Raw genomic sequence first — 57,671 nt, forward strand, 5'->3', positions numbered from 1 at the left:
GCCATTGCAGAAGAAAAAGCCGGGATAATAAAACCCGGAGTACCTGTAGTGGTGGGAGAATATAATGATGAAACGAAGCCGGTTTTTGAAGTTAAAGCTGCAATGTGCAATGCACCTTTGTTTTTTGCTTCAGATGCTGTTTTTAACGATTATCCTGTAGCTCTTAAGGGCGATTACCAAAAACACAATATTAAGACTGTTTTGCAGTCGGTTGCGATTTTAAGGAAGCAGCTTGTCATTAGTGAAGATGCTGTAAAAGCAGGGCTTCTAAACGTGGTAAAAAATAGCGGATTGCGTGGGCGCTGGGAGCAGCTACAGGAAAATCCTGTTGTGGTAACAGACACTGCACACAATAGCCATGGGTTGAAACCGGTGCTTGAGCAGGTAATGGCACAGCCTTATAAAACACTTCGTTTTGTTTTGGGTGTAGTAAATGATAAAAACCTGGATGAAATTTTGCCGCTCTTTCCAAAAGATGCCGTGTATTATTTTTCGAAACCAAATGTGCCAAGGGGTCTGGATGCAGCTATATTAGAAGAAAATGGAAAAAAATATGGCTTAAGCGGAAAAATATTTCCATCCATTTCAGATGCTTATCGCGCTGCGATTCAGGATGCTGCGCCAGATGATTTTATATATGTGGGGGGGAGTACATTTGTTGTGGCAGAAATTTTATAGTAGAATGCTTGCAAATATTAAAAACTGTGCTATCTTTGCACTCGCAATACGGAACTAATAACAACAACGTAAAGCAACCCGAAAGGGCGATTAGCTCAGCTGGTTCAGAGCACCTCGTTTACACCGAGGGGGTCGGGGGTTCGAACCCCTCATCGCCCACCACAATTCAGCTTTATATCATTATAAAGTACATTAAAACAATGAAAACCTGCAAGTTACGGCTTTGCAGGTTTTTTATTTTTACCCCTGCACCATCAAAATTTTCAAAAATACACAAAGTTTTTGTGGCAAATCTGTGGCAATTTCAAATTGCAAAAAAAATTGCCACAAAATATGCTTTAAGTTTTTGATTATCAACAGGTAAAGCTGCTTAACGACTTGATTTGAAAGCACTATAATTCGACATTTATTAATTTTAAAAACGTTGAATTTATGTTAGAGAACAGTTTCGGAATTACCTTCTTCTTGAAGAGTTCCACAAAAGGCACAAAAGAAAGGTATGTTTACCTGAGAATTACAGTAGATGGTGTACCCAAAGAAACATCTACAAAACGGAAATGGGAAGTTGAACGTTGGAGCCAAAGAACAGAACGCGCTACCGGAACCAGAGAAGATGCGAAAGTCTTAAACTTCTTCCTGGATGCATTGTATATGAAAATCCAGCAGTTTAAAAGTGAGCTCATGTTAGCCGGGCATCCAATTACAACACAAAAAATTATGGATTTTATATTAGGCAAAAACCTCACAAAGGCAACGGTCGTCCAGGAATTCCAAAAACACAATGATGAACTTTTAGCATTAGTGAAAAAAGGCGAGTATGCAATCGGTACGCATGTGCGGTTTGAGATAGCCAAGAAACATGTCAAAGAGTACCTGCGTTACAAATACAATGTAGCAGATATGGATTTCCATGAACTCAATTTTGAATTTGTAAAGGATTATGAATTTTACTTAAAGACGGTTAAGAATATTAGCCACAATACTGCGGTAAAGTATATTACTAACTTTAAGAAGATTGTATTGCTAGCCATTGACAAGGAAATCATTACGGCTGACCCTTTCAAACGTTTTAAAGCAAAAAAAATCAAGGTGCCCAAAAAGCCACTGAGCAGTTATGAACTTGCTCAACTGGAAAACCACACCTTTTCTACGCCACGCCTTTCTACCGTGCGGGATATCTTCGTATTTCAGTGCTACACAGGATTGGCGTATATTGATGCCTTTAACCTGAAAAAATCCGATATTAAGTCGGGTATAGATGGGGAAATGTGGATTATTACCGAAAGGCAAAAAACAGGTAGTAGTATAAATGTACCACTCCTGCCGAAAGCGAAAGCCGTAATGGAACGTTACAAAGACCACCCACTTTGCTTACAGAGAAATTCTGTGTTGCCGGTAACCTCCAACCAAAAGATGAACGCTTATTTAAAGGAGATAGCTGACCTGTGCGGCATCGAAAGCACCTTGAACACCCATAAGGCCAGGCGTACCTTCGGAAGCACCGTAACGCTCAATAATGACGTTCCTATCCATGTGGTGAAAGAATTGTTGGGACACCAGTCGGTAAAGCAGACCGAGGAATATGCCATAACCGAACAGCAGTCTGTCGGCAGGGAAATGAAGCAGTTGCAGTTAAGGCTAAACCAAAAAACAGAATTCCCGGATGACCCTATAGCGGCCAATGTTTTAAAGATGCAGAAGGAAATTATCTCGCTGAGAAAACAATTAGGAGTTGTAAATGAGCCTAACTCTGAAATCAAAAGTGTTCTCAGGATATGTAAATAAGATTTTGCTCATTATAATTGTTGCCACACTGCGGCAACAATTATAATGAGCTTTTAATCAGAGAAATAAGTTGTCTCATCAGTGATGAGACAATTACAAATCGGAACTTAAAATTAAATCAAACAACTATGTAACCAAATTGGTAACATTGTAATATATTTGCAATGAGAATAATTGCTGTAAAAACGTTAAAAGAATTCTGGGAGCAATTTCCGGATTCAGAAAGGCCACTGCAATATTGGTATAAGGATGTGGCGGCTGCTGAGTGGAATAACCCAAACGAACTAAAAGGGCAGTTTGGAAATGCCTCAATACTGACAAACAAAAGGGTTGTTTTTAATATACATGGCAACACCTACCGGTTGATCGTAGATATTGAATACCGTTTGAAGATAGTACTTCTAGTCTGGTTAGGGACACACAAATATTACAATAAGATTAATGCAAAAGAGATTAGCTATGTTAAGACTGATAAAAAATGATACGCAACATCAAGATACCCTTGCGCGTATCTACGAATTGATGCAACTCGATTTACAACCGGATACAGAAGAATCTGATGAACTGGAAATTCTTTCAATGCTGGTGAAAAAATATGAAGATGAACACTATCCCGTTCCCGAACCCACCCCTATTGAAGCAATAAAATACAGGATGGAGCAATTAAATATTTCTGATGCTGAGCTTTCTGAAATATTAGGTGCGCGTTCACGCAAATCTGAAATCCTGTCCGGGAAGAGAAAGCTTAGCCTTTCCATGATACGGGCGTTAAAAGAAAGATTGAATATATCTGCGGATATATTGATACAGCTTCACTAAAATTATTAAGTATTTGATTATGATTGAATTATAATTGTCGCCGCAGTGCGGCGACAATTTATTTTTAACGGTATCGATTCTGCTATCAAACGTACATGAAATTTGTGAAGATTAGTATTGTATCGAGACATATGAGTTTGAGTAACGGTCAAATAGAAAAACAGCCATTACGGCTGCTTTAGTCGAATTCAAGACAAACTATTAACATGTTTTAATATTCATCTACCCATTTCTTTGATTCCGGATCCCACTGTAGAGTATTGCTAAAGTCTTCTAAAATTACTTTTTCAACACCGGTTTTAAAATCATTTGAAAGCAAACATGGAAAGTCCCCGGAAAGATAAACCCTTCCGTTTCCATCACATTCCAGAGCGGCAGAATCCAGATGGTAATCCCCTATGGGAAAGGTGAAAATATTTCCGTAATACCTGCTTTTGTTTATGTAATTTTCAATCGGATATATGCCTTTCGTTAATGCTTTAAAATCCAATACTCCTTCAGAAAAGGTAGTTAATGTTTTGACTTCCAGATCGCCATACTCATACAGAAATTCCTTTAAGAATAATGGTAATTTATCGAAGCCTTTTACCTTATCAAACGCCTGCTTTACGTTCCTGCCTTCAAACCAACCCGCCTTTTTAAATTGGTCCTGTACTTCTTTTTTAAACATATTTTTCCTATTTTGATTATTATTTAATCTCAACTATTTTAAAATAATGGAGCATTGGGTTACATGATTCGCAGGCCTTTTTACTTAAGCCATGAATCAGCTTATCGGCTTCGCCATTATGAATTCGCATAGCCTTAATTTTTGTTTTACTTAAAAACTCCCTTGCTTGTGTTATATTCATGCTATTAGCTTTTAGGCCCAGCTGCTTTTCAGCTTCAAATAAAAATTCTGATATGCAAACGGGTTCAGCGCATTTTCCATGTGTTGGCCTTCTTATAAGCCTGCCATTATCTATATCTTTAGCAATCTCTGTTAGCCATTCCTGTACTAATTTATGCCTCCCTCCAACTATTTTACTCTTTGGCACCCCTTTAGATGTATAACTAATTACCTGATAAATTTTGTTATTGATCGGACCTTCTAAAACTGCTACAGCGCCCGGTCTTACTAAATCATCTTTCCATTTTGTTAATGCCTCATCTGCATATTCTTTTAGAAAGATAGCCATTTGTTTTTTCTTTAAGAAAATTTTTGGCTCACTATTTTTAGCTCTTTTTTTCCTTATTCCACCAGATCCTTCATCGAGTTCGGCCCTTTTTTCCAAATCGTCAAGGAAGTTGTCCTTTTCATCATCAGTGAGCTTACGCGATATTCCCTGTTCCTCATCAACGATAATCTCATCTAATTTTTGCTCTAACCTGGCGAGGTCCTCTTCTTTTTCAACAAGTTTACGCGCAGATTTTTTTAGCCCTGCTTTGATACTTGCTGTGATAACTCCCACCAACGAGGCCATTTCTAACCAGAACATATATTCACAAAAAGCCTGCCCATCTTCAGAATCTTCTGCCCCGGCAAGTTTTATTATAGCACTCGCCGCCCCGCCACTAATCTCTGCAATTGCGCCGATGGCCCTCAAAATGGTGAAACTGCGGATGACACCCGCTGATAGTTCAGCTATAGTCCCTACACCACTGGCTATTGCAATAGCATCCAGTGCGTACGCACCGCCTGTTACTACATTGCTCCAAAACTGTTTATCACGGTTAGCGAGCAGCATAAAAGCAGGTATAATAGTGTCCAGCTTTAATTCAGCTTCCTGTTTGTCGAGGTTCTTAAGGTAAACAGGATGAAAAGGGTGGTACCAAAAATACTCAATAATTTCTTCTGTTTTTTCACCCGTTTTTGATGCGGAAGCCACCGTATGGTATTTCCCGGTTCCATAGGCCACCTGCAAGAGGCGTTCTTTTTGCGGCGTAGCTTCAAAAGTAGCCTTTGCGTTGCTAAAATAAAAGCCAAGCCATTTTTCAGATTCATACGGTAACATTAGCGGGCCATCTGTTGCTGCAAATTCTTTATTTGCTTTTGGATCCGGATTTACAAAGCGCGATGCACGCCATGCGGTATTTACCATCTGTATAAATTTATCGCCATTGTCACCGTGGATCCTGTCGTAGAGATACTCTAACAATAACTTGCCTTTTTCATCCACTTTTTTAGCAAGCCGTTCAATAAATTTAGTTTGCTGACCTTCCTTTTGTAATATCGTTTCGAGCAATTTTATAAAAATGTTCTCCTCAGCAATTCCCAGCTTATTGGTCAGACTGTTTCTGCGAATACCCTCGTTCACTAGCATCCAAAGCACATCAGTACTCAATTCTACCGCTACCTCGGCAGGCAGGTAATTAAGAATCTTCATGGCGTCGAGATAGTACATACGGGAGTTATTGCTTACAAGCCGCTCCACAGGGCGCAATATCTGATCCCGGAACTGACTTCTGAAGGTGTCTCTTAAGACATTATCTTCCGATGATGAAAGGCTAAAGCCTTCTTTGAAAAGCGTTGTATTTAAAAATGACAGCAGCCCACCGATACTGCCAAATTTAATTATAAGGGCACAATCTGAATCCGCTATACCAAAGGAAGGCTGATATCCTTTTTTATGGAATACATACCTTAAAGTAAATGTAGTTGTGGCTAGGTCCGCCTCCATCAGAGGTATAAGCCACATAACACCCGGAATATCGGATTTTTTAAGCGTTACCTTCCTGTCCGACCTATAAAAGATTGCGTCTGTATATCCAAGTATGTTTACAATGTTAGCAAACAATGTTTTTTCATTCGCAAACAGGTATTCGTACTCTCCGCTTTCAATATCTTTAATATATTGTTCCTGATCGTTTATGTCAATTGTATCTGGAAATGTGATTATTTCATCCAAGATTTCCGAAATATAGACTACCCTGTTTTTCGACTTATCGTAGACGTATGCATCATACTGGAAAACAACCGGGTAATCTACAAGTTGCGCAATAGGAGGATTTTCTATTTGCTCAGTGTAAAGGTTGAAGTAGTCATTCGTTTGAGTTTGTACAAAATATTTCCTCGTATTAACGGTTTCTAAAACGTAGATGTGTGTTGGGTTAAAGTCGTCAAAAATATAGGAGAGCCTACGATACGTTGCAGTATCATAATCAAAGATTTCATTTGTTACAAGATAGTTCTCTCCACCATCTTCCAGATAGTTTAATTGCACCTCACTGGATGGCTGTACGTTTTTATTGGCTATTTCCGAGCGCCGGTTTAAGCGCAGGAATTCAATGAGATTACTGATAGCTCCCATTATGTAGTTTTTATCAAATATCTGGTGTAATGGAAAATTATTCGAAAAGCACCTTGTAAAAAAGGTTACAACCGAATTAATTAAGAACCCCCGCATTATACATGCAGGGGTATAAAAATTATTAGCCTTTAAATTCTACCGCAATGTTTACTTCCAGTACTTCACCTTCATGGAGAAATACTACGGATTCTTTTGTTCCCTCTACGAGTACATACTGAGGTTCAACGAGAACCTGGCCTGAATCGATGACCAAAACATATTTTCCGGGTACTATTGGGCCTAATTCCCATCGCTCATCTATGGTGTAGGCAACATCTACAATAAAGCCATTTATATCCTGTAATTCCACTCGGATGTTCCTTTCTTTGACGCCTCTGATAACCCCGCGTACTCCTGATGACGGCTTAATGACCGGCACAGGGATATCAGTATCGCTGCTGAGTTGCGCCTGGGTAATTTCGAAATTATCACTGCAGGGTACCTCAAGCGGATTTTCAAGGTCAGTATCACCGCAATTGCACGGTAATGCACGCTCCACCTTTAGTCCAATACTGTCTGCCTGAAGGATGGTAAGATCGGTCGGTAGGCGCGTAATCCATGCTTTTCCTACTTTAACAGGCTTTTTATCAACGGCCCTGATCTGCCTTACCACATCCATGTAATTATCATCATCGATTTCAGGGACCTGGCCGCCATTCCATATTTCTCCGGTTTTTAAATAACGTTTAACCGCTTCTTCAAAGCCCGGTTTTACGGTAACGGTTACTTTTGCCATACCTGCCTGCATGAAGTTCCTGAAAATCGGATCGCTGTTCTCATCAAACTGGTACATCTTATTCCAGCGGTCCCTTGACCCCCAGTAGTAAGGATAAAAATTATAGGACATAATATCCCACTCAAAAGCAGACTCTATGAACTGGACAAATGCTCCATAGTTGCTAAGCTTACTGTTAACAGTAACTTCGTAATTTGAAAAAGTACTACCGGTAAACAGGCTTTTACCATAGGTATCATCACTATTAGGGTTTTGGTCAATAAGGTATGAAATACAGTTTTTCCTAAGTATTACATTTTCAATCTGGCGGTAGAATCCGGGATTTGTCTTTTTAGTCTCAAGGGCAATCGCTGTTTCTTTGGCTTCCTGCTCATTATATTTCGCAACCGCATCTTCATAAGCTTTCATGATCGCGTTGAACGAACGTTGCTCCCATCCTTTTATAAGAGATTCTGTAGCAGTACAGCTAACAGCTACTGTTGCCTGAAATGAATAATACCTATCTGTAGCTATAGATATTGGCACTGTCTTGGTGAAACCTCCGCATTCAAAGCCGTAAGAAATACCATCAATGGCTGTAGAATAATTTAACGGTGGATAGCCTTTTGTACCTACTGCAATATACATAGTGGCACCGCTGCTTATTTTACCTTTTGCATTAACAGTGCACCATACAGAGCGGTATCCTTCAGGAATCTCAACTTCATCCTTCAGGCCGGCACCACTTGAGTTGTCTTTTGGATTTGCCGTTTCCTTACCATAGGCAAGCGCCTTACCAACTGTGACTGTAGTGTCGGGATAAGGCTCAATCTCCGCATTGTACATCCCGGCCCAATACGCGGCCTTTGTTTCATTAATGTAAGAATAGTCCGGCATACCAAGGTAGCCCGTAACTTTTCTTGGATCTACGGGCTTAGTAAGTAATACCAGATCTTTCTCCGGTGTTTGCGTGCCAACGGTCATGCCTAATTCATGCAGGCGGCCGGGTTCGGGGACCATGAACTCAAAAGTAAGGCGCCTTCCATAGTTTACAATCTGGTTTTTGTAGAGCTTATCTACCCATCGGTAGACACCAACAACGTGGTCGCTTCCCTGGCGGTTATCAAAGCCGTGTTTATTATTCTCTTCAAATTCTTCGATAACCTTGCGGATACGTTCTTCCTTAACCTTGCTTACCACGCGGTCCATAGCCCTTTGGGTTATTTCCTTCGCTTTGGTAACCGCCAAATTGGTGCTGTTTTCCGAAGATGTGCTGTTGGCAAAAGAAAGTCCTGCATCGGCATGGAAGGAGCCACCAAAAGCTTCCCCGGTTACCCCTGCATTGGCATAACCTGATGCTTCTTTGCTTTGCTGTATTACCTGCGCGATTTCGCTGTGCATTTCAAAGCGGTCGGTCGATGTTGTATCAGTAAGCTTTTCTTTTTCTGTTTCACTTGAAGTTGTAGTGGTGTCTTCCGTGCGAAGCAGCCTTCTTGATGCTTTTTCTTTATATTCGCGGGCCATCACATTTTCAATATGTGATACTTCGCCTTCGATGTAGCAATGTACTGATTGTTCTACCTTTAAATAGTCGGCAATACCTAACTGTCTAAGCCCAAATCCGGAAGGCACAAAATGCTTCACAGCAGTTGTTGAAGATGTACTTGCTGTCCTTGCTACAGATGGCTGCTGGAAATATCCCTTTTGAGTAAATTGCAGGGCGGCTTCAATATCCTTGATACTTTTAACTTCCCCTGAAGAAAGGTAAAGATCAAAATCAATAACCGGCCCGTTTTGCAGGTTTTCGTCGGCAAAAGTAAATGCGTAAACCCCTGCAAGTTGCTGTCCGGTGCCAGTAGCTGCAACGACAGGCTTGTTTATAACAGATTTTGTGGTTTTACCATCCAGCGTTTGGCTTACCCCAACTTTAATGATGTTTTGACCTTCCGGCAGCCACGTATAAATATCATAAAGAAATGTAAGCCCTGATTGTACACCACAAACAGCGTAGTGATTCTGGTCGCCCGGAAGGGACATTCCATCTTCGCTCACAGGAATCCTTACCCCTGCGATACTTACCTGGGTCTGACCGACTATGGTATTTTCTCCAATCGTCTTATTATTATCTGCAATAAATTTTTTAACGGTTTTACAAAGACTATCATACGATCCATGCTCCTCAATAAGCATTTCCTTTGTTACGCCGGTTTTTTGACCTGAGGCAGCGGCAGCATAATTATAGCCCAGTGCCTCGGTAAGTGCAGTATAACTCTCGGGAGTTAAACTACTTTTAATTGACGTTGGTGTAATCTCAGGTTCAAAGCTAAAATCAAGATCCGGCAATGTTGGATAAGGTATTGCATCAGGCTGTTGACAGGGATCTTCCGGATTAAATACTGTACCGGCTTCTCTTACCTGGCAAAAGTTTTTACGTGCATCCTCAACATCCTTATAGTACTTGTCCAATGTTGCCTTTACCGAATTGCCGTGCAGCTTAAGATTAGCGTCGTAAGCTTTCTGATAGGATGTTTTATAGGACCTCTCCAGTTTTTGCAGTTCCTTTAACAGAACCTCACCCTGTTTGCTTTTATGGTTGGCCTTAGTAATTAAAGCCTGTCTCTTTTGCAAGCCTTTAGGCGCTTCGGTTATTACTGCTTCGGTATCTTCTGAATCGCTGTCATTCAGCAGATCTTCGGTAAATAATTGTGAAGGTAGCGCAATATTTGCGTACGTTAGTTCGCTATTAAAATCTGCATCGCCTTTTTTCAAAGAGCGCACCACATGGTTTGCAAGGAGCATTTGCATTACAGCCTCCTTGATGTAAAAAGAATCTTTAGTAGTGATCTGGTAGAACAAGTTATTCCAAAGTTTCGCTTCATTAGCTGTATCTATTGGTTTTGCAATTTTAGCTACCTGTTGTTCCAGTTCGGCATTTGTAGCGGTACTCCTGTTCTTTAAAATCCAGTCTCCAAGTTCATGAAGAGGCTGGGCAAGCGCAATGGCATCGTTTTGCGATTTTAGTGCATCTTTGAATTGCAGGGAAGCTTCCCGTAAAGCCTGTGCTTTTGTAATGCCCTCAGCACGCGTGTTTACAAAGTTATAATACAAAGATGTTTGCAGTGCTGCTGGTGCAAGGACAAAATTAACGGGCATTGTTGCGATTCGCCTGGGCTCAGGGTTGCGTACATTTACAAACCTGAAAAGTGTTGAAGCAATTTCATTTTTGCTCATTTAAGTAAAAATAATGCAAATATCGGGGGATGTTAAGGCAAGGCCTAAACGGGAAAACTTGAAGGGTAATTTGATTTGACCAAAACGGCCGTCTATTTATTATAATCTGCAGATTATATTGAAGTATTGAAATGCAAAGGTACGCATAAATTTACTAATGGCAAAATTTAAATAATAAATTTTAACTTCGATAAGTGTTGTAGATTTTAAAACATTCATTAACAGGTAGTAAGTGATTTAAAAAATATAAAGATAATATAATGTCCTTACAAGAGGATAAATAAGAATCCTTTACAAAGCTAATGCTCTTCCAGTTGGCTAAAGTTATATTTAAATATATAACCCGATAATCCGGTAAATAATTTTCTTATTTAATTATCTCTGTTTTATGAATAACAACTCGACTTCACTTCTATACCCAGGATGATAACAGGGTGTATAGCGGATGTACCCCATTACCTGAAGTTCTTTAAAGTATTTATGGTATGTTGGTAAAGTCTTGACATGCGAAAGTGCCATGATTTTACTACGGCTAACCTTGATGTTTTTTGACTGCCCCTGCATGTAGCCAAGGTACAAGATGGCACTAAGCAACGCAAAGTGCCATACGTTCAGGGAGGTGTCACGCTCAAATAGCTTCAGGTATTTTAAAAGGCTTTGCAGTTCCATACGCCAACTATTTGTCATCAAACAAATTCATGATGTCTACCTTGCTGTAGTAATAGGAACCCAGTACTTTTTTAAAGCGTATCTTTCCGGTGATGCGCAGGTTTTGCAGCGAGCCTGCCGATATATCCAGTAGTTTGCGTACCACACGGCTTTTAAGCCAGTCCAGTACCGGTTTATTGTGCTGTTCCTTTTTAGACTCTTCAATGATTTTACGGAAATCATTCATCATGACAAGGCCAAATTGCCTCAGGTCATCTTTTGTAACATACTCGCTCATCACCATTCCATTTTCAGTTTATAGTCCTAAAATAATTATAGTAATTGTTGGCTTTGTATTTCTACCACTCACTGGCAGTATATGTCTTTAACTGGTATTGGAAACAAAAAGGCACTCCCTTCCTTCGTCGGGAAAGCCTCTTAGTTTTGGTACGGTATTGCCGATTTGCAACTACGCTCCTTCGTCTCTTCGCTGCAAAACGGCAGGTTGTTTCCGTGAGATCGTCCGGCTATCTCCTTAATCCTTTTGATTTCTTTTTCATTTGCCGTGCAAATGCTTCTTCCTCATAATCCTCGCCTTGCGTTTGCGGCAATAAGCCACCGAATATTTCTGAAATAATATTTGAAGCATTTGAAAGTGATGGATTGATTTGATTTTCAGTAGTTTTGTTCTGAGTAACAGAGTGAGTAGTATTGGTAGCCAATTTTTCTGAGCTTGGAGGTAAATCAATTTTTGGTTTTATACCATTATTCCACCAGTCATTGAATACACCGGCACTGAGGGTTTTGCCAAGTTGGGAACCATTCCATACGGATCGGGATTGGTGGTCGATAAATGTAATTCCGTAGATACGGTTATCGGCTGTCCGTCGTAAAACCGTATTAATTCCATTGCTTTTTAATCTTGCTTTGAAATCATCCTCACCGGTGGCAGCTTGTATGGATTTCTCTATGGTGGTTTTAAGGGTTGTCCTAACCGGGCTATTTTGTAACTGCTCCATTGATTTGTTGAAATGCAATTGCAGTTCGTTATAACCTGCACTTTTTCCAAACAAAGAAGCTTTAAACGGATTGCTTGCTTTTTCTGCTTTTTCGTTCAGCGCAAAATAGACCAGCCCCTGCCGGGCTTTCCCGTTGTACTGACCTTTTACCTCTTCAACGGTAATGTTGAATAACGATAGCAGGGCATTATAGGTTCCGAGTGTTGGGTATTTGTAATATTTCGGCAGGTAGCGGATAACGGCCGCCATTTGGCTTTTGATATCGCCTGCGTTATAGTTGACCGGTTTAAAGATAAGCTCTGTTTGATTTTGCCTCTTTTCGACAGCACTTTTTAAAGTATACTTTTCTTCCAGTTCCCTACAGGCTGCCATAGACTTTCGTCGTTCAAAGGCATCCGAAATTTTCCTTCCTTCTTCATCCACACAAACAGTTACAATATGTATGTGGCTGCGTTCAATGTCATTGTGCCTAAATACAATGAATGGCTGTTGGCCATAACCCATTTTTTCCATGTAGTCTTTAGCAATGGCTTTGTAATCACTTTCGTTGATTTTATCGTTGGGGTCAGGATTAATCGAGATATGCACTACAGGCTTTTCAGTTTTCCTGTTGGCAACGAGATGTGCTTGGAATGAGTTAAAAATTTGTGGAATGGTAAACGAACCGTCCGGCGATTCTATGATTTTTTGGCCTGCCAATACCGCAGCGGTATTGTTCGTCACTTTATCCATGTTGTAGGATAGCGCACCGAACAGGCTTCTGCCCCTGCCAATCTTTGCTACCATTGTTACTTATTAAGATGGTTGGCTTCAAATTCACCGGTGAGTGTAATTATCTTTTTGCCGAGGACTGAAAGTTCAATGGTTTGTTGTTCCAGTTTGTACAATGCAGCTGCCGCTTTTTTTTCGGAAAAATTGCTGTATAGCATTTTAATCACCTGGTTGTAGTTGACCCCGATGGCACGGAACTGCCCGAACAGTCCTGTCAGTTTCACATGGTAATCCATTGCTGCCTTGTCAATTTTTACTGTAGTAATTGTTTTTTGGAAAATACAGGCGGTTATAAAGTGAGCCATCACATTCATCCCGGATTTTTCAAACAAGGATAGGAATTTTGCATTTTCCGCAGCCGTCAAACTTATGGAATAACGATAAATAGCACGGTCATCTTTGGGATGCCTGCCACCTTTGTACTTTTTATCCGGGCTATCATTTTCCATTTACGGTTTTACTTATCTATTATAGAAGTGAATATAATTATGAAATTATAGATAAGCCTAGTATAGTCATGCTATGGCAATCATTGGCCTCAATTGGCCAATTTTTATAATATATCCAACACCGACTGGTGTTGTCAACTGTTAGCCCTTGATGTATTATCAAAATACATTGATAGAAACTTTTCCCAAGATGCACCGTTAAAAGGCAGCTAATGTATTGCGGGTAAAGCCGGTGGTAAAAGCAAAAGACTACGGCATAATGGCTTTGCTCACACACTCGCAAACCCACCCTTCGGGACTTATTCCGTTTCCTTTTGTTTTACCGCTTTACCCACATTGTTTATCTGCTTTCTTTTTCCGGTTTTCTTTTGGAAAAAAGTTATGCGGAGCGCAAGCGAGGCAGGACGTTATCAGATTAGAGGACTGGACGGAGATACAAAACGATTGTATCATTTTAAATTCAACAACTATGGCACATAATTTAAATTTCAACACAGAGACAGGGCAGCACGCATTTATGAGCGTAAAGCAGCCCGCATGGCACGGACTTGGGCAAATTGTAGAAGACTACCCCACAAGCCGCGAGGCAATTGCCTTTGCAGGCTTGGACTACGAAGTGGCAAAAGCCCCGATTTTCGCCCGTGGCGCTAGGCTTTTTGAGAGCTTTGCAGTCCCTGACCAGTTCGCCACAATGCGCACCGACACCAAAGCCGTGTTCGGTGTAGTCGGCAAGGATTACCAAATAGTACAGAATGCGGATGCATTCGCCTTCTTTGATGCCATTGTGGGCGGTGGCGAGGGCATACAGTACGAAACCGCAGGCGCACTCGGTAATGGGGAGCGTATTTTTATTACAGCGAAGCTGCCCGGCTACATCCGTGTGGGCAACGGGGATGATGTAACAGGTAAATATATTTTCCTGACCACCTCCCATGACGGCAGCGGAAGCATTACCGCAGCCTTTACGCCCGTGAGAGTTGTTTGCTCTAATACATTAAATGCAGCGATGAAAACAGCAACTAACGTAGTACGCATACGCCACACCGCAGGGGCAAAAGAACGTTTGGAACAGGCGCACAAAGTAATGGGTGTTGCCGACACCCTTTCATTGCAGTTAGAGGGCATTTTTAACGAGTGGGCAAATGTGCGCATTGAGGATAAACAGGTAAAGCAACTGATACAGTTGGCACTTTGCCCTAACAGAGAAACCTACAACCTTTTAAAGAAAGGGGCTACCGACGAACTTTCAACCATGTATAAAAATGCCTGTGAGGCTGCTTTTGAGTACGCTATGGCAGACGATACGCAAAGTTTGGAAACGACTAAAGGAACTGTATTTGGCGCGTACAATGCCGTTACGGGCTACTACCAAAATGTGCGCAGTTTCAAGACGGGAGAGGATAAACTAAAAAGCATCTGCCTTGGCGGTACAGCACAGGCACGGGGGCAAAAAGCCTTTGACCTGTGCGGGGACTTTGCTAAAAACGGGGCAGCTGCACTAATGCTAAACTGATATTAAAATGCAGCCCTGCTTTGCAGGGCTGTTAGTTTATATATATTTACATAAGTATGTGTGTATTTACGTAGTTACGTAGCTACGTTGATATGTACATACATATTTACGTAAATACAGCCATACACCTATACAGTTGTATATGGGTATATTTATACACCTACCGGTACCTATGTACTACTATACAGCTGGCAATACGGCTGTACGGATTTTCAAAAATACAACGGCACAGCCTGCCAACAGGCTGACACTACAGATGAAAGGTTTTTAAGCTAACGAGCCAGCCAGCTATATAGCTTTAATTATACATTTTTTAATTCCCTGCAAGCTGCCACAGCATAACAAAATCCATTGCAAGATTTTTTCACTCGCGGGCAGCCTACAGGGCTGCCATCTACGGAAAATATTAGATATTTCACCGGCTTTTATCGCTTTATCTCTCCAATTGAAAAATTGATTTATCTGATCAAGAGAAAAAGGACATGAAGCCCTTTTCAGTTTTAAAATATTTACTAAGAATATTGTCGCGTGACAACAGCAAGTTGTGTTTTAAGCTGCTTGAAATGCTTTCCGCAGCTTAAAACAACTTGCCCTTGCGCAGGGGGCTAAAAAATCTCCAGAGTCGATTTTTGATGTGAGTCGCCAAACTTTTATTATGCCAGTGATTGATTTCATGATAATTTTATTGATGCAGAGGATTTATTCTGCACTTTCAACTTTCAGTTTTTTAATATTCATTTTACACCGTGCCATGCACTCCTTAAATATCTCATGGGCTTTTATTGAAATTTGTCCTTTCTTAGTAATAGCTAAGTCTAAAATCTCTTTGGTGAACTCTTCTTTGCACTTATTTTTGTATCGTATTATCCGAAATGAATCATCAAGCATGGTAATAAGATTTGACTCTTCTTCGCTCTCCTTATCGAAAAAATCTCCAAACTCAGGATAGAATTGATGCAAATAGGCTTGTTGCTCCTGCAAACTTTGGGAAGGATAATGCTCACCCATGATTAGTAATTCCACTTTCTGAAAGGTGTATTTCAATGTTTGGTGTAGATGAAATATTGCCTGTAGATAGTTGTCAACCTGGCTATACCATCTGGAATAAATATAGCTTTTATCAGCATAAGCATTTAGTAACAGGTATTCTTTTTCTGCATTTCGAAGTAGCTTTTTAGCTTTTTTAATTTTTTTCAACCGGAATGTTTGATTAGTGGGATCTGAAGTGTAGGCAAGTTTGGCTCCATTAGCATGGTTCATTAAATAAAGGCTACCTTCTTCCCAAAACTCTACCGCCACCCTGTTCTCAAAAATAGTAAACTTAAATTGCGGGTAGTTTTTAAATAACCTGCTTACAAAAGGCCTGATGTCCGTTGCATCCATCTCGCATTCGTCAGATATAATAAGCGTCAGTATAATTTCAGGGCTAAAGCTATTGTTATCTACAGACAGGTATATCGAATGAAGTGGTAGAAAGTCCAACAAGGCTTTTATAATTTTTTTTAATTCCTGCTTCTCAGGGTGGTTTTCCGGGATTGTTATAGTGTATTCCATGATTTCATTTTGTATTTAAAAGCTCAATTTTCTCATGTGCTATTATAAAAGCCCTGCTTTGGAATTCCTTACAACGGCTTGCAACAATTTGTAAATCCTGATAAGGTATTGCGTCAATGTGCCTGTTTCTCACCATCCCCGGACGCATACACAGTATTTTAAAAAGTTCCTGCTCGTGGGGCGTATTGCGTGGGAATATTTCCTGCGTAATCGCCGTTGTGTAATCACACAATTCAAAAAGGTATTTCGTTGAGAATTTCTGTGGATGGTAGCCCAGTAACGAATGTATCAACATCAGGCATATATGTTCAACAGCAAGGTGCAGCAGCACCGCGCTGGTCATTGTACTACCATTCTTTTCAATAGCTGCTAATGCTTCAAGATATCAAGTGCTGCTGTATTGCGGGTGTACAGGTATATCCGGCTATCATCATAATATAGCTTAGGTTCGTCCACAAGATGCAACAAGGATTGTACTTCCTTATTTTGATAAACAATGTTTTCATACTCAAAAAGCATGTGAAAGAAATAATGCTGGTTTTTGGTCACGTCATGCAACGATGCTGTACTATGTAATAAAAGCGTGGCTGCTGCCTTGCTGCCTATATTAGTCTTGATTAGTTTGTTGAGTTTCGCTGAGCTGTTTTTTTGCAGCTTATTTACAAATACAACAAGGTAAAAATGGAGTTGTTCACTATGGTTACCTTCAATGAAGATTCCTGTACTGACGGTGTTTAAAGTGTTGCGATAGCCTAAGCAATACACGGCATCTGTTTCTATAGTACCTGCTATAATGTTACATATCTTTTTTAAGGATGCTTCTATGCTCTCTGAAATGCCACGCATCCATTGTGCCTCTGACTTATTATTCCTGTCCATACTTTCTAAGTTTTAAGTTAGTCCTGATCCTCAGATTTATCCATTCCCTGCATATCTTCTAATGCCTTATTTACCAATGTATGGACATGGGCAACGAACTCATTGCAACGTCCTTCGAGCAGTTCCATTTCATCAGTGCTGACCATATCTTTGCCGCTATAGCGTAAAGTCCAGGGCTGGCGGCTAAGCTGTTTTAATATTCGAAGGTCACTTTCAGTTCGGGTTGGAAAAAAGTTGGCGATCTCGGGGCTGAAATGCTCACAAATCTCCAAGAGGTAGCCTATAGAAAAATAATTAGGGCTGTAGCCTAAAAACAGCCGTATCATCGCAAGGCAGGCCTGTTCAACAACATGGTGCAGCAACATACCTGTCAGGTGTGTATACGATGAATCGTAACCATCGGCAACATGTTCCAACAGAATGTTCGCAATAGTATTCCTGTAGTGCAGGTACTCTATAGCAGGCGCTATGTTGCGCTGTTGAGGTGTTACACTATTGAAGATCGGTTGGTGTTCAGTTAGATATACCTGCTGTCCGCTGCTTATGACTTTATGGAAAAAGTATTTCTGGTCAGCCTGCTCCGTTTCAAGTTCAGCCACATTATGGATAAGCAATGTAACAGTATATCTTCCTTTGGACTTGCTTCGGATTTTCCCTGCAAGGTCGTGGGCTGTGTTGGGAGTAAGACCATCTTCAAAAACAAGCAGGTAAAAATTAATGGTGGCCTTTTTTTCTTCAACAGCAAGGCTGTCTCTCGGGGGCAACGCTTCATTTTTTCCAAAGCAATAAATAGCTTTTGTTTTAATAGCCTTGATAATTATCCTGCTGATCTTATCCAGTGCGGTATTTTCATCATTGGTATCTGAGAGCTTGAGAGGTTTTTCCCGTACCGGTTCCTGAAAAGTAGACAATGCCGCCTCACATGAAGAAAGCTGCTCTTTATAGACTTTTCGGGTTTCCTTAAGCATCCACTGCATTTTTTTATAAGCGGTTACTACGGTTTCTTTTTTGATTTTTATGTTACCTGTATAGGGGAATGACCTCGTAACGGTATGCAATAGTTCCACCAGTTCTGCTTCTTCAGGATTGGAACGGTCAAAAAGTTTGCTAAATGCTGGTGCGAACTCTTCAGTGATTCCCTGTTGGTCGTTGACGCTTTTGCCGCTGTACGCTTTGCCGGAAGTCAGTTCGCCAACAATGCCAAACAGTGATATTATGTTTTGGTGAATAGTAAGCAATGCAAGTTGGTGGCTGTTAGTACCCATATAGTGCTGCGCACCCCGGCTCATGGCATCGGCTTTTCCAAACATCTGCAATACATGTTTCATAGCCTTAAGAAAGACGCTTTGTGCCGCAGGTAATTTTTCTATCATCTTACTATAGGCTGTATCGTTCTTAAACAGTGTCCTGCATGTCAGATACCATTTCAGGTAATAAAGGTTGCCATCTTTGAGTTTGTGGATCACGTCCGCACTGTCTACAATTTTACAGGGCAGCTGTACAGAATATTTTTCGAACAATTTTTCAGAACGGTCGTACATTTCTGAAGCGATCTCTGTGAAGTTCCCTTCCATAACTATAGTAAGTATATCGCCCATTTTACCTGCGGTATTGGACTCGTGCAGGGTGATGGCAGTTACATCCATCAAAACCCGAAGGTCATTGATCAGGGCTTCAAATTCTTTTTCCGATGGGATTATAATTGCATCCATAATTTTGAGTTTTACTTGTTGAACATTCCTTTAAATTTGTATTTTTGTAATGACCAGCAAGTAAGAAAGACTTTAAGGTGTACCGAATCAATTTGTTGTGTATGGTACATCTTTAGTCATGTATTTTACATCTTGGAAAATTACACACCTAAATATTACCTTTGAATTATGAGTACTACAGCGAAACCAAACCATATAGGACGTAAAATCAGCCGTATCCGTGAACTTCGCGATATGAAGCAGGAGGCTTTGGCACTAGCTTTAGGAACGAACCAACAGGCAATATCCATCATGGAGAACAGTGAAACTATTGAGGAAGAAAAATTAATTGAGGTGGCAAAAGCTCTGGGCGTTAGCGTAGAGGCGATAAAGAATTTTTCTGAAGAAGGAGTGATTAACTATTTCAATACTTTTAATGAAGCTGTTACCAGTAGTAATTTTGGGCACAATAATACTTGCAACTTTAATCCGTTAGATAAAGTTGTGGAACTATATGAGCGTTTAGTTCAGGCTGAAAAAGATAAAGTCGCTTACTTAGAAAAGCTTATGAATAAATAATGATAATATTATTTTCTATGCTATTATTTCAAAATCTCAACTTTGCTAAGTCTGAAAAGGTAATACATTATTTTTCAAGAATGTTGGTGAATTAGATAATCAACTTCCTAGTTGTAAAGTCCTATGTAACATCAGCTTCTAATATATATAATTATGGATATTTTTGAACAGACTGATAGAGATACTTGGAATACAAGAAGGGAATGGGTCGATAAAGAATTACAAGATGCTGAAATTGGATGTCATTTACTCAGCGATCACGCGACAGCGCTTTTTATGGATATGCAATTAGCCTATTGCGCCGGTGCATGGATTTCTGTTGTCGTAATGTCTGTTTCAGTTATTGATGCTCATTTGCGAGAGACTGAAGCGATGGATAACTGTATCGGCACTGCAAAACTATTGGACGAATATTACGAAGGAAAAAACATAAATTGGCTGAGACAGCTTCGAAATCATTACGTGCATTTAAACATGAATAAAAATATCTTGAAGATGAACGACTGGTTTGACAACCAGTTAGAATTTGAAATGAATGCAACAAAAGCAATTAAAATGACAATTTCTGCATTATTCCAAAATCCAGGAATTTAATAAATTAAAATTTTTCGGCATCAGCTTGAATACAAAATGCATTATATACATTTGCATAATGTTTTATAGAAGAAAAATTATATACTCGCTAATACAAATGTTGGGCGGTGAATTGGAAAAAATTCGCATTCAGAAACTTCTTTTTTTATTTAGTCAAAAAAAAAATAAGGCCGAATATGATTTTGTTCCTTATAAGTATGGATGCTATTCATTTTCATTAAAAGCTGATCTACTTACTATGTTGAAAAAAGAAAGTTTGCTAGAAAATGAAAATCTATATATAAAAAATACTTTAGTCGATTCAATTAAAGCCTTAAAGCCTGACGATAAAAAATTATTAAGCGAAGTCGTTACTTTATATGGCAACATGAGTAATGAAGCTCTGATAAAACACACGTATGTAAATTTTCCTTATTATGCTTCGAAAAGTACTATCGCAGATAAAATATTAAATATTGACCAACTTGCAAAGGTAAATTTACAAATCAATAAGAGCTTTGAAAGAGTGTTATTTACAATTGGTTACGAAGGTAATTCTCTTGAAGAATATTTAAATAAATTAATTAGGAATAATGTTCGATTGCTTGTCGATGTTAGGAAGAATCCCTTAAGTATGAAATTTGGATTTAGCAAGGCATTGTTAAAAAAATATTGTGAAAGTGTGGGTATCGGTTATCTGCACATTCCTGAAGTTGGCATAAATTCCGAACTCCGTCAAGAATTAGATTCCCAGGAAGACTATGACAAGTTGTTTAAGAAATATAAGAAAACAGTATTATTAGATACAATTCCCACTCAAGAGAATATACTAAAATTACTTGAGCAGCATCAAAGAATTGCATTGACCTGCTTTGAAGCAAATATATGTCAATGTCATCGAAAGCCTTTAGCTGAGGCAATTGAAAAATTACCTACATTTGAATATAAGGTAAAACATATATAACTTGAAAACCAAAGTTTTAATTACTGTTACGACTTATCCTCTTCCATCTAGAAGCTATGATGAACTAGTATGCACAGCCGGATTATTGGAGAATGGGCAATGGATACGAATATATCCAGTTCCACTAAGCTTTTTGATAGACCTAAAAGGATCCGGAAAAGTAAATAATGTTAAGTACACTTGGATCGAATTAGAATTAAATAAACGTACTGATGATTTTCGTCCTGAAAGTTATTCACCAAAGCATTATGACTTTAAGGATTTAACCTTGCATCCTCATGTGGGTACCAAATCAAATTGGCTAGTAAGAAAAAGCTATTGCTTAAAAACAGTCTATACAAACCTATCCGAGTTGATAAATCTATCAAAGGCTCCAACAAACTGCTCATTGGCTACATTTAAACCTTCTAAGATATTAGGTGTCGAAATCGAAGATGATAATCCTGAATGGAAAAATGAATGGAAGGAATTAAGGAAGCAAGGTGATCTATTTGCTACAGAGCAGTCACCTGAAATTTTGATTCCTAAACTTCCATTTAAGTTCTTTTATAAATTTCTAGATGAAGGTGGAAAGAAAAGCAGGATGATGATTGAGGATTGGGAGATAGGCGCACTATACTGGAATTGTTTACGAGCAGCGGAAGGAAATGTAGCCACGGCATTATTAAAGGTTAAGGAACAATATGAAACGAACTTCATAAAAAATAAGGATGTTCACTTCTTTCTGGGGACTACGAAGGAATGGCATATGCGCAGAAGTAAAAACCCATTTGTTATAATTGGGGTTTTTTATCCAAAATTAGAATCTCAATTAAGTATGTTTTAATGTTATGTTATCTACTGAATAGCCTATATTTTGCGACTTTTATTTTATATTACAAGAATTACACAATTAATGGAGTTCCTTGATATAAACTATCAATATAGGATTGGTCTATTAAGTTGTATATCTTTTTTGCGTGTTGAAATTTTTGTTCTACCCAGTAAGCTCCTTCTTCACTAAGCCAGATATCAGGTTTTCTCATCAATGAGAGTCTAGGATTAATATTCTCTTTCCCTCTTTTATAACTGTTTTTAGTTCCTTTAAAACATTCGTAACCTAATTCAGTCATTAAGGCTCCCATTTTAGGACAATTGCCAAATGTGGTATTTAAAAATTCACCTGAATGAACTCTTATATAAATAGGATAATCTACTTTCCAATCAATTTTGGCTATATCTTCAGGACTAGCGACATCTCGTAACCTGTTATGTTTTCTCGCAATAGCACGACCAAATATTGCATACTCTTCATTATGTATCATTCTTGCCATATATACAACATCTCCTTCATTATATCGAATTGGCCTTCCAAGGCCAGTAGGAAAAGTTACAGCAAAATGACAATGCGCTCTTGTTACTTCATCTATTACATCTTTATCCCACGAAGCTCTATTATTTCCTTTTCCATAAAATTTTATAAAGTAATTTTTACTGCCAACGACTTTTTTAATTGGTGATATTCCATAATCCATTAAATTAGTTCCAACAACTTTTATCTTATTGCTATCAATTTCAGTTTGCCATTTATCAATTTCTTGTATATCTAATATGTAATTATCTAATTTCCATAATTTTTCAAAATAATTCTGTGTTTCAAATACATGTTGTTGATCGTCAGTTTGTATTCCTAATTCATGATTATTAAAAAAACCACCATTAGTAAAATTTGCAGATGTAATGATCGTACTTTTTTGATCAAAAAGATAAGCCTTGCTATGCAAACCTTTTACACCTTTTATTTCTGCGCCATAACTAACTAATTTTTTTAATGCATTAAGACTTGAAACTCCGGAACGAAAATCATTAAGATTAAAGCGAGTAATAACTTGAATATTATTTCCCGTCCAATTCTTTAATAAGTGAGCTACCATATTATCACCAATGAAAGGTGATATGATTTTTAGATCTTGAGTGTTTTGTAATTCTTTTACAAAATTATATAGCCATTTATCTTTAATTATTTCCATTCTTTTTTCTTTACAAAGTTCCTTCAGCCTTTTTTGTATATAATATGTCAATTGCACCACATATTGCCCATAATGTATCAAAAACTCTCGATTGGTCATTTACAAAATTTTCTAAAGACATGCCGATTGATGGGATAGTTGTCGTCATAGCAATTCCAGATAAATGAATGAGATTATTGCGAACCTTCTGTACAACAACATCTATATCGTCAGGTAAAATGGAATTGTCCAAAATATTTGCCTCAGCTGGGTCACGTGAAACGCTGAGAGCTGTACCTAAGCCTCCAATATTTATTTGACCCGCAACAGCGATTACATCAGAAGACCAGAAATCCTTTAAATAGTCAACTTCCCTTATTTCTAAAAACCAACGCCCATTCTTTTTTATTCTTTTTATTCTGGTAGTATGTGGCGTAACTGAACCTGCTTCACTTAAAAAATCTGAACTTATTCTAGGCATTACATCTCTAAATCGAACGTTAAAATCTGAGCCATTTAGCGTGATATCAACTTCTTTAATTTCATAACTGTCAATAGTTTGGACTCCATGGCTGTAACTATATCCTTTTATTTCTAAAGCATCTCTTAAAGTCCCTTCTAATGCGATAGAGATTAAAGCTAAAGAGGTTAAATAGCTTCCGCTCCTATAAGCTATTATAGCCTGATTGACATATTGAACTATATATTTAGGAACAATATCGTCATTACTAACTGAAATGCTTCTAATTGGCAAAACAATTGATTCTTGAGTTAATTGTAAAGGTAAAGTCCAGTCTAATTTCCATTTTCCATCTACTGTGTAAAAAATTTTATAACCATTTTCTACATCTAATACACAATTTTGATAAAAATCATTCATGCTTACTCCAATGGCTCCATTATTGATGACTAAGTCATTGTGCAATTCTTCGATTAATGAAATTAAAAAGTTACGTCCATAATTATTTCCAACTCTATCAATTCTTCTCCTTAAACCTGCTATTTGTGTTGCATGTGTACCAGCATTGATTGTAAAAGGTAGTGGGTCACCAGCTAATACAATAACCGCCATGTCTAGTATTTTTATTGGATTTGCAGCATATAAAGCAACTAGAGCATCAAAACAATTAATAACAGTTTGTCTGTTTATATTAGGAAACGCTGTCATCAAAATCCTCCTTTCCTAAATTTAATAATATATTTTTTAAATTCAGCGAGTGTTTAGACAACTCTTTTTCAGTTTGAAAAATTTTATTTGCTATGTCATTATAATTGTCACAAATCTCATCTTGAATAAAAAATGGAGGAACTGGTATATATATAGATTCAAAACTCTGAATACTTAAAGCTGGAATTACAGTTGCTGTTGACCCCTCCTGCAATTGTTTTTGCACATATTCACTATTCATAGCGATAGCCAAATATAATGGTCTAATGAGCCTAATATTTGGTCTAATTACTATTATATGTTGATTAACAGGTAAGCCTTCAAACTCATCAGTAACCAGAGCGGCACTACCTCTTTGTGTGCTAATAATATTAATTAAAATATCATCTTTAAAGACTCTAGTGATATTCTTGGAAAAATTTTTACTATTGGTGAATGAGATACCTTCTTGCAACAATTTCATACTTCTAACCGATGCAGGAGTTATAAATGGAATTTCCTCAAGTTTATCTTGTTTGATAGGATTTCCTCTTTTTAACTCATAAATCAATTCCTTTAATGGCACATTCTCAAAACCATTTTGTAAGTTTTGAAATTCATTTGGATTATTTTTAAGCCAATAGTTCGAAAAGTGAAAGTTTTCAATATTTAATTCATTGGATATAAATCCGTTTTTAGTATTACTTAAAGCACCCTGGTGTAAAAATGATTTCCATTCAGTCTTTATATTTTCAAGATTAGATCTTTTATTGCGAAGAGGAATTTCCTCAAGTGAAGCGAAAAAAGTTGAATCTTCATCAACACCTTTCTGTATAATTAATATACTCGTTGACACCGATGTATATGGCTTAAATGTATCGATACTTAGATTTATAATTCCTTTGACTGAGTTATATTGCTTTAAAAATTGTCTGAATTTTCTATTTCTTGATGAAAGTAAAATACCATCTGGAACAATTGCAATAACATAACCGCCAATTTTCGCCTTATCTAAAGCCTTATGTATTAACAGCTCGACAGAATCTTTTAAACTCGACTCATTTGAATCAAATTTTAAACCAAAAGGAGGAGCTAGAAAAACGCAATTTAATGTACCATCACTGTTATCAAATTGTTCAGATAATAATAAGTTCGGGTTGAATTCTGAATTATCTTTTTTACCACCAGATAACAATTCCTTAGATTTTATCCAAAACTCATTACTTTTATTAAAATAACTTGAATTTACTTTTTCCCAACCATTCAGATAGGCACTACTCATTAATATCCCACTCTTTGAGAATAAATCTAAAGCCTCATCTTTTGGATAGTCTTCTGGATAAAAACTAATCAGAAAGTCCGCTAGCCATCTTGGAACTTGCCAATCTATTTTGTTCTTACTATGAAATTTTTCAATATAAGCTAATACCTCTAAACGACTTTCAGAAAAATCAAGATCCTCCCACCTTTCTAAAATCTGCTTTATGATATCTTTACTTTCAACAAAATCCTCTGTCCGAAAATTGGTTTTTAAATAATCATATGATATATCAAAAGGTAAATTTAAGTCACTACTGATTTTAGAATATATGGCAAGCGATAAATCAAATGACAAATCTCCTGTAATCGGGAAATTTTCAAGAAAACTTGATACATGCTCCATAAGAGCATATAAAAATTCTGTATCACTCAATTTTTTATTATGAATTTCTCTAAATACTATCGGCTCAATTATTATTGGTCGACCTGAATCACCAGTTTTAAACCACATAAAATTAACTCCATTAGAAATCATAAAGACATTTGCCTTTAATTCATTAGCAACTCTTTGAAGTTGTCTAATAGCTGGTTGATAACCTATATCGCTACTATTCAAATCAAATATGTCAATTTGCTGTTTAATTTCTACAGCTATCAAATTATCGCCATTCGATGTAACAAGTAAATCGACATTACTATCTGATGGAGTACGAATTTTATATTCGATGGTTTCTGCTCCATAACCCAAGTGATTTAAATACTTAATTACATCGAGATATATTTCACTTTCTGTTCTCATACTCAGGATTTACAGGTTATTGTTTTATTAACTTCTCGACTAACCCCAACTTCTCAATCAATTCCATCATTTTCTTCGTCCTTGCCTCCGTAAATTTATCAGCTTTGGTTTTAAAACCATTTTGATTAATTTCCCAGTCTTTCATCACTTGGTAAACTATCTTTAAATCAGTACTTTGTTTATCTAGAATAACTTTTGAAACCGTATTCAACAATTCGATGTTCTCAGTTTCTTTATTGATTAATGGAGTTTGGTATATCTTTAAAACCTCATTGATTGCATCAACAAAATCTTTGTTTTCAGGAGTTGTAAGCGCTTCTAAAACTTCACTTTCTTTTGAGCTGGTAACCACAAATACTTCACCGTTACCTTTCTTAGTTTTGGTCAAATATGGATTCTTTAATAAGTCATCTTTCAACTGATAAGAATAGGTTCCATAGTTTGAATTCATAAAAGGATAATCCAGTTTTTGATTTGTGAAGGTATTCAAATGAAATACTGTTTTTTGAGTAACTACTTCTCCATAATTAAGTTGTATTTTCTTTTCCATATGTTTAAGCATCATGGCTAAATAAATATCATTACTTAACTTTTTCGGTATAACTTTTTTCTCCTTTTCTCCCCAAACCTTTCCAATACGACTATTTATTTTTTGCTTATAGTCAATAATTAATTTTTTTTGCCTTTCGATTTCATTTTGATAGATTTCAATTTCAGCAACAATTTCTTCCTGAACAGTAAGCGGTGGCAGTGGAATTTCTAATGTTCTAAAACTTGTTGTCGAAAGTTCTTTAAAAGTTCCTCCTGTAGCCATTGAATTCATTTTATCAACAAGTTTAGTCATCATTAAAGCCACATAATAGATATTAGCCTTATTAAAATCATTAATTATAATATTTTTGAAGCCTTGATTTGTTGAGCATTCTACCTTATTTATAGCAATTCTGCCTATTGTGGCTCGTGTAGAAACGAGTATAGAGTTACAAGGCAAAATCTTTGCAGAAGAATTTTTTAAACCACTTTGAGTAATCTTTCTTTTAGTTTCTGTGATAGTTGAAATCATTTCTGACGAAGGTAAATCCGCTAAAGTTGCCCAATTTATTGTGCCATTCCAAAATTCTTCAATTTCTGAGCTCGGTGTTCCTCCCGAAATAATTTTAAAAATTGATTCATCGGATAATTTTACCATAGGGAAAGTTGAATCTGAAAAAAATATCTTTTTATATCTTTCTCCACTCAAATTATAATCACCACTTTTACCAATTTCCGTTTTACTTACTGCTTGGGCTAAAGTTGTATTTTCAAACGATTTTGCATTCAGAGAATTTTCTCTAAAAGTTTTTATTATTTCAATGGCTGCTTCCAATTGTCCACCTTTAACGGCGTTGCGTTGTGAACCTAAACCATAACCGTCATTGTCTATTTTTACAAATAAAACATCTTTGGTTTTCTTAGCTAAATCTGCATCCATCAATAAAATGGAAGTTTTTACGCCACTGTAAGGGTTAAATACACCTGCTGGCAAACTTACTACAGCGTATAAAAATTTATCAACCAGCATTTTCCGTAAAGCTTTATAAGCAGTGCCGCTTTGAAAAATAATACCTTCGGGTACTATGATTCCCGCTCTTCCTTTTGGATTTAGATGTTCCGCAATATAATCTACAAACAATACTTCACTTCGGTTACTGCTAATCCCAAATTTCTTGTGTGGTCTTATACCACCTTTAGGACTCATAAAAGGCGGGTTGGCTAATACTACGTCAAATGTTTCATCCCAACGTTCTTCACTACTTAAGGTGTCATATTCAAAAACATGAGGTTCAGGGAAACCATGTAAATACAGATTCACCAAACTCAAGCGCACCATATCCGGGGAAATATCATATCCTACAAAGTTTTTAACTAGTTTCTTCTGTTCATCGGGTGTTAGGATATTATTGTTTTGTTCCTTGATATGTTTAAAGGCAGAAATCAAAAATCCAGCAGTTCCGCAAGCAGGATCGAGTATAGTATCTGTCTTGCAAGGATTTACCGCTGCAACTAAAAAATCAATTATATGTCTTGGAGTTCTAAACTGTCCTGCATCGCCTTGGGATCCCATTACAGACAGCAAATATTCGAAGGCATCTCCTAGTTTTTCGCTATGGGTATATTCAAATTCACTTATAGTCTTTAGAAACATTTTTAAAGTTTCCGGATCGCGGTAAGGTAAATAGGCATTCTTAAAAATACTGGCAAACAATTCGGGTATGTTTGGGTTTTTCACCATCCCTTCAATTGCTTCCGAATACAATTTTAGCATTTCAGTAGCACTTACTTTACTGTCAAAAAGATTGTCCCAGCTATATTTTCCAAACGGTACTACTATTTCTCTTTTAGAGTCGTTTGGATCTGGTAAAGAATAATCAGAAAAGAATTTTGCCTTTCCTCCTAGTTCCATTGCTTCTTTATCCATGTCGTCCATGAACTTATAAATAAGCGCGATGGTAATCTGTTCAATCTGCGATTTTGGATCAGGTAATTTCCCTACCAAGATATTACGGCAATCGTCAATTCTTCTTTTTGTTATGTTATCTAACATTATAATTTTAAATCTAAGTCCTTAAAAATGGGTTTATTATTCTGAAAAGTATAAACAAGTTGTTCAATGTTTAACTTTTTTAATGACTGAATTAAGTTTTTATTGAGCTTCTCAGGAACTACGAATAGTAGTTTCGGTTTTGGCTCAATTCTAGAATTATTAACCATTAGCTGACCAACGGCAGTAAAAATAACTTGTGAGTTGATAGCGGTTTTTATTTCAAATACATGAGTTATCTTAGGGACTTTATTATATAGGTATAAGTCTCTTTGCTGATCGTTGGCTACCATGAATCCCTTTTCTATCAGTTGTTCCTTAAGTCCGTTTGCTACTAGCCCGTGATTACAAATGGAGGTGATAACGTTGCTTTCATAAACATATTCTTTCGTTCCGGAGAACTCCTCATTATAGGTGGTTTTTAATTTTTCTAATGGACTCGCAATAGTCTTAGCCGATGCAGTACCACTGACAATTTCCTTTTTTATACGATCTACTTCTTCTACGAATAGTTTAATTTGTTGAGGTAGAGTAGGACTGTTCAGTTTTCCAATTTCAGTATATTTTCCTGATAATTCAACTGAGGGAAAATCCTTAAATTCACCGATATATTTTTCTTGAAAGGGAACTTTACCGACTCCGATCCTTCCACCGCCTATTTTTCCACTGTGCAGTAATATGTTTTCCCCGGCGTCCTTCATCCATACAGCTGCCACTCGTTTATTTATTCCCTCAACAGGGTAATTGATCTCACATACAATATTGGACAATTTGTTTTCTTTTGGCTTACCGGTTCCAAAAGCATTCCAATATCTAGCTCCAGATCTTCCTTCTGAAATAGTAAAGTACCACCACATATTCAATTCTTCCGAATAAAAGGCAGTAACCCGTAAACTATTACCCTTATGACCTGTTAAAACGGTTATCTCTTCAGTTGCATATCGACTTAAAGATGACTCCAATTTTTGTTGTAGTCTTTTTATTTCAGCTTTATTAGTGATTATGTTCATAATTAAGCCGCGAAGTCCTCTAATTTAATATAATCATTAATATAAACAGGAATCACTTCTCTATACTTGGTGGCCACATCTTTAAATTGAGAAATAGTTAGCGTAGGATGCGTTTGCAAAGCATGGAAGTCTTTTGTTTCGATAATTTTCCGAATATCTTGATCTACGATATATGCTTTAAAAAAATATTGTAGCGCCCTAATGTTTACATCTTCTTCAGGTGGGAATATAGAAATGAACTTATCGAATTCTTCGTCTAGCATTTCATCCTTTGATTTGAATTTTGGTATGATGCCAAATATTTTCTCTACCATTTCACGGATAGAAACCTTACGGTCTATTTTCGTAGCTTTTCGTAGCTTTTCAATATTAAAATACTCATCCGGTTTGTCCAATATCTCATTTTGAATATGACTTAAAACTAGTTCCCAGTTTCCTAGTTCAACATTTTTTTTGATAATATTATCCATTACAATTCTATCTTCAAATTTTTGAAATAGCATTCGGTCAATCTTCATTCCATCAAGTCCGATTGGAGTTTCTTCCATTACCACCAAAAGGTCCTCAAGATCACTAATATATTTGTCAATGATGATAGTTCCATCAGAATCTATAACTGTTCTATCTTTTGGCTTCGGTAATTTTATAACTTCATCATAATCGAACCTCTCTTCAAAATATTCACAATTTGCAAAGAAGTCAAAAAGTTTAAAATTCTTTTTATCGTGTTGAATGATCTCTTCTTCATTCAGTTCATTTTTGAATTTATGTGAGTAAGTGTTTTTACGAGTTCCGCGTCCTTTAATCTGTACAAAATCAGATGGACTAAATATTGGTCGCATCAAACAAATATTTAATAAATCGGGGCAGTCATAACCTGTGGTCATCATCCCAACAGTAACGCAAACTCTAGTTTTACTAGTTTTATATCCGTCTAACCAATTGGATCTTCCATTTAAATTATTGTTGGAAAAATTAGTGGTCATTTGTTGTGCATCTCCAACTTGAGAGGTTACCTGAACTGCAAAGTCAGAACTATATCTGTTAGGAAATTTTTGTTCCGCCAACTCGTTTAATAATTCAGTAATTTTTCGTGCATGATTTTGACTTACTGCAAAAATAATTGTTTTTCCAATTTCATTAGTAATTGGATCACGTAGAGCATTATCTAAAAAGGTCTTGCAAAAAACACTATTTGTTTCTTGAGAAAAAAATCTTTTTTCAAAGTCTCTGGATACAAAAATTTCTGTTTCTTCGTCTTCGACGGAATTAAGCACTATTGCATAACCTTCATCAGACAAAAGCTTGGTTGTAATTTCAGTTCGTGCATCTACAACTATTGGATTTCTTAAATAATCATCCTTAACACCGTTTAAAAGAGTATAGCGAAATGTTGGATCGCCACTCTCACAACCAAAGGTTGTGTATGTATCTCGCAACATTCTTCTTTCAATTTCTCTTGGATCATTCTGCCTTACCCTCTCAATATCAACACCTTTAAGGTAATCTTTTGGAGTAGCTGTCAATCCCAATTTATATCCGTTAAAATATTCAAATACGGCTCTTGAGTTACCAGAAACGGAACGATGTGACTCATCAGAAATTATAAAATCAAAATCCGTAGGTTTAAAAAGATCACGATATTTGTTATTAAATAATAATGATTGGATAGTTGTGACAATAATATCCGCCTTATGCCAATCTGATTTATGCTGTTTAAAAATATAAGTTGTATAATCCGGTTTCAAGTAATTTCTAAAATCCTTCAGCGCTTGATCTTCTAATTCGATTCTATCCACTAAAAACAAAACACGTTTAGCATTTTGAGTACGGAGAAATAATTTTATAACTGCCGCGGAAGTTAATGTTTTTCCCGTACCTGTGGCCATTTCAAATAGAAAACGGTCTTTCCCATCTGTTACCGCTTTTTGAAGTACTTTTACCGCATTTAACTGATAGTAACGTAAAAAGCGTAGTCCATAAGCCCAAATAAACTCACTGCTATCCCCAATATTTCCTCTCCATCCAGGTCTTTCAGCATAGTCAGGCATCTGTATTGAAGCTATATAATCGATTTCTACACTTTCTGTAGCTAAGGAATTTCTATCTGGATTCCAATTTTTAATGGCTCCGATTTCATTAGGCGATGGAAACTTATAAATCGGTTTAGGATTTCCTTTTTTCAAATCCCATAGATAATGAACAATTCCGTTGGAGAGAATTATGTATTGAGCTCCAACAGTATTAGCATATTTCCTTGCTTGCTCTTTCGCGATCAGTGGATGAAGCCGCTCTTTTTTTGCTTCTAAAACGCAAATAGGCTTATTATTACTGTCAAGAAGAAGAAAATCCAATGATCCTCCTTTTACTTTTTCATAATCATTACCCCATTCATCAATATCACTATGAGTTATCTTGACATGATTTTCCAACACTATATTTGAAGTACCTTGCTCAGTGTCAAAGAATCGCCATCCTGCTTCATTAAGCAATTGGTTTATTTTGATTCTTGCATGAGCTTCGTTCTTCATATTTAAAATGTTGTTATGAGAATAATTACGTTTCAAACCTAATGCTTTTAATTCACTCCTACAATTATTATAATCAAATAGTCTATAGTTTTCAATACCTATATATACTGAATCTGAGATCCCGAATATAAAGGCAATTATAAGACATTCTCATCAGGACTAGCAAGCCTTTATACGTTTCAAAATCTATTTTTAACTGGAGTGTCACCGGTAAGGAATTCGATGCAAAAAGCTTGAAGATCACAGATTTAATAAGTATCTCTGATATAACTAACTTTTTAGATATACTTATGAAAGTAGAAATAATTATGAGCAGCGCAGGGATTTAATACACATTTTAAAAAGCGCAAACGAAAAAAGGACTAAGATAAGAACAAGTAACAAAAGTGAAGTTTATTTATATTATAATAACAATAGTTTTTAAAGTATTTCATTTCCTATTATTTAAAAATGAAATACTTTATAAATATATTTACGCTAAGAAAGCCAAATTTCAATGACAAATAGAGAAGCGCTAAAAAGACTGGAAGAAATATCGTTACAACTTCACGAAGTTGATTACAATTACATTATGGAACTTTTAAAAAATTCCGTTAGAAAGATTCCCATACCCCTAGCGAAACTGCATCAATACGCTACCGTAGACCGCGCAAGAAAGAATATTGGAAACGATCTTTTTACAAGCGCAGACCAATTAACTTATATCAAAGACCAAAACGTAATTGACAATTACTTAACGGAATTTGGAAGGGCAAATAAACCTCATGAACCTATGTTCTACGGTGCTATAAAATCGTCAGTTTTGGATAAACCCCGGGCGACGGCAATTGCTGAAACTTCAAAATTATTTCAGGATCCAGAAGGTCACAATCTTGAAGGGGAACTTTACACCATTAGCCGTTGGGAGAATAAATCAGAAATTATAGTTGTTGAAGTGGTATTTGCTGCTGAAGCAATAAAAATAAATCCAGACATAAAAAAAGCCTTTGAGAAACAGACGGAATTTGCAAAAGAAGCCGGAGCAGATGACTTAGAATTCTATACTGATTTTTTAATATTTATAAGTGAACAGTTTGCGAGAAAAACAAAATCCCATAATGATTATAAAATAGCCGCTGCTTACACTGAGCTAGTCTTACAACATCCGGATGTGAGAGGTGTTATGTTCCCTAGTGTTCAAACTGGATACATGGGGGTTAACATTGTTTTTCCCCCTAATGTGGTTGACCATAATTTGGAATTACTATTTGCGACAACTCATAAGCTTTATAAAAGTCAGCAAAAGACGCTTATATCTAACCATATGAAGTGTCTGAATGCGCAACAGAATCCTGAAAATTTAGAGTGGCAAAATACTGAACAACAATATCTAACCAAGGAAGAATATATCAAGGAGTATTTCAAAATACAATAATTACTAATATCAAAGGACTTAACATACAAATACTTAGTTACTATTATTTAAACCGACCAATAAAAATTTTTATGATAAATATTAATTATTTACATACGCCTGTAGAAAATTATATCGAGCCTCCTATTGAAACCAATTTACAAGAACTTCCATTAGAAAAATTATCATGGGAGGATTTTGAGAAATTGTGTTTATCTGTAGTCCAACTAGATTTTTCCATAGATGATTGTGAGATTTACGGCATCAAAGGACAAGCACAAGGAGGAATCGACATTTTTGCCCGTAAAGCAAGCGGAAACTACAGTAGTTACCAGTGTAAAAGGTATCAAAAATTTGAGGTTGATGATCTAGAAAAAGCCGTGGGGTATTTTAGGACACAAAAATTCTTTTCTCAGAGTAACGATTTTTATTTGTGTACTTCCTGCGAATGGAATAAAACACAGATTCAGGATAAGTTCGAGGAACTTAAAACAGAATTGGAAAAAGACGGGATTACCTTACATAAATGGGACAAAATGCAACTATCGAGACACTTAAAAAATCATCCACAAATCGTTTTTGATTTTTTTGGATCTGCATGGGTAAAAAAATTCAATGGTGAGCCCGCACTTCAAGAGATTTCGAAATCCAAGAAATTTGATGCATTTAAAATGCGTAATTATCGAAAAGAACTTTATATCTTCTATTCGACGATTTTTAATCTACAAGATCCGGGTATTCCTATTAAAGAATTAAATCACCCTTATACAATCCAAGACCGATTCATTCTTCCGGATATTTTTTCTACAGTCGACAATGCACAATGGGAAAATGTAGCCGAAAATTCTAATGATTCTGATTCTAATAATAGTTTCGAATTAGACCAGTATAATTATGATGATGAAAGATATGATGAAGTTAGAATTCTCTCACGGTTTAAAAAAAGTAAAATTGATGAATCTTTAGATTCAAGTAGAATTGATATTAGAATAAAAATCGATGATGCATTAATTGAAAGTAACAAAAATATAATTATCGGTGATCCTGGAGCAGGAAAAAGTACACTGTTGAGATATCTGGTTTTAGATATATTGAGCACAAATCCAAAGTTGGCGAATATCTCTCAGCAGTATGGAAAGCTCCTACCAATTTGGTTGCCATTTGCTTTTATAACGAAACACCTTAGTCAGGATGACACTCTAAGTATTTCTGAAATACTCAAGCTTTGGTTTAAAGGTAATGGTAAAGAATATCTTTATGATCTTGCCAAAGATGCTCTCGACGATGAGCGCCTTTTCTTGGTTATTGACGGCATAGACGAATGGAATAGTATCTCGTCTGCTCAACTTGCTATCAAAAGAATAGAGATTACAAGAGATTTGTTTGACTGTAAAATACTCTATTCTAGCAGGCCATACGGCTTTAAATTATTAAAAGATTACTTTACAAATCTTAAAGTATTAAACTTAGCCGGCTTCTCTAGAGCGCAACAAAAAGAGTTTATTGAAAGATGGCATAACAAATGGGCTTCACTACAAAACAGTATCACCGATGAAAATTTTTCTAAAAGACAATCTGAGGGTTTTATAAGAGAGTTAAATCAGGCCGGTGATTTAAGCAAATTGGCCGAAACACCATTGTTGCTGAGTATTCTAATAATTCAAAAAATGCGAGATTCGGTCTTGCCAAGAAATAAATTAGATGCGCTTAAAGAAATCACTCAGTATTTAATTAATAAGCACCCTGCGAAACGAGTGATGGATGCAGGAATCGTGCAAAACATCAACGAAGACATAGACTTTAAAGAAATATTCTGCGAATTGGCAAAATATATTCAAGTACAGAGCAACGATGGTGTAGTGCCAAAGATTGAGGCGCAGAAAGCAATTGAAAATTATTTGACAACGTACACAGATTATGATCGAGCCAAAGCAAAATTAAAGAGTAAGGAGCTAATCGACGTAGGGGCGAATAATTTTGGCATCATAATAGAAAAGTCAACGGATGAAATCGCATTTAGCCACAAACAATTTCAGGAATTTTTGGCTGCACAATTTTTATTTGAATCAGATGAAGAATACACCAATAATTTTATCAGAGAATATGGAGCTAATACTTCATTTCATCAGGTAGTTGTTAATTTATTTGGACTCATTCCTCAAAAGCAAGTAAAAAAATATGGCAGTTTCTTTGAGTCACTTAAAAGTAGTAATCATAAAATATATGAAAAGAATTACTTGACTCTGATTTCTTATGAAATAGCTATAAATATTGAAAACGCGCCCACAGAAATAATAAAAAATGGATTTGATTCTATTACGAAAGATTTTATCTATGAAACAGATTCTTCTTTTAAGGAAGCTCTGTTGAGACGCATATTGGCAACACTTCAAAATGGACGACTTGCAGAAAGAACTCAGGATTTTCTCAATCAATTCTTCCCCTATGAAGTAAGATATAAAGATAATAGGATTGTCTTATTAAGAAATCTGGAAACCTTACTACCAGAACAGATTGAATTTTTAAAAATTGGACTAATTAACGGAACTATACAGGTAAAATATGATGTGTCTAATGCTTTGAAAAAACACATTAAGTCAGATGGTATTTTTAGTTTTATGTATGATCTGATTCTAAATTGCCGTAATTCGGAAATCTTAGCGTTTGCAATAAATAGTATAATTGCCAGCGATTTAGAAAAGGAAAAACTTGATACAGCGCTAAATTATATAATTGACTCATCTCCAGAAGTACAGTTATTTCTCCATAAATATAAAATTTTCCATAAGGAACATTCTGAAGATGATTTAGAAAGTGTCTTATATGCTGTAAATAATGTACCCTACCAATTAAAAGATGAGGCAATTGATCTATTAATCGACGGATATGCAAGAAGTAAGATTTTGAAAAATAAACTACTAAAATCTGTTCGAAGTGAAGAAAGATATGGCAAAGGTATTATTGACAGAGAAATAGCCTGGAAAGTTTTGTTCCACTGTTTCAACAACGATAAGCAAATTATTGCTCAGGTCAATAAAGAATTTGAAAATGAGTTCCCTTTTATTAACGCCGAGAGACATGATATGTTTCGGCATTTGCCATTCTACTTTAAGGGCAAGAAAGATCAAATGCCTGCTGTAAGCGAATGGTTGTCTAAAAAAATGAATAAATATAATCACATAGATAATGAAATAGCATTTGTAGGTATGTTCATTAATACTGAGGAAATGAAGAAACGTATTCTTAGTGATTTGCCAAAATCGGGAATTTCACACTGGCATTTAATGGCTTTGCTAGAAGGATGGCCTGGTGATCACGACATCAAATTAAAGCTAAAAGAATACTTTAGGACTTCATCTCCTAATAACACAGCGGCGGCGGCACATTTTGTTCCAAAAGTTTTTGATATAAATGAGAAAAAAGAAGCGATTGAAATCTTAGAAAAAATTGTATTTACTGGAAAAGCCTATTTTAGAGAACGTGCGATTGCTCCGCTAATAGAACTCGATAGTAAATATTTTGAAGAAAATATTCTAAGTAAACTTTTACAAGAAATCCATTTAATCCCGCAAGATGTTTTTGGATCCTATAACATCGCTATTGAAGAAATAGCTAAGAATTATAGTTCTAATCCAGATGTAAAATCATTCATATTTAAAGAGATTGATAAAAATAAAGATATTTTTATCATTGCCAGTCAGTATTATAAGGATTTAGATAAAGGGTTTAAGCAGTTAAAAAAATCTCTTCCTTTGCCAAATGAACTTCGATTATTAATAATATACGAGGTTAACGATTTACCTTCTTTTCCTTCTAAAATAGCTTACAATTTCGGTTCCTTCTCCGAAGAAGGCGATCATGAAATAAAAGCTGATATGGCGATATCTTTGTTTAATCATATCAAGGAAACTGACCCTGATAAAATAGTCAGCTTAAGTCGACCATTAGTATTTGGGCGTGGCTTTGATCACGAGATACAACGTAACATTGCCTTTATGGGTTTTTTGATTTCAAAAAAATTGGATGAGTATTTTTTGTTGGAAAATGATGATAGCACTACTAAAGAAAAAGCTCGACCTGTTGATATTTTTTATGGGCATAGGTTACACAGAAGTACAAGTACATTGATAATAAAATCGATTATTGAAAATTTTGATTATTTTATATCGATAGTCCAGAAAGATTTCAAGATAATGTTCAAACACCCAGGTTCAAGAAACATGGAAGAAACTTGGGGATTTTTCGCTCAGCAATCGGTCAAATCTTCACCGTCCTATCATTATATCATGGAATATATTTCTGAAAATGCTGACGCTATTAAGGATAAAAATCTGATAAATTTTTTAAGCAGAACAGCCCCTGAAAGTTCAATTTTGAGAAGTATCCTTATACGCTTACTAGAGGATTCAAATCATAGTAATCAGATCTTAGCGGGGAAATTATTAGGATTAAATTTTAAAAATGATAATTATGTTTACAAGATTGTTAGCAATATCAATGATTATATGCATATTCATCAGGGTAGGATAATGGCACTTTGTAATGGGTGGCCAAATGATTTGAAACTGAAAAAAATATTTGACAAACTCGTTGGTAAAAAGATCTACACGACTTACGAAGTTAATTTTAGTTTAAAATTTTTATTTAGAGATATAGATAACCTTGTTGATTTCTTAAATGATGCTCTTTTAAATCCAAATGAGGTTTATGGTTATCACAGATACTTTATAATTCCTTTAATTGACAGACTAAGAAAAGATGGGACATTTAAAGCAAAAATAAAGGAGCTTTTACTTGGTAGTAAATCTGTAAACGAAAAAGTTTCATATTATAATATGCTTTCCCATGTTAACATGATCGATGAAGAATTACGATCGTGGAAAAGTGAGGTCTCAGATTTCTATGACGATTATGGATATGATATTATCTCTAACAAACGGGTCTGCTTGAAGGATATTCTTTATGACTATTATTATTAATTTTAAGTTGAGCAAATTGTTGATAGTAAATTGTATACAGGATTTAAATTTCATTTTAAAATGTTACTAATAATAGTATCTTTGTAAAAGATATGGTATTGAATTATCTATGTTTTCTGATTTTAGAGCAGGCAATGTTTTAAAGGATTTAAGGTGAATTGTGGCAATTTCATGGCAATAATGCTTTTGGAAATTTAAAAAATACAGCAATGACGCGGGTCTGACTGGTAAAGTTCGAATCCCTCATCGCCCACTTTGAGGGATAGTCGAAAGATTATCCCTTTTTTTATTGTATATCAAGTACCCCTTTTCCTCCATTTTACTGGCATTGTGAGATAAAAGGTCGAGCATCGTAGGTGTTCGATAGATACCCTCCTGATAGTACAAATTGCCGTCGAACACCTTGTTTACAAACTCACGTTTCTGCAATGTTGTAGCCTTGTCATAGATATAACGCACATCGCTCAGCATACCAAGATTGTTATCCAGTAGTTCAAAAGCTTTATCCGGATTTATACTCAACCGCTCAACGGCCGCTGTAAGGCTCAATATGTGGTCGCTGTAGGTTGAATACCACCTGTCGTAAGTATCTTTGTTTATTTCGTCTTTAAACCATTTTTCCTCGACAGCGTGTAAGCGTTGCTTTACCTCTTCCAGTTCACGTTTCTTCTCAACGGCTTTTTTCCTGTTGTTTTTCATTTCCTCTTCAATAGAAGTATAACAGTCATTTCGGATTTCTTTTATTTTCTTTTCAGGGATGCTCATAAGGTTACAGGCATTCAGGAATTGTTCATGTGCTTTAATAGCACTAATGTTATTGTGTTTTGAATGCTTGCATTTGTAGTAGTAAAAGTATTTGCCTGATTTACCCCTTGATGGTGCTCCCGTAAGCGGTACGCCACAATGGCATTTTACTACGCCACGTAATGGTATTTCATCATCGACAACGACTTTAACCTTGTCCGCTTTTTTCATTTTGGATTGTACCATCTGCCAAGTCGCTTTATCGACGATAGGCTCATGTACGGCTGGGAAAAGCCCTCCCGGTAAATCTTTGAACGGTTCAACCCGTACAAGCCCCGCATAAACAGGATTTACCAATACACGGTCCACAGCCATATTCCCTTTTCTGTCAAACCCCAATTTGTAGGCTGCTTCTTTGATTTTATACAGTGGGACATCCCGCAGGAACATATCATAGATTTGGCGCACGACTTTTGCTTCAAGTTCATTTACTTCGAGGTGACGTTGTTTACCTTCCCCAACTTTTACATAGCCAAAAGGTTTTTCACGGGTAAGGAAACGCCCTTCTTTTGCACGGGCTGTATACAGGCCACCACGCACTTTTATACTGCGGTTAATGTTATCCTCTTCGGCAAGCAGTAATTGTAGGCCTGCCCTGAAGAAACTACCGGGGGTGTCGTAGTCGAAGATTATGCCTTCGGTAACGCTAATGATTTGTATACTGTATTTTCTTTGGAACTGCTTTACCATGTTCATGGCTTCACCTGCATCACGGCTGAAACGGTCAAGCTGGTCAACTAGCAGATAGTCTACCGATTTGTAGTGCTTGGCTATAAAGGCTTGTAATTTTATGAAGTCCGGGCGGTCAAAAGTCTTGGCACTTTTACCCCTGTCGATAAAGGTATCCACCAGTTGAATGTTGTTGTATTGCAGGTATTGGTCAGTATACATTTCCTGCCTTTCAATAGAACCGTTGCTTTGCCCAAGTTGGCTAAACCTTAAATACCTAATCGCCCTCTTCATATAATTGTTTTAGTGTCATAGAGACAATGATGTCAACCATCAAATTTACGAAATCCCGTTCTTTATGTTGCTCAATTTCAGTGTTAATATCATGTATTTTACCGGGAGTTAACTGTGGATTTTCGGAAAATCCATATAATGATTTTCCGAAAATCGTAACTTTTTTCTGTTTTTGTCCTTTCATATTTCACCTCCATTTCTTATAACGCCATTACGGTTTAAGTAACATTATATTCAATGTAGGCATCTATTTTATTGACTATGACTAATAGACTAAGTATGGAATAGTATGACTTTCTTTGTCATAATTATAAACCAGATTAAACTAAAAGGCACTCCCTTCCTCTGTCGGGAAAGCCTTCTAGTTCTAGTTCGGTATTGCCAATTTACAGTTATGCTCCTTCGTCGCTCCGCTGTAAAACGGCAGGGTGTTCTCGTGAGATAGTCCGGCTATCTCCTCAATCCTTTTGATTTCTTTTTCATTTGCCATGCAAATGCTTCCTCTTCATAATCTTCGCCTTTCGTTTGTGGCAGCAAACCGCCAAAAATATCCGCCATATCGTTGGCAGCTTCCGAGAGGTTTGGATTTATACTTTCATTTTCTGAAGCAGTGATATTTCCAACTACAGGATGAGTATTGACTAATTTTTCATTAGCTTCATTTTTTAACTGAATTTCCGGTTTGTTACCGTTATTCCACCAGTCGTTGAAAACGCCTGCGCTAAGGTTTTTAGAAAGCTGCGACCCGTTCAATACCGAACGGGATTTATGGTCAATGAATGTAATGCCGTATATTCGGTTATCGGCTGTACGACGGACAACCGTATTGATACCCGCTTCTTTCAAACGTGCTTTAAACTCATTTTCATTTTTGGTTGCCAATATTGCCTTTTCAATGCTAACTTTGAGTGCTGACCTGCTTGGGCTTTTTTGCAGTTGCATTTTAGATGTTGAAAAATGCGATTGTAGTTCAATATAACTCGCACCTTTTCCGAACAGTGAAGCCTTGAATGGATTGCTTGCCTTTTCTCCTTTTTCATTTAGTGCGAAATAGACCAGCCCCTGCCGGGCTGTCCCGTTGTACAGTCCTTTGACTTCTTCAGCGGTGATGTTGAACAATGATAGTAGCGCGTTATAAGTGCCGAGTGTGGTGTATTGGTAGTATTTGGGCAGATAGCGGATAACCGAGGCCATCTGGCTTTTGATATCACCTGCTTTATAGTTGACTGGCTTAAAAATAGGTTCGGTTCGGTTTTGCTTCTTTTCAACAGCATTTTTCAGGTTGTACTTTCGTTCGAGTTCCCTACAAGCTGCCATAGATTTTCGTTTTTCAAAAGCATCGGAGATTTTCCTTCCCTCTTCGTCCACACAAACTGTTACAATATGGATATGGCTGCGCTCAATATCATTGTGTTTGAATACTATGAACGGCTGCTTGCCATAGCCCATTTTTTCCATGTAATCCTTAGCAATAGATTTATAGTCGTTGCTGCTTACCTGGTCATCAGGATCTGGATTGAGTGAGATATGTACCACCGGCTTTTCTGTTTTCCGGTTGGCGACAAGGTATGCCTGGAATGAGTTCGAGATTTGTGGAATAGTAAACGAGCCGTCCAGTGATTCTATGATTTTCTGGCCTGCCAATACCGTTGCGGTATTAGCCTTTACTTTATCCATATTGTAGGATAAGGCTCCAAACAAACTTTTACCCCTACCGATTTTCGCTACCATAGCTTACTTATTCAGATGGTTCACTTCAAATTCAGTGGTAAGTTCAATAATCTTTTTACTAACGGCAACAAATTCAATGGTTTGCTTTTCCAATTTATATAAAGCTGCTGCGGCTTTCTTCTCGGTAAAGTTGTTATAAAGCATTTTAATTAACTGGTTGTAATTGACACCAATGGCGCGGAACTGTGCGAACAGTCCCGTTAGTTTTACATGGTAGTCCATTGCGGCCTTGTCAATTTTTACAGTGGTAATGGTCTTTTGGAAAATACAGGCAGTAATAAAATGGGCCATGACGTTCATGCCCGATTGCTCAAACAAGGTCAAAAACTTTGCATTTTCAGCAGCTGTCAGGCTGATGGAATAGCGGAAGGTAGCACGGTCATCTTTAGGATGCCTGCCGCCTTTATGCTTTTTATGTGTGCTATTATCGTCCACCTTTTATCCCTTTTTATTTTTTTGCCAGTATCGGAATGAAGATACTAATTGCTTTCATTGAAAATCGCTTCCGGCGATTTATGGCATTGGTTGGCTTTGATAGGTTTAGAAAAGAAACTTTTCCCTAGTAAACCGATAAAAGCAAGCGAAGGTATTGCTGTCAATCCAAAAAAAGACAAAAGACTACGGCATAATGGCTTTGCTCGCTCACTCACAAACCCACCCCTTGGGACTTATTCCGTTTCCTTTTGCTTTTTCCGTATTGCCTGCACCTTGTTATTGCTTTCTTTTTTCGGTTTTCTTCTGAAAAAAAATTAATTGAAAGAAAGATGTTCTTTGACATAAACACATTAATAAAAACGCCTGAAGGTAATATTTTCTTCTGCGTGCTCTTGGCAACAACTGTTTGTACATGGCGCTTGAGGTCAATTTCTTTGTCGGGGTTGTACTATACACCACCAATAAACCACGACCTTATTGGATATTAGGGATTTCAATATCTACCCCTAAGTCCTTTAATTTGTCTATGTATGACTGTATCTGTTTTTGCTTTTTCCGAGAGTCAAGATATTCATATCCTAAATCCTGATACGGGACTTTGTCCCTGATGATGTAATATGCTGCATTAAGCATTTTATGTCCTACTGCGATTAATGCCCGCTTTTTGCCACGTCTGCCTATTAAACTTTCATATTTTTTCTTTAGGTAGCTGTTTTTAACATGAGAGGCAGCCCAGGCACACTCGACTAAAATTGGTTTGATGTATTGATTGCCTTGGTTAGTTCTTGAAGAGCGGCTTTTGCCGGCACTCTCATTATTGCCCGGGCATATTCCAGCCCATGATGCAAGGTGATTAACCGTTGGAAAACGACTCATGTCAACTCCAATTTCCGACAACAACATCGTAGCACTAATTTGATTGAGTCCTGGCATAGTCTTTAATAATTCTAACTCAGTACCATATGGCTGTGATAATTGGAGTAGCTGGCTATCAACCGATTCAATTTTTAACAGAGTGTTATAAAGATTGGTTCGAATAGCATTTAGCATGTATTTATGATTATCTGTGAGTACTCCCTGAAGAGATTCATACAGTATTTCTCTTTTCTTTTTGATTCTTCCATGGCATAGAGATAAAAGGAGATTAAAGTCATCAACTCCATCAATGAGCGCATTAATTAATAGGGTTCCAGATTTACCAAAAATGTCACTGATAACATTGCTCAGTTTGAAATTTGCATCCTGTAATATTTTCTCAAAGCGATTGCGGTCAGCTGCTGCATTTTGAACCAATTTCTTACGGTAACGGGTAAGGTCTCGCATATCCCGGATATCTTTTGGTGGGATGAAACTTGCTTTCAAAAGGCCGCTGATTAGAAGTTTAGCAAGCCATCGACTATCTTTCTTATCGGTTTTATGGCCCGGTACGTTCTTTACATGGCGGGCATTGACTAAGATTACCTCAAAATCCTGCTCAAGAATATTGTAGACCGGTTTCCAATAAATCCCGGTACTTTCTATTGCCATATGAGTAATATTTAAGGAAATGAGCCAATCTCTCAAGGAGCGTAAACTATTCGTGTAGGTTGTGAAAGAACGTGTCTCAACAGTTATACCTACTCCCATTACAGTAACTACGACTGTATCGCGATGTACATCCATACCACATCCACGCTCAATAACTTGGGGAAAATTTACTTGTGCCTTCATAGTCTCAATATTTGATACACTAAAGTACTGAGATATGCGATGCCTTTTTCATGCCTGTTGGTGACTCTAAAAAAATGTGTTTAGTCATGAGAATTTCTTTTGGGAAAAAGTTATGCGGAGCGCAAGCGTAGCAGGACTGTATCAGATTAGAGAACTGGAAGGAGATACAAAACGATTGTATCATTATTAAATTCAAAAAATTATGGCACATAATTTAAATTTCAACACAGCGACAGGACAGCACGCATTTATGAGCGTAAAGCAGCCCGCATGGCACGGGCTTGGGCAGATAGTACAAGACTACCCGACAAGCCGCGAAGCCATAGCATTTGCAGGCCTGGACTACGAAGTGGCCAAAGCCCCGATTTTCGCTAAGGGTGCAGGCAATTTTGAGAGTTTTCCAATCCCTGACCAGTTCGCCACAATGCGCACCGATACCAAAGCCGTGTTTGGCGTGGTGGGCAAGGACTACCAAATTGTACAGAATGTGGATGCGTTCGCCTTTTTCGATGCCATTGTCGGCGGTGGCGAGGGCATACTTTACGAAACCGCAGGAGCACTTGGTAATGGGGAACGCATATTTATTACGGCAAAGCTACCCGGCTATATTCGTGTGGGTAACGGGGACGATGTAACACAGAAATATATTTTCCTGACCACCTCCCACGATGGCAGCGGTTCAATTATGGCAGCGTTTACGCCTGTAAGGGTTGTTTGTTCAAACACATTAAATGCAGCGATGAAAACCGCCACCAATGTGGTGCGCATTCGCCACACCGCAGGGGCTAAAGAACGTTTGGAGCAAGCGCATAAAGTTATGGGCGTTGCCGATAACCTATCTTTACAGTTAGAGGGCATTTTTAACGAGTGGGCTAATGTGCGCATTGAAGATAAGCAGGTGAAACAACTCATACAGTTGGCACTTTGCCCGAACAAAGAAACCTACAACCTTTTAAAGAAAGGGGCTACCGAGGAACTTTCAACCATGTATAAAAATGCCTGTGAGGCTGCCTTTGAGTACGCTATGGCAGACGATACCCAAAGCCTTGTAACCACCAAAGGCACTTTGTTTGGCGCATACAATGCCGTTACGGGCTACTACCAAAATGTACGCAGCTTTAAGACGGATGAAGATAAACTTAAAAGTATCTGTTTGGGCGGTACGGCTCAGGCACGGGGGCAAAAAGCCTTTGACCTCTGCGGGGATTTTGCCAAAAGCGGAGCAGCTGCCCTGCAATTCAATTAAACCGAATGACTACAGCCCTGAAAATCGGGGCTGCTTTTTTTATACATACCTACATACCTATTCATATATGTATGTAGGTATGTATTTACCTATGTAGATACATAGGTAGTTAGGTATGTGTAGTAATACACAGGTATATGTGTAACTACGTCTTTACGTAAATACGTAAAGACGTAAATACGTGTGTACGTACCTACATAGATACACATTTACTTAGGTACATATTTAGCTACGTAGCTAAATATGTACCTACCGCTGGCAATACGACTGTACAGAAATGCAGCTGGCTGGCTCGCCAGCTTTACAGCAGCCCAACATATGTACATCTAATAAGCAGACAGGCTGTTTAACATTAACCCTGACAAGCGCGCCAGCTGTTGAGCCAATATTATAGCATGCTTTGATTCTCTGTAAGCTGCTACGGGTTATAAAAGATGTTTGATAAATGAATTTTCGGGCGGGCAGCCATCAGGGCTGCCGACCTATATTGGTTCTTGGTAGGATATGTTCTTTTTTTACCTTATTACCATATTGTTTTACATTTTACTTGTAAAGCGCACTCCTTAGAAAGAAGCTTTTTGGTAAAATTGGAAGAAGGTAATATACCCGCTTTACCGCTTTTATACTTGTAAAAGCTTATAGTTTTATTACCTACTTCCAAGCCACCAGGTTAGTTATATAACCTGTAAATTTACCTGCTTTATATCCGGGAAGTAAACCAAGTAATGAGATACTGAATTTACGGTGGGCAGCCTACAGGGCTGCCATCAATGAGTAATCTCAATTATTTTATTGAATTTTATTACTACATTTTCCTTGTGGAAAAAATGATTTGTTCCGGACAAAAGAAAAAGGGCTTAATGCCCTTTCCGATTTTAAAACTATTTCTGAAATATTGCCGCGTGGCAATTGCAAGTTGTGTCTTGAGCTGCTTGAAATCCTTCAGCAGCTTAAAACAACTTGCCCTTGCGCAGGGGGCTAAAAAATCTCCGGAGTCGATTTTTGATGTGAGTCGCCAAACTTTTACTGTGATTTATTGCTTTACTTTTCATTAGACAAAATACCTTCTAGCTTTTGCTTTTTTTCAACTCTTCTAGTTTCAAATTGAGTCGATGGCAGTTGTCCAAAACCTCAGATTCATTCAAGGGTAATAGTTGGGATGCTATTCTCAAAACACTTATAACATGGTAACCTGGCTCTGCTATCTCGCCTGAATTAGTGTCTCCATCGTGATACATTGCGTGCATGGAAATCTTTAGTAGGTCTGAAACCGTATACATCAAGTCACTATAGCTGTCAAAATGCAGCCGGGCTTCAAAGCTGTCATCACCTGTATCCTCTGTTAATGTGGTAAACATCCACATTCTGGTCTCTGCATTAACGAACTTTTTTATCGCTTTTTTTCTTTCTTTTTTCATGGTAACTTTCTTTTTAAGATGTTTCTTTAATCATTAATTTGGACAGTAATTTGTTCCAGTCTTTCCAATTCTTTGTTACCTATCACCAGTATCTTGTCGTGAAAATCCTTGGCTTTTTTAAACAGTTTGCTGCTGTCCTCAATAGTTTCCTGTCCGATATTTTTATGTTTGAGCATATCAATGTTGGCAGAGAGAAGTTGACTAAGCCTTCGATCTTCTTCTGAATTGGTAAATAATTTTGGTAGTTTCGGTATGCAATCCAATAGCCTTATTAAGTAATTAGTGGAATATATATTTGGGTGGTAGCCCATAAAAAGGTCAATTAATCCCACAGTCATCTGCTGCACCGCCTGTTGCATTAGGACATTAAGAATAATCGGTTGTTCTGTATGAACCAGTGCAAGAAATACCTCTGCCAAGCGCATGCGGTTATCCCAATAGTTTTTACTAAAGGCTAAATCCCTGTCAGCTGCCACGGGTATTTCGTGGAAGGGATGGTCGGGATTGTTGTACCCTTCATGTCCATTGCGTACTACAGCATTGATAAAATGCTTTTGGTTTGCAGCCTGGTTGCGCAGGTACCGCACCCTATGTTGCAGGATGGTCACGGTATATTTTCCGTTAAACTTCTTTTTAATCAAAGCCTGTAATTCCGGTACGATATTTTGCCGGTGTTCACTATTTAAAACCAGCAGGTAAAAATGATAGACTGGTAGTTCTTTGCTGAATACTCTTTGCTTTTTATTGGAACTGGTAACCGAATACCCAAAGCAGTAGACGGCTCGGACTTTTACAAAGCCTCTGATAATTTCTGAAATTTCGACAAGCGCGCTGTCTACAAAATAATTTGTAGACAGCTTCTCTTTAAGTATCGAAGCACCGCCATTTAGGGACTGATTAAACCCTTTAAATTTTGATTTCGTACCTGCCAAATACCGGTAATAATAGTTTTCGAGTTCTGCATATAGATGCTGGTATTTTGCTTCAGCTTGTTCAAGAACTGATTTTTCTACAGGCTCGATAGGATGCTTTTTGATAGAACTATTGTAGGCTGCTTGAAGTGGAATCAATATTTTTTCTCCATCCTTGGTTTGAACATCCAGTATATCCGTTAGTTCAGGCGCATAATGATTGGTTATGTCATACACATAATCAAACTCCGGATATTCATAATACTCTTCAAGGTAGCCGGTAAAGAAAGCAGCAAAGCACGTGTAGACACTCCAAATGGCACTGTACAGTGAAACCGCAGCATTCTCATTCTCGTTATTTGAGATATGTGTTTGGTAGGCTTCAAACTGCCTTGTCGCACTGTTAAGGTCATCGGTAGATTGTTTATTGACCCCTTTTAACAGTCTTTCAACATTAGTATATTGAGGGAGAAAGACTTTACCTTTGGGTTCATAGTATACCAATTCAGACAATGAGCAGTGCATTAAAAGGAAAGGGCTTCCTTTTTTAAATCCTGTTCGGGCAATCTTTTCATCTAAAAACCTGAATATCGTATTGGGATTCTCCCTTGCCAGCTTCTCAGAGAACCGTTCCAACATTATACCGTGCTGCTTGCAATCCTTTTTTAGTATGGTTGTTACTATTGCAGGCTGTCCGGTTTTACAACTCACATATATACTGCCTGCGTCAATAAATGTGAGCAGGCCGTATAGCATCTTTTCCAATTGCTCCCGCATTGGAATACGATCCGGTATCCTTATTTGATAGTCCATAAAACATAATTTTGCTGTGAAACATCAGTGAAAAAGCTTATTTTTGCTTATACACAGCAAGTAACGACCTCATGGTAGCGTACCGAACCATAGCGGATTGTATCTTACCGGTTACGGCTTGTGTTTTACCAATCGAATATTTCTTACAGAATTTTGAATACCTTTGAGTTATGAGCACAGCAACTAAAAACCACATAGGAAGAAAAATCAGCCGTATCCGTGAATTACGTGATATGAAACAGGAAGCATTAGCCCAGGCTTTAGGTATTAGCCAACAGGCAGTTTCCGCTATTGAAAATAGTGAAACGGTTGAAGATGCTAAGCTTGAAGAAATAGCTAAGGCTTTGGGAGTTACTGCTGAAGGTATTAAGAATTTCTCTGAAGAAACTATTCTAAACATAATCTCTAATACTTTTACTAGCAACGATAGTTCAACTATTAACGCTATCAATGTACAGCCAACTTTTAATCCAATGGATAAAGTTGTTGAGCTTTATGAAAGATTGGTGCAGGCTGAAAAGGATAAGGTAGCTTACTTGGAAAAGATTTTGAATAGATAATATTTAGTAGTAATAAAAAAGGCCATCGTGATTAGATGGCATTTTTATTACTATAGAAATGTTTAATTCCAAAAGATTACTCGAAAAATATTTCTCATAGTTTATATATCAAAATCCATTTTATTCAATGCAAAATAATATAAAAACGATGCGCTTGTGTAAGATGCGTATGGTTGATAATCATCATTTTTTTCCTTATCGCCAAAGTCAGAAATAGACTTTATGGATAATGCAGCTATAGGTTTAGGTTTTATAAAATTTTCAGCCGCATAAAATACTCCATATGTTTCCATATCAATTCCTATCAATTTTCTACTGTGTATTTTTATCTGGTCTAAAGCTTTTTGATTTTCAAGAACGCTGGCACCTGACGCTAATGGACCTACATGAATGTTAAGTTCTGAAGACATATTATTTAAAACCCACTTCGATTTAATTTCATTTAAAAATTCTCTACTACCCTTGCAAGATAACAAGCTTTCTTTTAAATCAGCATTCAAGTTAATAGATCGAAAATCTGGAGAGAATTCTTGCTCTCCTTGTTCAGAAGTTTTAATTTTTCCGCTTCCACTGTCGAAAGCAATATCACTGATCAATATATCTCCAAAATTGCCAATTCCTTTAACTCCGCCTGCAATTCCGGTCATAACAATATATTTTGGTCTGAAGTTTGTTAACAACTTTGTAGTTAATACAGCTGCGGCAACCATTCCCATTTGAGGAGCTGATGCTGCGACGACTTTAATACGCTTATCTTCTTTAGTGAATACTCCAACGTGATATTCGGTTGAATCTTTATCTAATTTTAGTGTTTTCCAATCAGCTTCTAATTTAAGGATGCTGTTCAACTCAGGATTACGCAGGGCTGTAATTATTGCTAAATCAAAATCATATTGTTTTGAATTATAAGAGCTTAAGTCCGATTTTGATTTTATCAGGTACTGAATTTTTGTGCTAATTTGATTTCTCCAACTAGTATTTGTTTCATCATATTTAATTAAACTCCAAAGTTCAGTTTCAAACTGTTCTTTGAAATTTGTAATGTGTTCATCAAATGCTGAAAAACCAATAATGTGAAATGGTCTTTTCAATTTTCCTGAACCTCTATTAATATCAGCCAAAAAATTTATTCCGTTTATTGGTAATGGATCGTCACCATCTCGCATTGGAAGCGCTAAATCTAAAACTAATAAGTCATAGTGATTTTCCGTAATCATTCTTTTTGCAAAGATTACATTTGTTGTAGTATCAAGGTTTATATCGGTAGATATTTCACTTATTACTTTCCTAAGATTTTTTATTTTATTTTGATTATCGTCTGCTATTAATACTGATATCATCTTATCGTTCTTACTATTATTTCGTTAAGTTGTTTTTGCCATATAGATTTATCAGCAGAATAAAATACTGTATCTACATAAAGAGTAGGAAAGGAGTTATTTAATTTATGTTTGAGCCCCTCTAATTCTATGTAAGACTCTCCTTCTCCAAACGTTTCAAATTGCGTAACAACAATCACCCTAGATTGAATATTTTTACGCTTTAATTCACGAAGAATATCGAAGCCTGCTAATTTCCTAAATTTATACCCATCCTCCCCTGGTTTGATTTCAAAGTTAGGAAGTTGCATATCTAAAAGTATAATATCGTAAGGTTTAGATAAAACCTCTTTCAAACCCGATTGATATGACTTTTTTAATTCACACGTAGCATCCAATAAATTTTTAGATATAAAATCTAATATCTGTTTGGACTTATTTGGATCATCCTCAATAACTAATATGTTCATAATCGTTTTTTTGTAGGTTATCTATGTTAAACTTAATTTTAGTTTTAAAAATCCGCTTTTCATCTACCTCGAAAATATCGATCATATAATCTTTACGATATAGGTCAATCACGAGTGTTTTTCTTATTTTAATATAACCTGTTCCATCTTCAGCACGCGTTTTCTCGTTATCATGATTCTGAAGCATGAGTTTCTTAGTTTCAGCAATTTTGCTATTCATTTCTTCCAAATCAAGTTTGTCTGAAAAATTATTTTCTACTTCTATAGTCAAGATATTTTCTTCCAACTTTGCACTAATACTAATATATAGTTCCCTTGGATTTAATTTTGAATGGTTCAAAATATTATGAAAGAGATTTTGCATTATATATGTGAAATGTGGGAAATATTCACCTTCAAAACGAGTCGGACATTCAATTGCAATTTTTGGTATTAAATTACCATAATCTTTAAAAATTCTTTTGAGAATTGTTATTGATGCATTGATTGGTAGATCTATCTCAAATTCATTTATTGTTTTGCTATTACTGCGTTTAAACCATGAAGATATTTTGTCTAATTCATTTGAAATTTCAGTTTGACAAGCTGTGATACTACTTATAATTTCATTCAATTCTGGATACTCATTTCTTTCCAAATTGCTCTCAAGATTTCTCGCTAAATCAGATAAATTTTTTATCATTTTGGCTTTAACAACACTTGAGATATGTTCTCGAATATTATAAAGAATTTTTTCTGTTCTTTCCCATAAAATACTTATCACGGTATCAAAAAACTCTTCATAATTGTCAATCGCTCCTATTTGATAGCTAAATATCTGCCAAAATTCATTTTCTGTAAAAGCATAGTCAAACAATCCTTCTGTATTCTTCTTTTCAGTTCTAATCTGTATTTTTTTATTTTTCAAGTCACTACAAATGGTGTCAATTTCACTTGAAAAATCAGCCATTTTAGAATTGAATATTTCATTTAATGCTGGTTTCAAATGGAGCTTTTCCTTCCAATATGTGTTCTCTTGATAATTATTTGACGAATCTTCTTTTTTAGTAACCAAATTATATAATTCAAAGACACTTCTTATTTCACCTAGTAAAGTACCATGTCGAATTCTCATACTAAGATATGTGTCAATTCCAAATTCATTACTGGCAATAAATTTATCACGAATTTTAGAAAACATATCAATGAATTGAGTAAGTCTTGAATAGCTTGTGATTTTCATGTTGGATATAGAATCAGCCTTATTTTCTGTATTTTTACTGTAATAAGGTATTAAAATAGTCTCTGTGTTTTCATCTATTTTTTTTATCTGATCTAATGGCAAATTCAATAAATTTAAACTTCTTTCAAAGCTTTCTCTAATGTCTTTATCTAAAGAAGTCCTAATTCCGTTGACGTCAACATATATTTTACTTTCATCAATTTGTTTTATTCCTTTCCTAATTAATTGATTTCTGTTGATTTCTGCGATTTCATTTATATAGTCTTCAAAATTATTGCGGTCAATTTCTGAGAGTAAACGACATACCTCTACTCTCTCATTATCTAATTCATCTTGACTTTCAAACGAAGGAGACGAATCATATACTTCCTGTCGACAAATATATCTTAAGAAGTAAATTAATTGTTCAGATTTAAAATCTTGTTTGTTTTTTTCTAATTCCCTAGGTAATTTCAGATCTTGATTGCACATAAACTCATCATATGCTATCCATAAATCGTTTTCATTTAACAGGATGGAATATTCGTTTAGATAAATTGAAGTAGCAATATCAAAATATAGCTCATTATGATCCTCCGAGCGTATTTTATTTAATAAAAAGTTACTAAATAACCTGTTTTTCAAATTCTTGTTAGCAAGAATGTTTTCGACTGTAAGGTTAACTGCTTCGCTGTAACGATCAAGATTTAGTAGACATCTTAGTTTTGAAAAAATAATTTCCTCTTTATTATGAATTAAATTAACTTCATATTGCAGTGAAGTATTTTTTTCAAGTGCGCAATATTCTTCAAAAGCGCGCTCATAATTACCTTTGACTTCCTCGATCTTTATGTTATAGAAAGCTTCTCGAAAACTCGCTACCTTATAATTCTCATACACAATCTCGCTATCGGAAACTAATTTAGCACTTATACGTTTCCAAAAAAGAACTACTTGCGAGTTAGGGTAAATCTCATCCAATTTGTTCAAAAAGTTTTCACTATCCTCTTTTAAAAATGTGGTCATGGCAGGGTTGCAATAATCCGAAGACAGAATTGATAACTTTTGAATGTCTATAAATTCACCAATAGTAGAGTGTTCAGAATTGAAGTAATAGAAATATTTTGTAGTCCACGGGTTGAGCCCAATTGAGTTATATGTTTTATAAGCGTTAGCTATAGATTCCTCATAGTTAGAATTTTTAGTAATGATGTTGTTTAGGTCTGATAATGTTTGGTTGGCTATTGAATTTTCTTTAAAAAAATTATCAAAAGGTAGGTCTAAGTTAATTAACGATTTAATATAAACTTCATATATCTCAAAGAATAAGGGAGCTACTGTCAACAAACTTTTCGCTTTTTCTGAAGCCTCAAAATAACTTCCTTCAGTGTATAAATCTAAGACTTCTAAATATTTTAAATTGTAATTACTAAGGTTGATTTTTTCAGTAATACCAAGGGCAACTAAAATGTTTGTTAATCTAGGGTCGTTAATTTTTTTATTAAGTTTTAGTACAGCATCTTTTATTGTGTTCATTAATTTTTCGTCAAGCTCTCTGTGTGATACAACATTCAAGATAATATTTATAAATAATATATATTTATCTATAATTGAATACCCATTAAAATATGCTAGTATAAAACCAAAATTACCCTGATGGAAATGTTTGAAATAGTTCAGCCGATAGTTTAAGAGGTTTTGTAGAAGATCTGAATGTAATTGAATGAATGGCTCTATAATCTCCTCGAATGCGAAAAAAGATAAATTTTTTTCTATTCGAATGCTTTGATATTTTGCAAAAACATTTGTAACACCTTGATTTTTGGAACTAACTGTATTGGATAATATCTCTTTATTTTTCTTAAAGCCATTCTCGTATTCTGCCACAATCAATTTTTGTTCAATTGACCATTGAGAATAGCAAATATCGCTCTCAATTTTCTCAATTAATAGTTTGGCTTCGACATATTCGCTTTTTAAAATATTCGAATATACTTGATTTTCAAGCGAAAGAAAATTATTCACTTGATCTGAATATCTCTCTATAACATAGGCATACCAATTTATTTCTTTGGTAAGGTCATCATTAAAATATGTTTGACCACCTTTCCCAATATCGGCGTAACTTTTAGGTAATGATTCACCATTTATCTGTGTAAAACGAGCGTTGCTTACAGTGTTTAAAATTTTGTATTGTTTCTCAGTATCGTCAAATGAATACTTGAGATCACTGAGCAATTTCTCAGAAGGTATTCTTGTTTGACGCGAGGTTAGATTTCTTTCTACTTTTCTTCTGGTTGCTCTGTTCGACATTTTGACAGTAAGAGTTTTTTTGATTTTTAATTATATAACGTAAGGTTAGTCCCTTTAACAAATATATTAATTTTTGCAGCCTTTGGTTAATTTGGAAAAACTAATACTTAGAATTTATATTCTGTTATTATATTTGTATTTTTGACATCACAGAATATAATTATTTTGCATTTCATATTCAATTTAAGTACGTTTGCTTTAGATGAATTTTAGTTGATTTGTGGAAATTTCATGGTAAAAATGCTCTAAGAAGTTTAAAAGATATGCATTGAAGCGAGTTTAAAATATTACTTAGCAACATTAAACTAAATGCTTACTTTTTGCTGACGAAATACAAAGCGTAAATGATATGGCACTTTTAACGATACAAATGCTGGAGGTAAACAACGGAATTAAAGAAAAAGGTTATAAAATAAAGGAGAGCCAATAGGCTCTCCTCAATATCTAAGGAAGTAGAATTAAATTGCGGAACTTTCGTCCAGTACCAATAAAATCTTATCTTCCTTTTTTATTTTGATACAATTGAATGTAATTAAAGTCTGTAAATCACTTTACAAAAGTAGTTAATATGTTTTATTAATGCAACTTATCAACCACAAAAATACCCGTTTAACGATTTGTCAACGTTTTTTTATAGAAAAAGCATTGGAGATGTTGTATTTGGGAACGATTGATTCGTACAGGGTTAGGCTTCACAATCCTAAAACAGTATTGGAAGAATTGCGCTATTGCCTTCGCGAATTTAAAGCAGGAAGGATTAAACATTTCCAAACAATAAGGCATAAAGATAAAAGCAAGAAAGCATTAGTAGATGAGTGTTTGCAGGCGTTAGAATTAGATCCGAATTATCTTCATTTCAGCTCTGTATCGCCAGTTTATCTGAAAAAGGTTCTGGAAAATATTGATGAGATGAATTATTTAAAAGTAATTTCTTCGATTGATTTCCTAATCAAAGAAAACTCGGATTATTTATCTTTAGCCCTTGTAGGATTAAAGCAACTGATCGATACCAATGATTCATCCGTTTTGAATCTTGAAAAGATTGATACGACTTTGAATATAGTGTTGAGCGAGCTCATAAGTATGGGCTTTTCAAAAGGATACCTGTATAAAATTACCTACGGAATTTTTGTAAATACTTTAACCGAAGAACGAGAGTTTGATAATCATTTTAGGGGATTTGAACAGAAGATTATTCATGAAGAAATTGTGTTTAACGTGACCTTCAGAATGGATACAACTGAAAAAGTTTATGACGCAATTACCGCGATAACCTCTGAAGCAATAATATTAAACAACAGCGTAGAGGGTGTAGAATTAAGAGATTGGAGACAAAATGAATTACTTAACTTCAATACCCCATCCCCAACGAGAAAGTTTTTACAGTGTACTGTAAGCGCTACAGATTATCTCGCAGCGCTAAAAAAGGCAAGAAGCATTCTATCTGAGTATCTTGATGTGATAAATCTTGGGTTGTCAGATGAATTTTTGCACATACATAACCGCGTATTGGTAATTGATACTGAAAATCCATCTTGGGGAGGATTCCAAAATAACGTTAATATCCTGGATGGTAGATACAGAGTTGCTATAGATCACTATCAGCAATTTACTATGAAGCTGCCGGGAATACTTACAAATGCAAATGTACAGACAGAAACAAAAGATAAAATAAAATCAGCAATTCGTTACCTGCGCCTTGGCAACCAATCGACAGAAGTAGAGCATAAATTCATTAATTACTGGATTGGATTAGAATATCTTTTTTCAAATTACGAGAGTCAAAACACAATAAATCGCATTAAAGAACACTTCATTAATGCGCATTCACGGGCTTATATAAAAAGGAACAGTAGTAGTGTCCTCAAGGATATCAATCAATTAGATCCGGTCTTAAAAGCAGAGATCCCACTTTTTACAAATAAGTTAGAGGATTTCTTGAACATTAATTTTTACGATCAGGCAGTGGATAAACTTTTACCAAAACATCCTCTTCTTTCTTTTAGAATAGCAAAATTAAAACGCTGGTTTGCCAAGCCAGGTAAACCTTTGAGTGCATCGGAGTATTTGGCAAAACACCGCATTAATCTTGAAATTCATTTTACGAGAATTTATAGGTTAAGAAACGAGATAATACATGATGCAGCAACCAATACTAATAATGAACACATAGCATCAAACCTCCGTTATTACCTGACCTTTATTTTAAATGAAATTATAGATTACCTTCATAAAAATGGAGGAGATTCCGTATCTATCGAGGAATACTTTATATCGAATGAAATAGAAATCGGCAACTTGGAAACATTGGGCAACACGCTTGAGGATGTACTCAATATTGATTGCTCATTGGATTTCATTACTTAGTGATTGCGTAGCTGAAGTAATAACTAAATTGCAATAAATAAAAAACTATAAAGAATTGAAAATAAATAAATTAAATATTTAAACGCTTATTAAGAAGAGTCATGTGTTGTATTTTTTATATACTATTGTGAAAATTATACTCTATGCTGTACCACATACGCAGGTCCAATAACATAGATATATGCTATACGTAGCTGAGATATTATAAGTTACCCCGCAACTGTAAAAAAAATGAACGAAATTCTATCAACCATTGGACAAAATTGGTTTACAAATATTCTTGGAATAGTTGGAGGAACTTTGGGTATTTGGACGTTTATAGATTCTTATTTAATTAGATTTGTTCCAAAAATTTATATCGGAACAAAAGTTATTATTGAGAGTAGGCAAACTCCTCATCGTGAGGATTTAGAATCTATCATTTGTTCTTTAGAATTATGTAATCATAGAAAAAGATATGGAGTTATATATGATTTCGCTGTTAGAGTATACAAAGCAGATGAAATAAATTCAGATAATGCAATC

43 protein-coding genes and 1 tRNA gene (2 of these 44 running past the window's edge) are annotated in these 57,671 nt (G+C 36.2%); 17 read left to right on the forward strand and 27 right to left on the reverse strand.

The features are described from left to right. The 5 genes from DYH63_RS00765 to DYH63_RS00785 all read left to right on the forward strand — a co-directional run. Positions 1-678: the 3' portion of a bifunctional folylpolyglutamate synthase/dihydrofolate synthase gene (locus DYH63_RS00765; protein ID WP_116786982.1), read on the forward strand. Its footprint begins 537 nt before the window's first position; 678 of the gene's 1,215 nt are visible here — the last part of the coding sequence; the start codon falls outside the window, past its left edge; it ends in the stop codon at positions 676-678. Positions 679-762: 84 nt separating this feature from the next. Continuing rightward, positions 763-840, forward strand: a tRNA-Val gene (locus DYH63_RS00770). 270 nt (positions 841-1,110) lie between these two features. After that, positions 1,111-2,463, forward strand: coding sequence for a site-specific integrase (locus DYH63_RS00775; protein ID WP_116786983.1), 1,353 nt, complete (start codon positions 1,111-1,113; stop codon positions 2,461-2,463). 164 nt (positions 2,464-2,627) lie between these two features. Next, a complete protein-coding gene (locus DYH63_RS00780; RefSeq protein WP_116786984.1) occupies positions 2,628-2,945 on the forward strand; it encodes a type II toxin-antitoxin system HigB family toxin in 318 nt (105 codons plus the stop codon). Continuing rightward, positions 2,923-3,282: a helix-turn-helix domain-containing protein gene (locus DYH63_RS00785; RefSeq protein ID WP_116786985.1), complete on the forward strand. Its 360-nt coding sequence runs from the start codon at positions 2,923-2,925 to the stop codon at positions 3,280-3,282. Before DYH63_RS00780 ends, DYH63_RS00785 begins: the two co-directional genes overlap by 23 nt. Positions 3,283-3,493: 211 nt before the next feature. On the opposite strand, the gene DYH63_RS00790 is transcribed toward DYH63_RS00785, so the two are convergent. From DYH63_RS00790 to mobA (DYH63_RS00820), 7 genes are all read right to left on the reverse strand, one after another. Then, positions 3,494-3,952 (reverse strand): SUKH-3 domain-containing protein, encoded by a 459-nt coding sequence (locus tag DYH63_RS00790; RefSeq protein WP_116786986.1) that lies wholly within the window; start codon positions 3,950-3,952, stop codon positions 3,494-3,496. 19 nt (positions 3,953-3,971) lie between these two features. Beyond that, positions 3,972-6,572 carry a YwqJ-related putative deaminase gene (locus DYH63_RS00795; RefSeq protein WP_162926877.1) on the reverse strand — a complete coding sequence of 867 codons (2,601 nt, stop codon included), beginning with the start codon at positions 6,570-6,572 and terminating at the stop codon, positions 3,972-3,974. A gap of 121 nt (positions 6,573-6,693) precedes the next feature. Continuing rightward, positions 6,694-10,557 carry a hypothetical protein gene (locus DYH63_RS21420; RefSeq protein WP_205528271.1) on the reverse strand — a complete coding sequence of 1,288 codons (3,864 nt, stop codon included), beginning with the start codon at positions 10,555-10,557 and terminating at the stop codon, positions 6,694-6,696. Positions 10,558-10,932: 375 nt separating this feature from the next. Then, positions 10,933-11,226, reverse strand: coding sequence for a hypothetical protein (locus DYH63_RS00805; protein WP_116790706.1), 294 nt, complete (start codon positions 11,224-11,226; stop codon positions 10,933-10,935). 7 nt (positions 11,227-11,233) lie between these two features. Next, the gene (locus tag DYH63_RS00810; RefSeq protein WP_116786988.1) at positions 11,234-11,503 is read right to left on the reverse strand and encodes a helix-turn-helix domain-containing protein; all 270 of its coding nucleotides are present in this window, start codon (positions 11,501-11,503) and stop codon (positions 11,234-11,236) included. 229 nt (positions 11,504-11,732) lie between these two features. Beyond that, positions 11,733-13,010 carry a conjugal transfer protein MobB gene (gene mobB, locus DYH63_RS00815; protein ID WP_116786989.1) on the reverse strand — a complete coding sequence of 426 codons (1,278 nt, stop codon included), beginning with the start codon at positions 13,008-13,010 and terminating at the stop codon, positions 11,733-11,735. 2 nt (positions 13,011-13,012) lie between these two features. Further along, positions 13,013-13,444, reverse strand: coding sequence for a conjugal transfer protein MobA (mobA, locus tag DYH63_RS00820; RefSeq protein WP_116786990.1), 432 nt, complete (start codon positions 13,442-13,444; stop codon positions 13,013-13,015). A gap of 469 nt (positions 13,445-13,913) precedes the next feature. Here mobA (DYH63_RS00820) and DYH63_RS00825 point away from each other — a divergent pair, with 469 nt between their 5' ends. After that, positions 13,914-14,957 carry a DUF932 domain-containing protein gene (locus tag DYH63_RS00825; protein WP_116786991.1) on the forward strand — a complete coding sequence of 348 codons (1,044 nt, stop codon included), beginning with the start codon at positions 13,914-13,916 and terminating at the stop codon, positions 14,955-14,957. A gap of 699 nt (positions 14,958-15,656) precedes the next feature. Here the strand turns inward: DYH63_RS00825 and DYH63_RS00830 are convergent. From DYH63_RS00830 to DYH63_RS00845, 4 genes are read right to left on the reverse strand one after another with little or no spacing between them, the layout of a single operon-like run. Beyond that, a complete protein-coding gene (locus DYH63_RS00830) occupies positions 15,657-16,511 on the reverse strand; it encodes a hypothetical protein (protein ID WP_116786992.1) in 855 nt (284 codons plus the stop codon). A 4-nt stretch (positions 16,512-16,515) separates the two neighbouring features. Further along, complete coding sequence (locus DYH63_RS00835; protein WP_116786993.1) at positions 16,516-16,854, reverse strand: hypothetical protein; 339 nt, start codon at positions 16,852-16,854, stop codon at positions 16,516-16,518. A gap of 26 nt (positions 16,855-16,880) precedes the next feature. Next, the gene (locus DYH63_RS00840; RefSeq protein WP_116786994.1) at positions 16,881-17,390 is read right to left on the reverse strand and encodes a hypothetical protein; all 510 of its coding nucleotides are present in this window, start codon (positions 17,388-17,390) and stop codon (positions 16,881-16,883) included. Between the two features lie 17 nt (positions 17,391-17,407). After that, the gene (locus DYH63_RS00845; RefSeq protein ID WP_116786995.1) at positions 17,408-19,102 is read right to left on the reverse strand and encodes a hypothetical protein; all 1,695 of its coding nucleotides are present in this window, start codon (positions 19,100-19,102) and stop codon (positions 17,408-17,410) included. 168 nt (positions 19,103-19,270) lie between these two features. Here DYH63_RS00845 and DYH63_RS00850 point away from each other — a divergent pair, with 168 nt between their 5' ends. The 4 genes from DYH63_RS00850 to DYH63_RS00865 all read left to right on the forward strand — a co-directional run bounded on the left by DYH63_RS00850 (position 19,271) and on the right by DYH63_RS00865 (position 22,023). After that, positions 19,271-19,660 (forward strand): helix-turn-helix domain-containing protein, encoded by a 390-nt coding sequence (locus DYH63_RS00850; RefSeq protein WP_116786996.1) that lies wholly within the window; start codon positions 19,271-19,273, stop codon positions 19,658-19,660. A gap of 153 nt (positions 19,661-19,813) precedes the next feature. After that, entirely contained in the window at positions 19,814-20,254 is a 441-nt protein-coding gene (locus DYH63_RS00855; RefSeq protein WP_116786997.1) for a hypothetical protein, read from the forward strand. Between the two features lie 58 nt (positions 20,255-20,312). Then, positions 20,313-21,197, forward strand: coding sequence for a DUF488 domain-containing protein (locus DYH63_RS00860; RefSeq protein ID WP_116786998.1), 885 nt, complete (start codon positions 20,313-20,315; stop codon positions 21,195-21,197). Between the two features lies 1 nt (position 21,198). Then, positions 21,199-22,023 carry a DUF8758 domain-containing protein gene (locus tag DYH63_RS00865; RefSeq protein ID WP_116786999.1) on the forward strand — a complete coding sequence of 275 codons (825 nt, stop codon included), beginning with the start codon at positions 21,199-21,201 and terminating at the stop codon, positions 22,021-22,023. Between the two features lie 58 nt (positions 22,024-22,081). On the opposite strand, the gene DYH63_RS00870 is transcribed toward DYH63_RS00865, so the two are convergent. The 6 genes from DYH63_RS00870 to DYH63_RS00895 are packed head-to-tail and all read right to left on the reverse strand — an operon-like array spanning position 22,082 to position 32,513. Beyond that, positions 22,082-23,206 (reverse strand): phospholipase D family protein, encoded by a 1,125-nt coding sequence (locus DYH63_RS00870; RefSeq protein WP_162926878.1) that lies wholly within the window; start codon positions 23,204-23,206, stop codon positions 22,082-22,084. A gap of 10 nt (positions 23,207-23,216) precedes the next feature. Then, entirely contained in the window at positions 23,217-24,353 is a 1,137-nt protein-coding gene (locus tag DYH63_RS00875) for a hypothetical protein (RefSeq protein WP_116787001.1), read from the reverse strand. Next, complete coding sequence (locus DYH63_RS00880; RefSeq protein WP_116787002.1) at positions 24,337-26,391, reverse strand: restriction endonuclease subunit S; 2,055 nt, start codon at positions 26,389-26,391, stop codon at positions 24,337-24,339. Before DYH63_RS00880 ends, DYH63_RS00875 begins: the two co-directional genes overlap by 17 nt. Before the next feature lie 16 nt (positions 26,392-26,407). Then, complete coding sequence (locus DYH63_RS00885) at positions 26,408-28,975, reverse strand: N-6 DNA methylase (protein ID WP_116787003.1); 2,568 nt, start codon at positions 28,973-28,975, stop codon at positions 26,408-26,410. Beyond that, entirely contained in the window at positions 28,975-29,982 is a 1,008-nt protein-coding gene (locus DYH63_RS00890; RefSeq protein ID WP_116787004.1) for a hypothetical protein, read from the reverse strand. The genes DYH63_RS00885 and DYH63_RS00890 overlap by 1 nt, the downstream gene beginning before the upstream one ends. A gap of 2 nt (positions 29,983-29,984) precedes the next feature. Next, positions 29,985-32,513, reverse strand: a complete 2,529-nt coding sequence (locus tag DYH63_RS00895; protein ID WP_205528272.1) for a DEAD/DEAH box helicase family protein — start codon at positions 32,511-32,513, stop codon at positions 29,985-29,987. Positions 32,514-33,009: 496 nt separating this feature from the next. Here DYH63_RS00895 and DYH63_RS00900 point away from each other — a divergent pair, with 496 nt between their 5' ends. Both DYH63_RS00900 and DYH63_RS00905 read left to right on the forward strand, forming a co-directional pair. Beyond that, positions 33,010-33,927, forward strand: coding sequence for a hypothetical protein (locus tag DYH63_RS00900; RefSeq protein ID WP_116787005.1), 918 nt, complete (start codon positions 33,010-33,012; stop codon positions 33,925-33,927). A gap of 71 nt (positions 33,928-33,998) precedes the next feature. Further along, positions 33,999-38,885: an NACHT domain-containing protein gene (locus DYH63_RS00905; protein ID WP_116787006.1), complete on the forward strand. Its 4,887-nt coding sequence runs from the start codon at positions 33,999-34,001 to the stop codon at positions 38,883-38,885. A gap of 243 nt (positions 38,886-39,128) precedes the next feature. Here the strand turns inward: DYH63_RS00905 and DYH63_RS00910 are convergent, their stop codons facing one another. The 4 genes from DYH63_RS00910 to mobA (DYH63_RS00925) all read right to left on the reverse strand — a co-directional run bounded on the left by DYH63_RS00910 (position 39,129) and on the right by mobA (DYH63_RS00925) (position 42,818). Then, positions 39,129-40,652: a recombinase family protein gene (locus tag DYH63_RS00910; RefSeq protein WP_116787007.1), complete on the reverse strand. Its 1,524-nt coding sequence runs from the start codon at positions 40,650-40,652 to the stop codon at positions 39,129-39,131. Then, on the reverse strand, positions 40,636-40,836 hold the full coding sequence (locus DYH63_RS00915) for a hypothetical protein (protein WP_116787008.1): 201 nt from the start codon (positions 40,834-40,836) through the stop codon (positions 40,636-40,638). The genes DYH63_RS00910 and DYH63_RS00915 overlap by 17 nt, the downstream gene beginning before the upstream one ends. Positions 40,837-41,102: 266 nt before the next feature. Next, positions 41,103-42,383, reverse strand: coding sequence for a conjugal transfer protein MobB (mobB, locus tag DYH63_RS00920; protein WP_116787009.1), 1,281 nt, complete (start codon positions 42,381-42,383; stop codon positions 41,103-41,105). A gap of 3 nt (positions 42,384-42,386) precedes the next feature. After that, positions 42,387-42,818 carry a conjugal transfer protein MobA gene (gene mobA / locus DYH63_RS00925; RefSeq protein WP_116787010.1) on the reverse strand — a complete coding sequence of 144 codons (432 nt, stop codon included), beginning with the start codon at positions 42,816-42,818 and terminating at the stop codon, positions 42,387-42,389. A gap of 57 nt (positions 42,819-42,875) precedes the next feature. On the opposite strand from mobA (DYH63_RS00925), the gene DYH63_RS21200 reads away from it, so the two are divergent. Further along, entirely contained in the window at positions 42,876-43,136 is a 261-nt protein-coding gene (locus tag DYH63_RS21200) for a hypothetical protein (RefSeq protein ID WP_162926879.1), read from the forward strand. A 156-nt stretch (positions 43,137-43,292) separates the two neighbouring features. On the opposite strand, the gene DYH63_RS00930 is transcribed toward DYH63_RS21200, so the two are convergent. Beyond that, a complete protein-coding gene (locus tag DYH63_RS00930; RefSeq protein ID WP_116787011.1) occupies positions 43,293-44,528 on the reverse strand; it encodes an IS110 family RNA-guided transposase in 1,236 nt (411 codons plus the stop codon). A 202-nt stretch (positions 44,529-44,730) separates the two neighbouring features. Between DYH63_RS00930 and DYH63_RS00935 the strand changes: the two genes are divergently transcribed. Next, complete coding sequence (locus DYH63_RS00935; RefSeq protein WP_116787012.1) at positions 44,731-45,774, forward strand: DUF932 domain-containing protein; 1,044 nt, start codon at positions 44,731-44,733, stop codon at positions 45,772-45,774. Between the two features lie 1,067 nt (positions 45,775-46,841). On the opposite strand, the gene DYH63_RS00945 is transcribed toward DYH63_RS00935, so the two are convergent. Both DYH63_RS00945 and DYH63_RS00950 read right to left on the reverse strand, forming a co-directional pair. Beyond that, positions 46,842-47,192, reverse strand: a complete 351-nt coding sequence (locus DYH63_RS00945; RefSeq protein WP_116787014.1) for a hypothetical protein — start codon at positions 47,190-47,192, stop codon at positions 46,842-46,844. 26 nt (positions 47,193-47,218) lie between these two features. Then, positions 47,219-48,916, reverse strand: a complete 1,698-nt coding sequence (locus DYH63_RS00950) for a hypothetical protein (protein ID WP_116787015.1) — start codon at positions 48,914-48,916, stop codon at positions 47,219-47,221. A 170-nt stretch (positions 48,917-49,086) separates the two neighbouring features. Here DYH63_RS00950 and DYH63_RS00955 point away from each other — a divergent pair, with 170 nt between their 5' ends. Further along, positions 49,087-49,476, forward strand: coding sequence for a helix-turn-helix domain-containing protein (locus DYH63_RS00955; RefSeq protein ID WP_116787016.1), 390 nt, complete (start codon positions 49,087-49,089; stop codon positions 49,474-49,476). A gap of 101 nt (positions 49,477-49,577) precedes the next feature. Here DYH63_RS00955 and DYH63_RS00960 read toward each other — a convergent pair whose 3' ends face one another. Genes DYH63_RS00960 through DYH63_RS00970 form a run of 3 tightly spaced genes read right to left on the reverse strand, consistent with a single transcriptional unit; the run spans position 49,578 to position 54,779 of the window. After that, entirely contained in the window at positions 49,578-50,816 is a 1,239-nt protein-coding gene (locus tag DYH63_RS00960) for a phosphorylase family protein (protein WP_116787017.1), read from the reverse strand. Further along, complete coding sequence (locus tag DYH63_RS00965) at positions 50,813-51,265, reverse strand: response regulator (RefSeq protein WP_116787018.1); 453 nt, start codon at positions 51,263-51,265, stop codon at positions 50,813-50,815. Before DYH63_RS00965 ends, DYH63_RS00960 begins: the two co-directional genes overlap by 4 nt. Then, positions 51,246-54,779, reverse strand: a complete 3,534-nt coding sequence (locus tag DYH63_RS00970) for a hypothetical protein (RefSeq protein ID WP_116787019.1) — start codon at positions 54,777-54,779, stop codon at positions 51,246-51,248. Before DYH63_RS00970 ends, DYH63_RS00965 begins: the two co-directional genes overlap by 20 nt. A gap of 579 nt (positions 54,780-55,358) precedes the next feature. On the opposite strand from DYH63_RS00970, the gene DYH63_RS00975 reads away from it, so the two are divergent. After that, positions 55,359-57,146 (forward strand): hypothetical protein, encoded by a 1,788-nt coding sequence (locus tag DYH63_RS00975; RefSeq protein WP_116787020.1) that lies wholly within the window; start codon positions 55,359-55,361, stop codon positions 57,144-57,146. Between the two features lie 231 nt (positions 57,147-57,377). Continuing rightward, a protein-coding gene (locus tag DYH63_RS00980) for a hypothetical protein (RefSeq protein WP_116787021.1) crosses the window boundary here: on the forward strand, positions 57,378-57,671 show its 5' end (the start). 936 nt of this gene lie beyond the right edge of the window; only the first 294 of its 1,230 coding nucleotides appear in the window; it begins with the start codon at positions 57,378-57,380; its stop codon lies beyond the right edge, outside the window.

The sequence above is a fragment of the Flavobacterium psychrotrophum genome (assembly GCF_003403075.1).
GTDB classification, from domain to species: Bacteria; Bacteroidota; Bacteroidia; order Flavobacteriales; family Flavobacteriaceae; genus Flavobacterium; species Flavobacterium psychrotrophum.

Coding starts and splice junctions, on each gene's coding strand:
- DYH63_RS00880 (WP_116787002.1), bottom strand. CDS start 26,391: ATGAGAACAGAAAGTGAAATATATCTCGATGTAATTAAGTATTTAAAT.
- DYH63_RS00875 (WP_116787001.1), bottom strand. CDS start 24,353: ATGACAGCGTTTCCTAATATAAACAGACAAACTGTTATTAATTGTTTT.
- DYH63_RS00860 (WP_116786998.1), top strand. CDS start 20,313: ATGTTTTATAGAAGAAAAATTATATACTCGCTAATACAAATGTTGGGC.
- DYH63_RS00870 (WP_162926878.1), bottom strand. CDS start 23,206: ATGGAAATAATTAAAGATAAATGGCTATATAATTTTGTAAAAGAATTA.
- DYH63_RS00790 (WP_116786986.1), bottom strand. CDS start 3,952: ATGTTTAAAAAAGAAGTACAGGACCAATTTAAAAAGGCGGGTTGGTTT.
- DYH63_RS00895 (WP_205528272.1), bottom strand. CDS start 32,513: ATGAAGAACGAAGCTCATGCAAGAATCAAAATAAACCAATTGCTTAAT.
- DYH63_RS00850 (WP_116786996.1), top strand. CDS start 19,271: ATGAGTACTACAGCGAAACCAAACCATATAGGACGTAAAATCAGCCGT.
- DYH63_RS00775 (WP_116786983.1), top strand. CDS start 1,111: ATGTTAGAGAACAGTTTCGGAATTACCTTCTTCTTGAAGAGTTCCACA.
- mobB (WP_116786989.1), bottom strand. CDS start 13,010: ATGGTAGCAAAGATTGGCAGGGGCAGAAGCCTGTTCGGTGCGCTATCC.
- DYH63_RS00905 (WP_116787006.1), top strand. CDS start 33,999: ATGATAAATATTAATTATTTACATACGCCTGTAGAAAATTATATCGAG.
- DYH63_RS00965 (WP_116787018.1), bottom strand. CDS start 51,265: ATGAACATATTAGTTATTGAGGATGATCCAAATAAGTCCAAACAGATA.
- DYH63_RS00915 (WP_116787008.1), bottom strand. CDS start 40,836: ATGAAAGGACAAAAACAGAAAAAAGTTACGATTTTCGGAAAATCATTA.
- DYH63_RS00830 (WP_116786992.1), bottom strand. CDS start 16,511: ATGGAATACACTATAACAATCCCGGAAAACCACCCTGAGAAGCAGGAA.
- DYH63_RS00970 (WP_116787019.1), bottom strand. CDS start 54,779: ATGTCGAACAGAGCAACCAGAAGAAAAGTAGAAAGAAATCTAACCTCG.
- DYH63_RS00955 (WP_116787016.1), top strand. CDS start 49,087: ATGAGCACAGCAACTAAAAACCACATAGGAAGAAAAATCAGCCGTATC.
- DYH63_RS00975 (WP_116787020.1), top strand. CDS start 55,359: ATGCAACTTATCAACCACAAAAATACCCGTTTAACGATTTGTCAACGT.
- DYH63_RS00900 (WP_116787005.1), top strand. CDS start 33,010: ATGACAAATAGAGAAGCGCTAAAAAGACTGGAAGAAATATCGTTACAA.
- DYH63_RS00785 (WP_116786985.1), top strand. CDS start 2,923: ATGTTAAGACTGATAAAAAATGATACGCAACATCAAGATACCCTTGCG.
- DYH63_RS00845 (WP_116786995.1), bottom strand. CDS start 19,102: ATGGATGCAATTATAATCCCATCGGAAAAAGAATTTGAAGCCCTGATC.
- DYH63_RS00780 (WP_116786984.1), top strand. CDS start 2,628: ATGAGAATAATTGCTGTAAAAACGTTAAAAGAATTCTGGGAGCAATTT.
- DYH63_RS00825 (WP_116786991.1), top strand. CDS start 13,914: ATGGCACATAATTTAAATTTCAACACAGAGACAGGGCAGCACGCATTT.
- DYH63_RS00810 (WP_116786988.1), bottom strand. CDS start 11,503: ATGAGCGAGTATGTTACAAAAGATGACCTGAGGCAATTTGGCCTTGTC.
- DYH63_RS00930 (WP_116787011.1), bottom strand. CDS start 44,528: ATGAAGGCACAAGTAAATTTTCCCCAAGTTATTGAGCGTGGATGTGGT.
- DYH63_RS00840 (WP_116786994.1), bottom strand. CDS start 17,390: ATGGACAGGAATAATAAGTCAGAGGCACAATGGATGCGTGGCATTTCA.
- DYH63_RS00855 (WP_116786997.1), top strand. CDS start 19,814: ATGGATATTTTTGAACAGACTGATAGAGATACTTGGAATACAAGAAGG.
- DYH63_RS00885 (WP_116787003.1), bottom strand. CDS start 28,975: ATGTTAGATAACATAACAAAAAGAAGAATTGACGATTGCCGTAATATC.
- DYH63_RS00890 (WP_116787004.1), bottom strand. CDS start 29,982: ATGAACATAATCACTAATAAAGCTGAAATAAAAAGACTACAACAAAAA.
- DYH63_RS00910 (WP_116787007.1), bottom strand. CDS start 40,652: ATGAAGAGGGCGATTAGGTATTTAAGGTTTAGCCAACTTGGGCAAAGC.
- DYH63_RS00795 (WP_162926877.1), bottom strand. CDS start 6,572: ATGGGAGCTATCAGTAATCTCATTGAATTCCTGCGCTTAAACCGGCGC.
- DYH63_RS00960 (WP_116787017.1), bottom strand. CDS start 50,816: ATGATATCAGTATTAATAGCAGACGATAATCAAAATAAAATAAAAAAT.
- DYH63_RS00950 (WP_116787015.1), bottom strand. CDS start 48,916: ATGGACTATCAAATAAGGATACCGGATCGTATTCCAATGCGGGAGCAA.
- DYH63_RS00835 (WP_116786993.1), bottom strand. CDS start 16,854: ATGACCAGCGCGGTGCTGCTGCACCTTGCTGTTGAACATATATGCCTG.
- mobA (WP_116786990.1), bottom strand. CDS start 13,444: ATGGAAAATGATAGCCCGGATAAAAAGTACAAAGGTGGCAGGCATCCC.
- DYH63_RS00945 (WP_116787014.1), bottom strand. CDS start 47,192: ATGAAAAAAGAAAGAAAAAAAGCGATAAAAAAGTTCGTTAATGCAGAG.
- DYH63_RS21420 (WP_205528271.1), bottom strand. CDS start 10,557: ATGAGCAAAAATGAAATTGCTTCAACACTTTTCAGGTTTGTAAATGTA.
- mobB (WP_116787009.1), bottom strand. CDS start 42,383: ATGGTAGCGAAAATCGGTAGGGGTAAAAGTTTGTTTGGAGCCTTATCC.
- DYH63_RS00935 (WP_116787012.1), top strand. CDS start 44,731: ATGGCACATAATTTAAATTTCAACACAGCGACAGGACAGCACGCATTT.
- DYH63_RS00805 (WP_116790706.1), bottom strand. CDS start 11,226: ATGGAACTGCAAAGCCTTTTAAAATACCTGAAGCTATTTGAGCGTGAC.